This is a genomic window from Mesorhizobium sp. P2_E9, from assembly GCF_056403815.1.
Genome location: NZ_JBFUET010000001.1, coordinates 556,107 through 610,528, shown reverse-complemented (window position 1 = coordinate 610,528; position 54,422 = coordinate 556,107). Strand labels below are relative to the sequence as shown.

Genomic DNA, 54,422 nt, shown 5'->3' with positions numbered 1-54,422 from the left:
CACCTTGCGGTCGGAACCTGCCGGCGCGATGCCGGCCAGACAGTTGACCTGCTGGCAGCCGAGCGCCTGTGCATAGGTGATTGCCTTGGCGATGCCTTGACGAAATTCCGGCACGCGGTCCGGCAGCACCGCAATGCCGCGCTCGCCCTTGCCCCAGTCGCCGGCCGGCAGATTGAACAGCACCTGTGTGAGGCCGTTCTTCTTCAGCCTCGCGGCCACCACCTCGGGCGCATGATCATAGGGACCGATATATTCAACGCCCTTGAAACCCGCGCGCGCCGCGGCGTCAAAACGATCGAGGAAATCATGCTCGCCAAAGAGCATCGACAGATTGGCTGAAAAACGCGGCATTCTTTTTCTCCTAATCCAGCATCACGATCGCGGTCGGCGCATCTTCCTGATGTTCGGCAAGGTCCTCGAATTCGGTGATCTTGTCGATCTCGGTGCCCATCGAGATGTTGGTGACGCGCTCGAGGATGAATTCGAGCACGACCGGAACCCGATGTTCCTTCATCAGCCGCTGCGCCTGCTTGAAGGCGCCGGCGAACTCTTCGGGTTTCCGCACCCGAACCGCCTTGCAGCCCATCGCCTCGGCAACGGCGACATGGTCGACGCCATAGCCGGCCTCGGGATCGCCTGACCGGTTGATGTTCTCGAAGGCGAGGCTGACCTCATAGTCCATCGCAAAACCGCGCTGCGCCTGGCGGATCAGGCCGAGATAGGCGTTGTTCACGACGACGTGGATGTAGGGCAGCTTATGCTGGGCGCCGACCGCCAGTTCCTCGATCATGAACTGGAAATCATAGTCGCCCGACAGCGCCACGATGGTGCGGTCCGGATCGGCGGCGCGAACGCCGAGCGCTGCCGGCAACGTCCAGCCGAGCGGGCCGGCCTGGCCGCAATTGATCCAGTTGCGCGGCTTGTAAACATGCAGGAACTGCGCACCGGCGATCTGCGACAGGCCGATCGTGGTGACATAGGTGACGTCGCGGCCAAACGCCTTGTTCATCTCTTCATAGACGCGCTGCGGCTTCAGCGGCACCTGGTCGAAATGCGTCTTGCGCTTCATCGTCTTCTTGCGGGCCTGGCATTCCTTCGCCCAGCCCGACCAGTCACGCAGTTTTCCGGCCGTCTTCCATTCAGTGGCGACGTCGAGCAGCATCTTGAGTGCCGCACCCGCGTCGGACACAACGCCGAGATCCGGCGCGAAGACACGGCCGATCTGCGTCGGCTCGATGTCGACATGGATAAATTTTTTGCCCTTGGTGTAGACGTCGACGGAGCCGGTGTGGCGGTTGGCCCAGCGGTTGCCGATGCCGAAGACGAAATCGGCCTCCAGCATCGTCGCATTGCCATAGCGGTGCGAGGTCTGCAGGCCGCACATGCCGGCCATCAGCCGGTGGTCGTCGGGGATCGCGCCCCAACCCATCAGCGTCGGGATGACCGGCACGCCTGATATTTCCGCGAACTCGATCAGCAGGTCCGTTGCGTCAGCATTGATGATGCCGCCGCCGGCGACGATCAGCGGCTTCTCGGCCGCGTTGAGCATGGTCAGCGCCTTTTCGGCCTGGGCGCGCGTCATCGCCGGTTTGAACGGCGTCAGCGGCTCATAGGCCTCGATGTCGAACTCGATCTCGGCCAGCTGGACGTCGACCGGCAGGTCGATCAGCACCGGACCGGGCCGCGACGAGCGCATGAGATGAAATGCCTTCTGCAGCGCCATCGGCACGAGATAAGGCTCCATGACGGTAACAGCCCATTTGGCAACCGGAGCCGCGATGGCGGCGATGTCGACGGCCTGGAAATCCTCCTTGTTCAGCCGGGCACGCGGCGCCTGGCCGGTGATGCAGAGGATCGGGATCGAATCCGCGGCGGCCGAATAAAGCCCGGTGATCATGTCGGTACCGGCCGGCCCCGAAGTGCCGATGCACAGACCGATATTGCCCGCCTTGGTACGAGTATAGCCTTCGGCCATGTGCGAGGCGCCCTCGACGTGGCGGGCGAGAACATGGCGGATCGTGCCCCTCGCCTTCAGCGCCGAATAGAGCGGATTGATCGCAGCACCCGGCACGCCGAAGGCGCAGGAAATGCCTTCCTTTTCGAGAACGAGAACCGCGGCATCGACAGCGCGCATCCTGGCCATTTTCCAGCCCTCCACAGGGTTTGTCATTGTTGGATGGCCGAGAATGTCAGCAAGCCAGCTATTTTTCAATTTTTTCAGAATATTTTTTCATTTCTAGAAAACGACGGCTATACGTTGATTTTATTGGATTTTCGGTTTTCCAGGAATTCCCCTTGCCGCGCGAGTGAAAAACTTTTTCATTGCTTGTTTGGGGAAATCGGCGAAACTGGGCGTCATGGAAACCACTGAGAAACGACAGCGCGGTCGTCCGCGCGCTTTCAACGGACCTGCCGAGGCCAGTTCGGTGCAGTCGCTCGACCGGGCCTTGCGCATCCTGGCCATTGTCGCCGAGGGCAGCGGCCTGTCGTTGAGCGAGATATCGGCGCAGAGCGGCCTTGCCGCCTCTACCGTCTACCGCATGCTGACGACGCTGCAGAACCACGGCATGGTCGAGTTCGACACATCGGACCAGTTGTGGTCGATCGGCGTCGAGACCTACCGCATGGGCGCGGCGTTCCTGCGCCGCCGCAAGCTGGTCGACCGTGCCCGTATCGTCATGCAGGAGCTTATGGAAAGAACCGGCGAGACCGCCAATCTCGGCGTCGCCGAGGATGACTGCGTGGTGTTCGTCAGCCAGGTCGAGACACACCAGGCGATCCGCGCCTTCTTCCGTCCGGGCACGCGCAGCCCTTTCCATGCGTCCGGCATCGGCAAGGCGGTGCTGGCGCATCTCGAACCGGAGCGCGTCGGCACCATCTTGCGCAAGGCCGGCCTGCAGCGTTTCACCGACAAGACGCTTTCCGACATTTCCGCCCTCGCGCATGATCTTGCAACGATCAAGCGGCGCGGCTGGTCGGTCGATGACGAGGAGCGGCACCCCGGCATGCGCTGCGTGGCGGCCGCCATCTTCAACGAGTTCGGCGAACCGATCGGCGGTGTCTCGGTATCGGGGCCGACCGTGCGGGTGACGCCGGAGCGGCTGGCGGAGATCGGACCGATGGTGCGCAGTGCCGCGGCCGAGGTGACCAGGATGATCGGCGGCGTGCAAGCCGGCTGATCAGCCTGCCCCGGGCAGCGCACTCCTGGTCGCGATATCGAAGAAATCGAGCAGGATCGCCATGCCGACGCCGCAAGCGGTGAAGATGAGGCCGGCGATGAAGATGCGGTTGGCGCGTTCGTAGACGCGCCGCTGCAGCGATTTGATGTCGAGCAGCAGCGCCAGCGCCCGCATCTGCAAGGCAATGCCGGCCAGGATCGGCAGCACTGCGACAAGATGGTAGGCCCGCCACGGGATCGGGTTGGCGGCCCAATGGGTGATGAAGCCCAGCGAAAATGCCAGCAGGATGCCGACAGTGGTGACGGTACCGTTGCGGAAAACCGTCTCGATCAGCTCTTCCCCGGGTTCCTGCTCGTCCAAGCCACCCTCCCTCAACCGGGCCATCGGGATAAACTAGACGCTGCGAAAATCGCTGTATAGCGCCCGCCTGATTGGATTTCACCGCCTTGCCGTGGCGTTCGAATGCATGCGAAAGGGCGCGAATGAGGAAAACGGTTCAGCTTCTGCTTGTCGCTTCGCTTTACGGATGTGTGGCGACGACACCTCGACCCGATGCCGGCGACCAGCGCGTCAATCCCATTCCGTTCTCGCTGGCGCTGGAAGAGGTCGTCACGGCCGGTGTCCGCCAGCGCCTGCCGGATCCGGCCTCCGCCAGGTTCGGGACGATCCTCGCCGGCGAGCGAACGCTGAGCGGCCGCCGGGAAATCGTGGTCTGCGGCACCGTCAGCGCCAAGACGCCATCCGGGGGCGCTGACAAGGCGTTTGTTGCCAAGGTCTACCCGGATGCCGGAAGCAGCTTCGATCTCGTCGCGATGAGCGACACTACGGAGACGAGGCATATCGTTGGCAGCACCTGCAGCGCCGCCGGATTGCCGATCGCCGATCCCAGCCCGAAGACGCAACTGTAAGTCTCTGCGAAAAAAGCAAAAAGGGGCCCGCGTGAGCCCCTTTTTCTGTTGCTGAAACAATCCTCCTCCCCTCTCAGAGCCGGCAGTAGTGGCTGTAGCCGTCGTGACCGATGTAGGTGTCGGAGTCCGGATCGTAGCTCGAGTAGCGATCGAAGCAGCGGCGGACGTGCCAGGAACCGCCGTCTTCGTCGACATAGACGGTCCGCGGCGGCTGCTGGGCGAGCAGGCTGCCAAGGACAAACCCGCCGACGCCGGCGGCGATGCCGATGCCGAGGTCGTGGTGATGCGAATGAGCCGCCGAAGGCTGAACGGTGCCTACCAGCGTGGTGGCGGCGACGGTGGTGGCGATGAGGCCGGAAACGAGTGTGCGCTTGAACATGATGATCTCCTTGCTTCGTTGACCGAGGCGATCCATCCGCCTCTTGATCATCTGTCGTCGCGGCACCGAAAAAGGTTCGAAGCTTTTTTGATCTTTTTTTGCCGAGATGCGGTCGGTTCCCGGCGGTGGGCCACGGAGAACGCAAAAAGGGCGGCCGAGGCCGCCCTTCGAACACGACAGGCCTTGGCATCAAAAGATGATGACCACCCCGCCATGGTGGTGATGATGATGGTGATGATGGTGATACCACCAGTAGTCGCCATAGTCGTCGTCGTAGTCGTAGTGATGATGGTGATGATGCATTCCGTAAGCCGACGAGGTCTGAACGGTGGCGGCCAGTGCGCCTGTAGCGACGAAAACGGCTACGAGGGCGGAAGTGAGCATGCGCTTGAACATGATGATCTCCTGGATCCTTGACCGAGACGATCATTCGCCTCTGGAGATCAGTCGGCGTGGCCTGTCGAAAGGTTCGAAAGGTTGAGGAGATTTTTTCGGCGGGGCAGTAGGCAGTAGTGAAACGGCACCATGCCGATACGAACGATGCAATTCCTATTCCCTACTGCCTATTCCCTCATCCCATGCCCGTGACATGGCGAAGCCAGAAGGCCAGCGCGATGAAGCCGATGATCGTGGTCACGCCGGTCCAGTCGACATTGGCCTTCTTCACATCACTGATGAGCTTCACCAGCAGCATCCAGGCGATGACGACGATGGGGAGAATGATGACAAGCCTGATCATGCGACACTCCAGTCCGAAGCGATTGCACCTCACCATGATGTAGGAAGCGTGCCCGCGGATTTCAGCATGCGCATCCGCAGCGTCATCCACCGCCGGGGTAACCGAAAACGGAGTTTTGTCTTTACTGGCGCAACAAATATGCTAACCGGAGCGCCGTGCCCTTGTAGCTCAGCTGGTAGAGCAGCGGTTTTGTAAACCGAAGGTCGGCGGTTCGATTCCGTCCGGGGGCACCAGCTCTGACGGACGATTCCCCGACAGTCCAATCTTCCGAGCGCACTTCCCAATGAGGCACTCGCTAGCTGGTCCCTATGAGGCACTCGCTGGCTGGGTAGATAGGTTCGTCCTGGTGAACGTATTGCGCACCCTGACGGACCTGTAGACATAAGCGACCCAGATGCCTGTCCCAACAAACGAGGCTATCGGGGCCGCCAGCGCATCGCCTGCGAGCACTTGGCTCACCGAAGCGCCCAGAATTGACGCGATCCAGATCGTGTCCAGGACAAAAACGACAGGGATCGCAAGCCACTGAAGCAGAAACAATTGCGGGAACCGGTGGCTTCGCCGCAGCATCGAAACGAGCACGATCAGCTGAAGTGCCAGAAATGCCAGATTGAGAGCAACCTCGCCATACACCGCCAGCGGCCCATTCGAGAGGGTCATGAGTTGCTGGTAGCCGTCGGCCGAATTGGCGAAGTCGGCGAGTGTACGCATCGGTGACAATGCCTGACCGATAGCCAGCAGCATCAACCAGCCCCCGAAGCCCGCAAGAGCTTCGGGATTCTGAGACGGCTTCGCGGCCGATCGAACGGCAAAGAAAACAGGCACGCCGATCAACAGCAGCAATATTGCCCAATGCCAGATTGAAAACGCCCCCATCTATCTCTCCCCTTCTAATACCCCCATAGGTTGTATCAGATTTCAAACTCAACTCAAGAGCTGAGCCTCGCGCAAAACAGCGTTTATGCCGAAGCGACGATCTCTCCTGTCTGCTCCTGACAGCCTCACACCCCAATCGCCGCCACCAAAATCCTATTCTGCCGGCGTATCGCCGCGCGCAGCTCCGGCATCTTGGCCTCGTCGCGCTTCACGAATTCGATGAACATCATGTTCATGTTGTTGAAGATGAGTTCGCCGAGTGCTGTCCCGTCGATGTCCTGGCGTACCAGGCCAAGCTCCTGCAGCCGGGCGATCAGCGCGCGGATCTGTTCGGTGAGTGAACGGTCGAGCGCGGTGTAGGCTTGGCCGAACGGGCTGTCGGGCAGTTGTGTCGAGATCGCCATGGCCTGCCGCCACATCTCCTTGCTGAGATAGTGCAGCGAGTGCTCGATATAGATGCCGATCAGCGTGTCCAGCGCATCGCCGACATTGGCCGGCGGCCTGGCGACGACGCCGCGCCCGGCGTTGAGCACCTCGTTGACTTCCAGCGAGACGATGGCGCCGAGGATGTCGCCCTTGTTCTCATAGTAATTGTAGATCGTGCCGATCGACACTTCCGCCTGCGCGGCGATCGCCTCGATCTTGGCGCCCTCATAGCCGGCCTCGCGGAAAAGCTCTGCCGCCGCCTCGATGATGCGCCTGTGCCGGTCCGCCTTTTGCCTTGCCCGCAATCCGCTCATATCAGCCTCTTGCCACAAAAACAGAATTGACTCAATTTTAGAATTGGTTCAATTTTTTGCAAGAAGCCACAAAGGCAAGGGAGAACACTCGATGTCCGTCAAATCCGCATCCGGGAATCCGCTTTCCGTCCTGAAGCGCCATCTGCACGCCGCCTGCGCCGCCACGGCAGTGCTGCTTGGGGCCGGCAGCCTCGCCGAGGCGGCCGACCTCAACGCGCTGATCTGGTGCGACCATTCCGACCCGGCTCTGCTGCAGCCCTTCGAGGAGGCCAACAATGTTAAGGTCAACGTCAAGGAATTCGAGGGTACCGGCGCGGGCCTCGCCATCGTCGAGCAATCGCAGCCCGGCGACTGGGACGTGATGGTAATCGACTCGATCGACGTGCCGCGCGGCGTCGAAAAGGGCCTGTTCGAGCCTTTGCCGGAAGACAAGCTGCCGCTGGCCGACCTCTTCCCGCAGGTGAAAATGGACGGCTCGACCGTGGTCGGCGGCAAGCGCTACGGCATCACAGAAAAATTCGGCTACAACACGATCGGCTACAACAAGACCAAGGTCGATCCGGCCGACATGCAGTCCTTGGCGTCGCTGACATCAGACAAGTACAAGGGCAAGGTCGCCATCTACGACTATTATCTGCCGGTCATCGGCATGGCCGCGCTCGCCATCGGCAAGAAGACGGCGGAGCTGACCGAAGCCGACCTGCCCGCCCTCAAGGACGAGCTGCTCAAGATGAAGGCCAACGCCAAGCTGGTCGGCGAAGTGACCGCCAGCCAGACGGCGCTCGCCACCGGCGAGGTCGACATACTGGTCGGCGGCGGCGAATGGGTGACGGCGGGGCTGGCCAAGGAAAATCCGGCGCTGGACTTCTCGATCCCTAGGGAAGGCGCGGTGCTGTGGTCGCAGTCGCTGGCCATGTTCAAGGAGTCCAAGAACAAGGATCTGGCGCTGAAATTCATCCAGTACATTATGAGCCCGGAAGGCCAGGCGCGGCTTGCCACGTCCTCCTGCTATTGGGGCATGCCCGCCAACACCAAGGCGGCGCTAACCGACGACCAGAAGAAGATCCTGCGCTTCGATGAGCAGCCGGGCTTCCTTGCCCGTGCGCAGGCCTATCCGGCGCCGAATGCCGACCTCGACAAGAAGATGCAGGACATGTGGACCGAAATGCTGCAGGCGAAATGATCGGCAGCCGCTGGTGAGCTCAACCAGGAACAGCCGCGCGGGCCGCGCCCTGCCCTGGGCGCTGGTCACGCCGGCGCTCGGCTGGACGTTGCTGTTCTTCGTGCTGCCCTTCATCGCCATGGGGTTTTCCAGCCTCACGGCGCATGAGGGCGGCGGCTTCACGCTCACCAATTACAGCCAGTTCTTCACCAACCCCTCCTACTGGCAGGCGATGGTGAACTCGTTGCAGGTGACGGCGATCGTCACCGTGGTCTCGGTGCTGCTCGCCTACCCCTTCGCCTGGATCCTCGCCGAACAGGTGCCCGAACGCTGGCAGCGGCTGGCGCTGATGCTGGCCGTGCTGCCGTTCTGGACATCCTATGTCGTGCGTTCTTATTCCTGGCTGCTGGTGCTGGCGCAGAACGGTGTCATCAACCGCGCGCTGACCGGTTCCGGCCTGATCGCCGAGCCGCTGCAGCTCGCCAACACTCGGCTAGCCACGGTCACCGGCTTCGTGCATTTCTTCGTCATGCTGCTGACGCTGACGATTTTCGCCAATCTCAAGCAGCTCAGCCCGAGCTACCGCAAGGCGGCCGCCGATCTCGGCGCCGGGCCAGTGCGCACCTTGCTGCATGTCATCCTGCCACTGACCTTGCCCGGCATCATGGTCGGCGCCTTCCTCACCTTCGTGCTGTGCATCGGCGACTACATCACGCCGCAGATCCTTGGCGGCAACAACGAGCTTCTGATGCCGCAGCTGGTGATGATGCAGATCGGCCGGCGCGGCGATTTTCCCCTCGCCTCGGCGCTGTCGATCATCCTGATGGTGGTGGTCACCATCGCCTACCTCGCCTGCGCCCGCTGGCTGAAGATCGAGCGGGCCTGAGATGCGCCGGTTTGTCCGCCTCGCTTCCTGGCTCTACGCGCTTGCCGTCTACGGCTTTATCTTCCTGCCGGTGGTGGTGCTGGTGCTGTTTTCGCTGCAGGCGACCTCCTTCCCCATTCCGCCCTTCACTGGCCCGTCGCTGCGCTGGTACGAGGCGGTGCTCTCCGACGCGCGGCTGACCTCGGCGCTGGTCAATTCACTGATGGTCGCGGTGCTTTCCTCAGCCACCGCCGTCACGCTCGGCTTCCTCTCCGCCTGGGGCATTGCGCGCTTCGTGCTGCCGGGCTCGGGCCTGCTGCGCGGACTGATCACGCTGCCGCTGACGGTCAGCTATCTCATCATCGGCATGGGGCTGCTGGTGCTGTTCAACTGGGCCGGCGTGCCGAAATCGCTGCTTGCCGCCGGCATCGGCCATGTCGTGATCAACCTGCCGCTGTGCTTCGCCATCATCTACAGCCAGATGGGCGACCACCAGATCAACATCGAGCGCGCCGCGCGCGACCTCGGGGCGCCGGAATGGAAGGTGCTGCTTCTGATCACCGTGCCGGTCATGGCGCCCGCCATCTTCGCCGGCTTCTTCCTGTCGATGACCTTCTCCTGGGACGAGTTCGTGATCTCCTTCCTGCTGACCCGTTTCGACACCACGCTGCCGGTGGAGATCTGGAACCTGCTGCGTTCCGGCCTCAACCCGAAAACCAACGCGGTCGGTTCGCTGGTCTTCGCCGTCTCCATCGTGCTGGTCGTGCTGTTCGAACTGACATTGCTGCGCCGGAGAAAAGCATGACCGCCCCCTTGGTCGATATCCGCGCCGTGTCACACCGTTTCGGGCAGTTGGCGGTGCTGAAGAACGTCTCGCTGCGGATCGAGCCCGGCAGCTACACGATCCTGCTCGGGCCGTCGGGGTCCGGCAAGACGACGCTGTTGTCCATTCTCGGCGGCTTCGTCACGCCCAGCGAAGGCAAGGTGTTCATCCGCGGCGAGGACTGCACCGCGGTGCCGCCGGCGAAACGTCCGACGACGACGGTGTTCCAGGACTATGCGCTGTTTCCGCATATGAGCGTCGGCGGCAACGTCGGGTTCGGGTTGCGCATGCAAGGTGTCGACGGTGCGACGCGCGCCGCAAAAGCGCGCGAGGCACTGGCGCTGGTTGGTCTGGCTGCCGCCTTCGACAAGAAGCCCCACCAGCTTTCCGGCGGCCAGCGGCAGCGCGTCGCGCTGGCGCGTGCGCTGGTCATCGAGCCGGCGGTGCTGCTGCTCGACGAGCCGCTCGGTGCGCTCGATCTCAAACTGCGCCGGCAGATGCAGGACGAATTGAAGGCGATCCAGAAGCGCGTCGGCACGGCCTTCATCCATGTCACCCACGACCAGGAAGAGGCGATGGCGCTGGCCGACCACTGCGTGGTGATGAATGACGGCCGTATCGAGGACGAAGGACCGCCCGAGCGCGTCTATGCCAGGCCGGCGACGCGCTTTTCGGCCACCTTCATGGGCGAAAGCACGATCCTTGCCGGCAAGGTGGCGGAGGCCAAGGACAGGACGAGCACGGTAGAGACGCCGGCCGGAGCGGTTTTTGTGCCCAGCGCCTTGCCTGTGGGCTCGGCTGTTGCGCTCGCCATACGGCCGGAGCACCTCCTCCTCGGCAGGGCTGCCGGCACCGCAAGTCTCGGTATGGCGGAAGTAACCGACGTCGTATTTCAGGGCAGTTTCAAACGCGTGCTTGCCGTCTCGGTCGAAGACGCCTCGCTGCAGTTCATCGCCAAGCTGCCCGCATCGGCAACCGTCCAGCCCGGCGACACTGTGGCCCTTTCGTGCAATACCGACCAGATCATCGTTTTGACGGACTGAAATGGGAAACCTTCCGGCCATTGAGGCGCCAGACTGGTATGAGACCATCCGCATGGCCGATGGTGTCACGCTGATCCACGAGCCTTGGATCAAACCTTTCTTCCGCTGCAACATCTGGCATGTGCGCGGCCGCGACCGCGACCTTCTGTTCGATACGGGCCTAGGCCATTTCAGCCTGCGCACACATGTGCCCTTGGTCAGCGAGCGCAAGCTCACCTGCGTCGCCAGCCATACGCATTTCGATCACATCGGCTGCCATCACGAATTTCCCGACCGTTGCGTGCACCGGGCCGAGGCGGGAATCCTCGCCGACCCGCGCAACGAATGGACGGTGGCCGACCGCTATGCGACCGACGACATGTTCGATGGATTGCCGCAGGGCTGGGAGTCGTCCCGCTACCGGATCCTGCCCGCCCCGGCCGATCGCCTGCTCGACCATGGCGACGTCGTCGATCTCGGCGACCGCACCTTCGAGGTCGTCCACACACCCGGCCATTCGCCAGGCGGCATCGCGCTCTACGAGGAGAAGACCGGCATCCTGCTGTCCGGCGACATCATCTACGACGGCCCGTTGATCGACGACGTCTACCATTCAGACATCCCCGACTATGTCGAGACGCTGCTCGCCATGCGCGAGCTCGATGTCTCGATCGTGCATGGCGGCCATTTCCCGAGCTTCGGCAAAGTGCGCTACCGCCAGTTGATCGACGAGTACCTGGAGCAGAAACGCCAGGCCGGCTGCCATCTGCGGCAGAGTCCCTAAAATCAACGCATCAGTTCGAAATGTCGCGGAAATGCCTGATGCAGCAGCAGCAGCATGGTCTTGCGCAGCACATTGGTGTCACGGCTCGAAGGGTTGAGATGATCCCAGTACCATGCGCCGTGAACCAGGTAATTCAGGCTCTCCGACAAGGTGTCTATGTCGACGCCGGCATAGCCGCCGCTGTGCGAAATCTCGATCAGGAGTTCGCGGGCTTCGGCGGTGTAGGCGAGATCGCTCGGCAGGCCGATTTCATTGTAGATCTGCATGCTCTTGCGGTCGCTGGAGAAGACGACAAAAACGGAAACCCATTTCGGATGCTGCCTGGCGAAGCGCTGCGCGCATTCGACCGCGCCGAGTAGTCTTTCAACCGGCGACAGGCCCGGCGCTCGCACCAGCGTCACCCACAACTCGTCGTATCGATCGCTGAGGTACTGCAGGACAGCCCGGAACAGGTTTTCCTTGCTGCGAAAGTGGAAAACCACCAGCGCATTGGAGGAGCCAACATGTTCTGCGATACGCTGCATGGTGACGCTGGCCAGGCCTTCGTCAGCGATGAGATCGATGGTCGCATCGATGATCCGCTGGACGCTTGCTTCGCCACGCTCGCGCCGACGGTCTTTCGACACGGCATCGTTCGCCGAGCCCCTGCCCTCAGCCATCGTAGCCCTGCGTTTTTCGGCCGCGGTTGCCTCGCGTTGTGCCATTTTTCATCCGGCCTTTCGAACTGTCGGCGAGAATCCCCGGCTCACCATAGCCGACGCCGGAGATCAAGCACCAGTCGCAGACGCTGCCGTTGATCAAAGCGACGGACGTGTCTCGGCATTCCTGTACCACTGGCCCTGTGCCGTTTCATAGGCCAGCCCCGCCCGGAAGACATCGGCGTCGCAATAGGTGCGGCCGACGATCTGGATGCCTGTCGGTACACCGTTGGCGGCGCGGCCCGACGGTATGGTCAGAACCGGGCAACGGCTCAGCATGTTGAACGGCGTCGTCATCACCCAACCCAGTGAGGGGTTCACCTTTCTGCCGTTGATCTCGACCGTGTCCCTGGTCTGATCGAACTCCGCCGGCACCGCGGGCAGCGCATTTGTCGGGCAGATCAGCACGTCGTAGGTCTCCAGCAGCGGACCCAGCGTCTGGTACATCCTGGCCGCCACCTCCAATGTGGCGACGAAGTCAGCGGCCTTCGACCTCTGCCCATCCTCGGCGAACTGCCTGGCATAGCTGGTCATGTCCTTGCCGTGCTTCTCCAACAGTTGCGACAGAGAGGCGCCGAACAGGTGTTCGAGATAGGCCATGCCGGCCTTCAGCACCTCGTCGCCCCAGCCCAGGTCGACCTCCTCGACGGTGGCGCCAAGCGAACGGAAGACATCACAGGCGGCGAGCGTGTTCTTGCGCACGTCGGGATCGACTTCAAAGGAGCCGAGATCCATCGAAAAAGCGATCTTCCAGCCTTTGATCGGCTTGTAGTCGAGCGGCAGGCGCAGTTTGGGACGCAGCGTGGCGATGTCGAGCGGGCTCGGTCCGGCCATGACGTTCTGCAGCAGGATCGCATCCCTGACGTTTCGCGCCAGCGGACCGGTGTGGCAATAGAAGTCGAGGTTGAAGGGCGGCTCGTCCGGATTGCGGCCGTAGGGCGGTTTGAAGCCGACAAGACCGCAGGCCGAGGCAGGAATGCGGATCGACCCGGCAATGTCCGAACCGGTGGCGATCGACGATGTACCTGACGCCAGCGTTGCCGCAGACCCGCCCGACGACCCGCCCGGCGTGAAGTCCGGATTCCAGGGATTGCGGGTGACGCCCCACCGTTTCGACCAGGTATAGCCGGCGCAGCTGAATTCCGGCGTCGCCGTGCGCGCGTGCACGATGCCGCCTGCCTTGATGATGCGCTCATTGATGGTCGAGGTGTGGCCGCCAATGGCATCCTTAGACAGGAGCGAACCGTGCGATGTTGGCTTGCCCTTGATGTAGCTCTCGTCCTTGATACCGATCGGCAGGCCCTCGAGCGCGCCGGTTTTGGCGCCCTTGGCGTATTTCGCCTCGGCTTTCCTGGCCAGTTCCATCGCCTCGTCAAAATGCTCGAAGGTGAAGCAGTTGATCGTCGGCTTCGTCGCCTCGGCGCGATCGATGGTCGCCTGCATCAGTTCGATGGGCGAAAGGGTCTTTGTCTTGAACAGCCGCAGCGCCTCATGGGCCGGCATGTAGCAGAGGTCGAGATCGGTCATGAAAGTCTCCTGCGATCGCCGGATCGCCTTGGCTTGATGGATCGAGAGGTGGCCGCGCCGCATGTCGCGGCGCGGAAAACAACGGATCAGGCTATTTCTGCAGGTCGGTCCAGATTTTCGTGTAGAGCGCCTGCACATCCGGCGGACAGGCCGCCATGAACTGGCCCTTGGCGGCGAATTCGGCTGGCACGTTCACCTCCGGCGCGTCCTTCATGTCGGCCGGCATGAAGGCTTCCGAGCCCTTGATGCCGTTCGAATAGCGGGCGAAGGCCGAGATCAGGGCGGCATTCTGCGGATCCATGATGAAGTTCTGGAACAGCTTGGCATTGTCGACGTTCTTGGCGTCCTTGAGAACCGCGACGTTGTCCATCCAGATCGGATAGCCCTCCTTGGGATAGCCATAGACGATCTTGTCGTTCTGCAGCCGCTGGCGCAGCGAAATGCCGTTCCAGTTGACGCCGGCAGCGATGTCGCCCTTGCCCAGGCCGTCGACGGCGCCGTAGTCGAAGGACAGCCATTTCGCCTTGGCCTCGACCAGCTTGTCGCGCACCTTCTTCAGCAACACCTTGTCGTCGGTGCAATACTGGCCGCCTTCGTAGGCGATGGCGAGGAACATGATGTCACCCATTTCGGGCACGACGTTGATCTTGCCGACGAGTTCGGGCGGTGGGTCGAGGAAGATTGCCGACGTATTCACATCGCCCGAATAGACCGATTTGTTCACCGATATGCCTGTCGTGCCCCACTGCCACGGAACCGTGTATTTGCGGCCCGGGTCGAACGGTACATCGACCCATTTGGGATCGACGTTCTTGAAATTCTCCATCGCATTGGGATCGGTCTCCAGCAGCAGCCCTTCGCTGATCCAGATCGGCACGACACTGGCCGAGGGCACGACGATGTCGAAACCGGCGCCGCCCTGGCGGATCTTGGCGAGCGCGGTGTCGTTGGAATCGAAGTCGGTGACGGTGACCTTGACCTTGTAGGTCTCCTCGAACTTCTTGATCAGGTCGGGGTTGGTATAGTTGCCCCAATTGTAGATGTTGAGCTCGCCATCGGCACGCGCCACGCCCGTGACAGCCAGTAGCGATAGCCCGACGGCTGTCGCGGTCAGTTTCCAGTTCATGCTCTTGCTCCCATTGTTGGGACCGGCGGCGATGCGGCCTCAGGTCCGTTTCCTGCTGAAGAAAAAGAACGCCGTGACAATGCCGATCGACAGGACAAGGAAGACTGTCGAGATCGCATTGATTTCCGGCGTCACGCCGCGACGAATCTGGCCGAGCATGAAGGTCGGCAGCGTGTCCTGGCCGCCGGATTTGACGAATTCGGTGATGACCACGTCATCCAGCGAGACGACGAAGGCAAGCATCAGCCCAGCCAGGATGCCCGGCCAAAGCAGCGGCAGCGTCACATGCCGGAAGGCCTGCCATTTGCCTGCATAGAGGTCTGCCGCCGCCGTTTCGAGCGAGAGATCCATGCTTTCGAGCCGAGCACGGATCGGCAGATAGGCGAACGGGATGCAGAAGGCGGTGTGGGCTGCGATCAGGTATCCAAGACCCGAATAGCCGGTCCAGATCTTGATGCGCGAGAACACAATCAGCAGCGCCACCGCGGTGACGATCTCCGGCACCATCAGCGGCTGGTTGATGAAGGCGTATTTGAAGGTCAGCCCGCGATATGGCTTGGTCCGGGTCGTCGCCAGCGCCGCCATCGTTGCGGTGATCGTCGCCAGGATGGCGGCGACGGCTGCGATCTGGAACGAGCGAATCGAGGATTCGATCACCAACGTGTTGTTCCAGGCGACATGGAACCAGCGCAGCGAAAAGCCCTTCCAGATCGCGAGCGATTCGTTGTCGTTGAAGGCGAAGACGACGAGCGTGCCGATCGGCAGATAGAGAAGGAAGAAACACACCATCGCTATGGTGACGAAGCCGTTCTGCTGGCGGACATCGAAGCGCTTAACCATGGCTGCCATCCGACCTTGTCATGTTGCGGACGTAGAACAGCAACGCCACCATCACGATCGCCATCAGCGTGATCGACAGCGCCGCACCGAGCGGCCAGTTGCGCCCTTGGCCGAATTGCAGTTCGATCAGATTGCCGATCATCAGATTGGTGCCGCCGCCCAGCACGCGCGGCGTCACATAGGCGCCGAGCGAGGGAATGAAGACGAGGATGGAGCCGGCAACGATGCCCGGCGCGACCAGCGGCACGATGATGCGCCGCAACACCTGGAATCGCGTCGCGTACAGGTCGTAACCCGCCTCGATCAGCCGGAAGTCGATCTTCTCCATGCTGGCGTAGAGCGGCAGCACCATCAGAGGCAGGAAGACATAGACCATGCCGAGCAGGACGGCGAAGTTCGTATACATCAGCTGGATGGGATGATCGGCGATCCGCAGCAGCTGCAGCAGCCAATTGATGAGGCCATCATTGCGCAGCACCTCCTGCATGGCGAAGGTTCGGATCAAAAGGTTGGTCCAGAACGGGATGGTGATCAGGAACAACCAGATATCGCGCCGGTGTTCCGGTCGTGTCGCGATGAAATAGGCGGTCGGAAAGCCGAAGATCAGCGTTAGGATCGTGGTCATGGCCGACAGGGACACCGAGCGCCAGAAGATCGACAGATGCGCGCTGGCGAAGGACAGCGTGTCGTCGAAGACGTCTCGCTGAAGCAGCACGCTCACCCAGGCGTCGGTCGAAAACTGCCATTTCACGTCGCCGTAATTGCCTGGGGTCAAAAAGGAATAGACGACCACAATCAGCAGCGGCCCAAGCGCCGCGAGGAAGACGATCAGCAGCGCCGGCGCGGAAAGCAGCCAGCGCGAGCGGATATCGTTGCGTTCGGCCTTGTCGGCGATCTCGTTCGCGGTCGCCATGAACTAATCCTTCAGCAGCTGCGCGGCGACGTCGCCGATCTGAATGCCGACCTTGTCCCCGGCTTCGAAGCCGCAGCCGGCACAACGTGAATTCTGCTGGCGCACGATGAAGGGACCGCCGTCCGCCAGCCGGACATGGATATGCGTGTCGGTGCCGAAATAGACGACGGTCTCGACCGTGCCGGTCAGGTCGCCGGCGGCCTTGACGAGCCTGGCATGCTCGGGCCGCACCATCAGCGTCGCCTGGCTGCCCGGCTGGAAATCGCTGGCGGTGGTCGCGAGGATCCTTGCTCCCGAGCGCAGTGTGACCCGCGCCTTGCCATCCGCGGTGCCTTCGACCGTGCCGTCCAGGAAATTGGTCTCGCCAATGAAGTCGGCAACGAAGCGTTGCGCCGGGTGATCGTAGATGTCCCAAGGCGTGCCGACCTGCAGGATCTTGCCTGACGACATCACCGCGATGCGGTCCGACATCGTCAGTGCTTCTTCCTGATCATGGGTGACGAAGATGAAGGTGATGCCGGTTTCGTGCTGCAGCCGCTTCAACTCGATCTGCATCTCCTTGCGCAGCTTGTAGTCGAGCGCCGACAAGGGTTCGTCGAGCAAGAGCACCTTCGGCTGGGGCGCCAGCGCCCGGGCCAGCGCCACGCGCTGCTGCTGGCCGCCAGAAATCTGGCTGGTGCGGCGGCTCTTCAATTCCCCCATGTGGACGAGAGTCAACATCGCATCGACGCGCGCCTCGATCTCGGCCTTGGGCTTGCCCAGCATCTTCAGGCCGAAGCCGATGTTCTCGGCCACCGTCATGTGCGGGAACAGCGCATAGGACTGGAAGACGGTGTTGACCGGCCGCTTGAACGGCGGCAAAGGCGCAATGTCCTGGCCGTGGAGCAGGATTTCGCCGGCACTCGGAAAATCAAAGCCGGCGATCAGCCGCAACAACGTCGTCTTTCCGCAGCCGGATGGTCCCAGCAGTGTGAAAAACTCGTTCTCGCGAATGGAAACGGAAACCTCGTCGAGCGCCCTGACGGGCTCCTGGCCGGGTCCCTGAAAAGTCCTGGTGACGCCCTTCGCCTCAACGGCTGGCCGGATGGCTGTCAAGATATTCCCCTCTCCTGGTGGCCATTCACCGGCAAAGCCGGCTGGCCAACTCAATCCTCGAAGTCAGGAATAATTATTACTGAACATACAGTCAATATCTTTTTACGAATGCGGCTTGCTCCGCGATTGCGCTGATAATCCGCGCCCGAAGAGCATCCTGTTGCCGTCATGGCTGAAAACCGATGCGCCGGCGATTCCAAGCCCAGCGTGATCGCCATGGGCTTGCTGGGGGCGGGTCAGGTTGACGCGCCTTCTGCCGGCCGTGCCGACACTTTTCTACGGCAAACGCCAATTAGCAGGCGGTAAGGTGGGAAGCATTTGGACGGGGCCGGACCGAAGCCCGGACGTCAGTCGGCTGTGGCAAGCGATATCGTGTAGCGCGGCCCCGGATTCCTGTTTCGCTTTCGCCACGGCCTCAGACGATCTTTCAGTCTCGTTCGGACAACGGGCTTCTCGTAAAGCGGAGCCGGCAGGCCGGCGAGCGCGTAGTAGTCGTCCAGGATGCTGGTCTGCAGCAGACGCTGCTCCTGTGTGAAGAAGCTGAAATGCGCGGCGACCAGATCGCCGAAAACCCTGCCCGGCCGATCGAGCTTTGTCGGCAAGGTCGCTGACAGCCATTCCTCTTCATCATTTCCCGGCGGGTAGAAAAGCTCGCCGATCTCCAGGATATCCGAGCCGAAAAACCCGATCGCGTTGATCGAGAAGCGCCCCAGCCTGACGTCCCGGTCAGGCACGCGGAAATCACCCAGCCGGTTCGTCCGCACAGCCTCGATGAAGACGGGATGAAGCGCCTCGGGAAAGCTGGCATGTGCCCAGGAATAGGGGCACATCGCCTGGCAGGTAAGCGGCCCATCGATCAGAACCCTGGAAAGATTTTTAATCAAGCTGTTGCAGACAGCGTTGTTGATGATGAGCGGCGCATACCAGAGGGCCGCCCCCTTTTCCGCCATGGCCCGCGCCTTGAATCTGGGGAGAAAGCCCTCCTCCAGAAAAACCACGTCGTCATCAAGGCGCAGATAGAGAGCGTCGGCGTCGTCACAGAAGCGAAAGAACCTGCCGATGACGTCGATGGTGCCGTCGGCACTCGGAAGCGTCTTTATCTTGCAGCGCGGATCGCTGGCTGCCAATCGCTGGAGATAGGCGCGGTCGGCTTCGTTGCGGCAATTGTCCCACAGATGCCATTCATGCACCTCGGGACTTTTCAGAACATGGTGGCTGAGCAGGCGCAGGTACTTCTCGCGTCCGGCCGGCGTCACGACGATAAGTTTCATGGATGCGAGACCCTATGGTGGCCGCTTTTGCTCGACCGATCGATCAACGATATCGATAAAATAAATGTTCGGATTCTGAAGATTCCTCTAATCCATACAAAGACGATCAAAGCTACCAAAATATTTTGATCCAGCCAGCCGAAATACCTCGTTTCCAAACACTTCGGTCGAATGTCTTTTTTCGCTTGAATCCTGACCAACAGCGGCGAATAAGGCGCTAACGCTGAACGCTGAATGGATACGGCCGAATGGACAAGAACCTGCTTGGCAAGGCCGACATTCTGATTGTCGGCGCAGGCTTTTATGGCGCGACGCTCGCCGAGCGCATCGCCACGCAACTCGGCCGGCGTGTGCTGGTGATCGACCGGCGCCAACACATTGGCGGCAATGCTTATACCGAACAAGATCCCGCCACCGGCGTCGAGATCCATCGCTACGGGCCGCATCTGTTCCACACATCCAACGAGGAGGTCTGGAACTATCTGCGCGCCTTCACCGGTTTCACGGCCTATCGCCATCGTGCGTTTTCGACCTATCGCGACAAGGTCTATCCGCTGCCGATCAACCTCGCCACGATCTGCCAGTTCTTCGGCAAGCGGTTGAGCCCCAATGAGGCGCGCGGCATGATCGCCGAGCAGGCGGCGGAGCTTGGCGATCGCCCTCCGGCCAATCTCGAGGAGAAGGCGATTTCCCTCGTCGGCCGGCCGCTCTATGAGGCCTTCATCAAGGGCTATACGGCCAAGCAATGGCAGACGGACCCGCGCGAACTGCCGGCGCAGATCATCGCGCGCCTGCCGGTCCGCTACACATTCGAGGACGGTTATTTCAACGACCGTTTCCAGGGCCAGCCGGTTGATGGCTATACAGCGATCTTCGAAAGGATGCTCGCGCATGAGCTCATCGAAACACGGCTTGGCGTCGACTTCTTCGATATCAAACCGTCGCTGCCAAAGGACCTGCCGGTCGTCTACACCGGCGCCATCGACCGCTATTTCGACTATTGCGAGGGCGAGCTCGGCTGGCGGACCATCGATATCGATCTCGAGGTCATGGACACGCCGGATCATCAGGGCACGGCGATCATGAACTATGCCGACGAGGCCGTGCCCTACACCCGCGTCGTCGAGTTCCGGCATTTCAATCCGGAACGCCAGCACAAGAGCGACAAGACACTCATCGGCCGCGAGTATTCCCGTTTTGCCGGCCGCAGCGACGAACCCTACTATCCGATCGACACGCGCCGGGATCAGGCGGTGTACCGTCGTTATCTCGAACGGGCGGCCGCCGAGAAAAACTTGCATCTCGGCGGACGGCTGGGCACCTACCGGTATCTCGACATGCATCAGGCGATCGGCGCGGCCTTGAAGGCCTTCGAAACTGTGTTTGGCCCCTACTTCACCGGCAAGCTCGATTCAGTCTCACGGTCGCTATGACGGGTCGGGTCTCCTAGGCAGTTGCCGCCGATCTGCTGTCGGTCGCAATCTGTCGGCCAAACCATTCGAAGGTGCGCCGGATCCCTTCCTGGTAGCTGGTCTTTGCCTCCCATCCGGGAAGAACCTGTCTTACCAGGGTCAAGTCCGGGCACCGGTTCGTCGGATCCTGCGGGGCAGGTGCATGGTGTTCGATGCGGCTGCCCGGCACAAGCGAACTGACGAATTTCGCGGTCTCGAGAACCGAGACCTCGCGATTGTTGCCGATGTTCAAGGGGCCGCGGTGCGAGATGCTGTCGCGCCAGAAGAAACGCTCCAACCCATCGACGATATCGTCGACGTAACCCCAGCTGCGCGATTGTGAGCCGTCGCCATAGACGGTCAGGACTCCGGTGGTCAGGGCCTGGCTGACAAAATTCGAAACAGCGCGGCCATCATCGATGCGCGTTCGCGGCCCATAGGTGTTGAACAACCTGACGACGCGGACATCGAGCCCGCTGACGCGTTGCTCTTCGAACAGCAGCGCCTCGGTGCAGCGCTTGCTTTCATCATAGGAAGCCCTTGGCCCGGTGCAGTCCACGGATCCCCGGTAGCTCTCCGGTTGCGGCGAGACCATGGGATCGCCATAGACCTCCGAGGTCGAGGCGAAGCAGAAGCGACCGCCGGGCCTGAGCAGCGATAGAAGATTGAGCGCGCCGCCTATGTTGGCCCTGATCGTGCGCGCCGGCTCGCGCATGTACCATACGGGCGAAGCCGGTGACGCCAAATGGATGATCTCATCGAAATGCCGGCTGGCCGTGAAGCTTTCGGCATCGGCAATCTGCAGGTTGAACCGCGGATCCGCGACATGGGCAAGGTTGTCGCGCAATCCGGTCCATAGATTGTCGACGACGACAAGCGTTTCCAGATCGTCGCGCAGCAGCAAGCGATCGACAAGATGAGAGCCAATGAAGCCACAGCCCCCAGAAACCAACACACTGCGCGGCATGCGCACTCCCTTCCAGAAACCCGGCCGGTCAACGCGCCGCAGCGCTTGTTTTCCAAATATGATGGAAACTGGATTCTATCCAGATAAGTCTTCTATCAGTGCTTTTATCGACACCGCAATTGCAACGACCAAACTGGTCTTGCGCCAGCCGGTGGCCGCTCGCCCGATGAACAGTTGCCGGGATAGACAGAGCGTTGCCGGTACTTGGCGCGGGTGGGTGAGCGTATTCTGGCGGGCTACAACGCCCGTTGCGGGCAAGGCATCCCGGTGGCATCGCCACAGCGTGACGCCGTGGGCTGCGGTCTGTTACTCATTGCTTCCGACTGGCGCACAAGCTCGGCGAAGACCAGCGCGAAGCTACCCAGCATGAGAATGACGATGATCAGGCGTGCTACCGGCAATAGGTCGGCCTCGTCTGGTTGGTGCGTGCTCCCGAACATCTAGGTTCGTCCACGGGATCATGCGCACAAATCAAATGTGCCACAGCGTCCTTTGGCATCCCGAAGGATACTTGCGGTGCCGCGGGCGCCCCCACGCCATCCATGCCGGCTAACATGATCGATCCGCCTTTACGAGAGTTTAAGCCCCGCCTTAACCATCACATTCACTCGCGCCCTGTCACGAAGCGCGACCTGCCGGTCCTGGCGACGCCGTCGCGGCACGGCTTTGCCACCGGCGCAACGGCTCTCTTTGCAGACCCGCCCGCACCATGCTACCCCGGCGCTGGCGCGACCAGACCCGCCGCCAATCGGTCGCGATCGGGGAGCCATGAGCACAGCCGCCAACAGCATCGCCTTCGTCTCGTCGGACACAGCAGACGCCAAGGCGGCGCTGGAAAGTCTGTCGGCGCGTTATGGCCAATGTTCGATCGCGGAGGCCGCGGTCGTGGTGGCCCTGGGCGGAGACGGCTTCCTGCTGCAGACCTTGCGCGACACGATGGGAACGGGAAAGAAGGTCTACGGCATGAACCGTGGCACCATCGGGTTCCTGATGAATGAGTACCGTTCCGGAGGACTCACCGAGCGAATCGCGGCAGCGGTCGCCGAAACCATCCGCCCGCTGGAAATGCTGGCCGTCACCTCGGAAGGCGAAACCGTTTCGGCGCTGGCGATCAACGAAGTTGCGCTGTGGCGCCAATCCTATCAGACAGCCAAGATCCGCATCAGCGTCGATGAACAGATCCGGCTCGAGGAACTCAGCTGCGACGGCGTGATGATCGCCACGCCAGCCGGATCCACCGCCTACAATCTCTCCGCACACGGCCCTATCCTGCCGCTCGACGCACCACTGCTGGCGCTGACCCCAGTCAGCCCGTTTCGCCCGCGTCGTTGGCGTGGCGCTTTGCTCTCCAACAAGGCGACTGTGCGCTTCGACATTCTCGAGCCGGAAAAGCGGCCGGTGAACGCCGCCGCCGATCACACCGAGGTCAAGGCGGTGACTTCGGTGACGGTGCGGGAATCGCCGACTGCGACGGCGACCTTGCTGTTCGATCCCAATCATTCCTGGAACGAGCGCATCCTGGCCGAACAGTTCCGTTACTGAGCCGGCACACAGACAAGCGGCCGGATTAAGCATCGCGATTAAGGTTACAACTTCACAATCGTGCCAATCCCGCCCGTTTCTGTTGACAAATCGCGGACTTGCGCCTAATCGCAATACCAATCTTGCAGGCGCGTGGCGCTTGCCGCGACAGACGCCGTTGCGCTTCCCCGAACCAGCCAAAGACAACAACACTTGTCCTCAGACACCACGACCGCTCAAGAAGCGTTGACCTTCGCAGACCTCGGCCTGTCGCCGAAGGTCCTTTCCGCAGTCACCGATGCCGGCTACACCCAGCCGACGCCGATCCAGGCTGGTGCCATCCCGCACGCCTTGCTCGGCAAGGATATTCTGGGCATCGCCCAGACCGGCACCGGCAAGACGGCTTCCTTTGTGTTGCCGATGCTGACCCGCCTCGAAAAGGGCCGGGCACGCGCCCGCATGCCGCGCACGCTGATCCTGGAACCGACGCGCGAACTCGCCGCCCAGGTCGAAGAGAATTTCATCAGATACGGCAAGAACCACAAGCTCAACATCGCGCTTTTGATCGGCGGCGTGTCGTTCGACGAGCAGGACAAGAAGCTGGAGCGCGGCGCCGACGTGCTGATCGCGACACCCGGTCGTCTGCTCGACCACCGCGAACGTGGCAAGCTGTTGCTCAACGGCGTCGAGATCCTCGTCATCGACGAGGCCGACCGCATGCTCGACATGGGCTTCATTCCCGATATCGAGCGCATCTGCGAAATGATCCCGTTCACCCGGCAGACGCTGTTCTTTTCGGCGACCATGCCGCCGGAAATCACCAAGCTGACGGAAAAATTCCTGCACGCGCCCGTGCGCGTCGAGGTTTCGAAGGCCGCGTCCGCTGCAACCAACATTATCCAACGGCTGGTCAAGTCCGGCTCGAAGCCCTGGGACAAGCGCGAGACGTTGCGCAACCTCATCAAGGCCGAAGACGCGGAACTGAAGAACGCCATCATCTTCTGCAACCGCAAGGTCGAGGTGTCCGAGCTGTTCCGCTCGCTGCTGAAGTATGATTTCGATGCCGGCGCCCTGCACGGCGACATGGACCAGCGCGCCCGCATGCAGATGCTGGCCAATTTCCGTGACGGCAAGCTTCGTTATCTCGTGGCTTCGGACGTCGCGGCGCGCGGCCTCGACATCCCCGATGTCAGCCACGTCTTCAACTATGACGTGCCGATACACGCCGAGGACTATGTCCACCGCATCGGCCGCACCGGCCGCGCCGGGCGCTCCGGCAAATCCTTCACCATCGCGACCAAGTCGGACACCAAATACATCGACGCCATCGAACGGCTGATCGGCAACAAGATCGAGTGGCATGACGGCGACCTGTCGACGGTCGTGGCCAGCGAAGGCGGCGAGGACGATGCGCCGCGCCGTGGCAAAGGCGCGCCGCGCCGCGCCGGCCGCAAGGACGACGATCGCAAGGACAGGGGCGAGCGCAAGAAGGGCGGCGAACGTCGCGCCAAACACAGCGAGGAAGATGCCTCGACCGTGGTCGCACAGCAGGAACAGCCCGATGTGGCTGAGACGGCTGTCGCCGACATTGGCGAACGGCGTGCGCGCAAGGAGGCGATCCGTTCGGACAACACCGAACGCAAATCCTCCGATCGCAACGAACAGCGCGCACCGGAACGGGGCGATACCAGGCCGCAGCGCGACAGCAACCGCCCTGCCCGTCACCGCCACCAGGAAGATAACGACACCACCGTTGGCTTTGGCGATGACATGCCGGCCTTCATGCGCATCGTCGCCAAGGTCTGATCTCCGGCTGCTTTCGACGGCTAGCCGGTCAGCCGGCTTGCCGTCGCAGTAAGCTTCTGGCCTGCCTCGACCGTTACATCGGCCCAGGCATCATCTTGGTCGGCTTCTCCAGCATCGGAAAGTCGGCCTTGGTGCATTTCACGTTCGGGTTCGTCGGGCTGAACATGCCGTTCGGATTGTCCCTGAACAGCCAGGCGTGAAGATCGTAGTGGACGAACTCCCTCGGAATGAGCGGATAGTGGCCCTCCATCGGACCCATGAAGGTCTGGCCAAACAGCTTCGGCGGCGCTTTGACGTCCGGGGTCAGCGGCACCAGCCATTCCACGCCGACCAACTTCAGGCCCTTCTTGGTCGGCTCGTAGATCAGCACGTTGGGCTTCATCGGGTCGAGTTTCTGGCCGACGCTTGGGACGTTGACGAAATGAATGCCCATGGCGCCTTTCGGGTATTCCATAGAGCCCGGTATCTTTTCTCCGCTGTAGTAGACACAGCCGACGGTCGACAGATAGAGATCGCGAACGGCGGCGGTGTAGTCTTCATATTTGGCGAGCGACTTTTTCAAGGCATCGATGTCGGCCTTGTTGGCGTCCTCGGCCCAAGCCGTAGCGCCCCCCAACCATGCGCCTACAACACCGGTCAAAACGAGGACGCCGCAGCGCCCAAGGCCTGTTCTTGTCATGCATTCCTCCCAGACTTTCTGATCTGGCCGTGCAAGACCGAGGCGGAAAAATGCTTATAGCGCGGCCAGTTGTGCCCGCCTCATCCCCTCTGGAACAGGACGATGCTATTCCTTTCCATCACTGCGGGAAAGTCATTAATTAGAACTAGCTAATGCTCTGGCGTATCTGAAGAGCGTCGACGTCCCTCAAATAAAAACGGCCCCTTGCGGGGCCGTTTTCGTTTTCAGATCGATGCCGGTCAGGTGAGCGGCGACAGCTGGATTTCGACGCGGCGGTTCTGCTCGCGGCCGGCGGCCGTCGCATTGGATGCGATCGGCCGCGTCTTGCCGAAGCCGGTGACGGCGAAGCGGCGCTGATCGACGCCCTGACCGGACAGATAGTTGGCAACCGCCAGCGCGCGGCGCTGCGACAGATCGAAATTGTGCTGTTCGCCGCCGGTCGAATCGGTATGACCGAACACGTCGACGGTGGTTTGTTTGAACTTCTTCAGCACCAGCGCGACCGAGTTCAGCACCGGATAGAAGCCGGGCTTCACCGCATCCTGATCGACATTGAAGGTGATGTCAGACGGCATGTTGAGGATGATCTGGTCGCCACTGCGGGTGACGCTGACGCCAGTGCCTTCGAGCTGCCGGCGCAGTTCAGCTTCGTTCTGGTCCATGGTGGCACCGATGGCGCCGCCGGCCAGCGCACCGATGCCGGCGCCGATCAGCGCGTTGCGGCGGTCATTGCCGCCGGCAAGCAGACCAAGGCTGGCGCCTGCCAAGGCACCAAGACCGGCGCCTGCGGCGGTGTTGGAAATCTTCTGGTCGCCCGTATACGGGTCGGTGGTGGTGCATGCGGTCACGAACAAAGCCGTCGCCACAACGACGAGCACGGTCTTCTTCATAGATGGTCCCTCTCCAAGTCGCGCCTTTTCCGACGGCGCCAAATCAGCCCTTGCCGCGACTTGTACCATGAATTGCGGCGAAAAGCGGAACGGGAAAGATGCCCGCGACGGCTTTTCCCGGGGTCCGTTACGTGACGATCGCCTTGGCCGGCTACCAGAGATTCTTGCCGTCGATGATCACCACTTCAACCTTGTCGAGATCGAAATCATCGAACAGCCGCGAATTGACGCTGATCTTGGGATTGTCGAAATCGGGCTTGCCGGTCGACCAATCCGGCGTTTGCGTGAAGGTGCCGCAGCCGCAAGTGGCGCAAAAACCGTGTTTTACGGTTTTCGAGCCCCACTCATAGACAGAAACGTTTTCCAGCGGGCTGGTGAGCTTGAATTGCGACGGGATGTAATAGGCCCAGAGCGAGCCGCGTTTCGAGCAGAACGAACAGGTGCATTGCGTCACCGTCTGCGGTGCCTCTGAAACCTCGAATGTCGTCGCCTTGCAGTGGCAGCTTCCCTTGATGGTCATCAACATCACCTCTCGATTGTCCGCCGCCCATGCGGCAGGGCACCATAAAGAAGCGATCCTGACAACTGTCCGTCAGCAGGCTTTGCCCGCGACCAGCGGCAGCAAGCTCAGTAAGACGATGGCGGCACGAACAGGCAGATGGTCTTTCCGGCATCGAGCCCGGCTTGATGCGCGCACCAATGGAATTCTCCGTCGGGCGAATCCTTGACCCGTCTGTCGCTGTACGCCACCACCTCCCCAGTATCCTTGATGACATAGCCTTCCGGGCGCTCGCTGATCGATGTCTGCGACACTTCGTGGCAGTCATAGTTCGCGCAGCAGGCAAACGGATAACTCCAGCCTTGCGGCTTGGCCGCGGTCGGCTTGGCGTCATGCGCCAAGGCCGGCGCCGATAGGGCCGCGATCAAGCAGGCCGCGCACAGGGGGATGAGGAGCTGGCCAACCGATGGAACGGCAATGGCCGATCTGGAACTGGCAGCAGACATGGGAACGTTCCTTTCAAACGAGGTTCAAGCGTTTCGCTTGCCCGTTCCTGGAACGTGTCTTCCCAGCGGCCAAATCGTCAGCAGATACGCCGCGACCGGCCATAAATGCTTTTGTCTCCTCCTGCCTCCGATGGTGAGCCGAAATGTGAGTCGGCGCAAGAAATTGCTGCGAGACCGGCCCGCACCCTGTTGCTCGGCCGCCCAAGGCAGCAACCAGGTGATCTCACAACTACGGCAGTCGTCGTCGGTGATGGCCGCTTCGTCCTGTGCGAGCGGTCACAAGCCAGGTTTGGCGGCGGACGGCGCTAGTCCAGATCCGCCACGGCCTCACCCGCACCGCCCTCGATGCGCTGCGACAGCGAGGCTTCCATGAAATCGTCGAGGTCGCCATCGAGCACGCTCGACGGGCTGGTGCTTTCGACGCCGGTGCGAAGGTCTTTCACCAGCTGGTACGGCTGCAGCACGTAGGAACGGATCTGGTGACCCCAGCCGATGTCGCTCTTCGAGGCTTCCGTGGCGTTGGCGACGGCCTCACGCTTCTTCAGCTCTTCCTCGTAGAGACGCGAGCGCAGCATCTCCCAGGCCTTAGCCTTGTTCTTGTGCTGCGAACGCTCGGCCTGGCATGCGACAGCGATGCCCGTGGCGATATGGGTGATGCGCACGGCCGAATCGGTGGTGTTGACGTGCTGGCCGCCCGAACCGGACGAGCGATATGTGTCGATGCGAACATCGGATTCGGACACGTCGATCTCGATCCTGTCATCGACGACTGGATAGACCCAGATGCTAGAGAAGGAGGTGTGGCGGCGCGCATTGCTGTCATAGGGCGAAATACGAACCAGGCGATGGACACCCGATTCCGTCTTCAGCCAGCCATAGGCATTGTGACCCTTGATCAGCAGCGTGGCGGACTTGATGCCTGCTTCTTCGCCATCATGAACTTCCAGCACCTCGACCTTGAAGCGGCGGCGCTCGGCCCAGCGCGTGTACATTCGCAGCAGCATCGAAGCCCAGTCCTGGCTCTCTGTACCGCCGGCGCCCGCATGGACTTCGAGATAGGTGTCGTTGGCGTCGGCCTCGCCTGACAACAGCGTTTCGACCTGGCGGGCCTTCGCCTCGCCCTGCATCGAGCGGATCGCGGCTTCGGCCTCGGCGATGACGCCTTCGTCGCCTTCCTCCTCGCCGAGCCCGATCAGGCCGATATTGTCTTCCAGCGCCTGGGTGATGCCTTTGACCGCCGCGATGCCTTCCTCGAGGCCCTGGCGTTCGCGCATCAGCTTCTGCGCTTCCAGCGGTTCGTTCCAGAGGCTGGCGTCCTCGGCACGGACATTCAGGTATTCAAGCCGCTTTATGGCCTGATCCCAGTCAAAGATGCCTCCTCAGCAGGGTTATCGCCTGCCTGATCTCGTCGACAATATTCTGCGTTTCCGCGCGCATGGCCTGGTATTTTGTCCTGTTGCTGAAGTGACACTTCGGTCGGCGCGATACATAGGGACGGCGCTGCCATGTGTAAAGCGAAATGGGCCGGCCCCGAGGCCAGCCCAGCAGTCGGCATTGGACCGCTCAGTAGAGGCCGCCGCCGCCGTCCTGGATGGCCTGGTTGGCCTGCGGCGACAGCGGGCCGCCCGACGCGTTGGAGCCGTCGGCGCCCATGCCGATCACCCAGTAGCTGTCGGCGGGACCAGTGCCCGGCTTGAAGGCCTCGATGATGGTGCCCGGATCGCCCGACGCGGCACGCATGCCGGTCTTGCGATTGATGGCGACCAGGTTCATGCCGTCGGGAACCTTGAAGTCGACATTGGGCGTGCCGTCCAGCGCCACACGCATGAAATCCTTGAAGATCGGGGCGGCAAGACCGCCGCCGGTGGCGCCATGGCCAAGGCCGCGCGGCGTGTCATAGCCCATGTAGAGACCGACCACGAGGTTCGGCGTGTAGCCGATGAACCAGGCGTCCTTCTCGTCGTTGGTGGTGCCGGTCTTGCCGGCGATGTGGCGTCCGAGCTCACCGATGGTGGCGCCGGTACCGCGTTGCACCACGCCTTCCATCATCGAGGTGATCTGATAGGCGGTCATCGGATCGAGCACCTGCTCGGAATTGTCGACCAGTTCCGGCTCCGGCTGGTTCTTCCATTCAGGTGCGTTGCAGCCTTCGCAGCCACGCTCATCCTGCTTGAACACGGTCTTGCCGTAGCGATCCTGGATGCGGTCGATCAGCGATGGTTTGATCGACTTGCCGCCATTGGCCATGATCGAATAGGCCGAAACCATACGCATGACGGTCGTCTCGCCGGAGCCCAGCGCCATCGGCAGATACGGCGCCAGATGATCGTAGACGCCGAAGCGCTCGGCATATTCGACGACCAGCTTCATGCCCATGTCGTTGGCAAGCCGCACTGTCATCAGGTTGCGCGACTTCTCGATGCCGGAGCGCAGCGTTGCCGGCCCGGCGACGGTGCCGTCATAGTTCTTCGGCGTCCACGTCGTGTTGCCGCTCTGGATGGTGATCGGTCCGTCCATGATCACCGAGGCCGGCGTATAGCCATTGTCGAGCGCGGCCGAATAGACGATCGGCTTGAACGAGGAGCCCGGCTGGCGCATGGCCTGGGTGGCGCGGTTGAATTCCGACTGCGAATACGAGAAGCCGCCGACCATGGCCAGCACGCGGCCTGTATGCGGATCCATCGCGATCAGGCCACCTTCCACCTCGGGAACCTGACGCAGGCTGTATGTATTGTCGGAACCTTCGTTCTTCTGCACGAAGATGACGTCGCCCGGCTTCAGCACGTCGGCCGGCGACTTGGCCTTGACCGTCTTGCCGTCGACCAGATGGCGCATGGCGAAACCCATGTCGTCCTTGCTGACGGTGCCTTCGACACGTTCCTTGACGATCTCGCCCGACGCCTGGCGTGCGGGCTGCAAGCCGATCGAGAGGCCGGAGGCCGAGGAGTCGAGCACCACGGCCAGCGACCATTCGGGAACGTCTTCCAGCCCCTTGACGGCGCCCAGTGGAACGCCCCAGTCGCTCGACACGTCAATCGACGTCACCGGCCCGCGATAGCCACGCAGCGTGTCGTATTTCATCAAACCGTTCTGCATCGCCTTACGGGCGATAAGCTGAACCTTCGGATCCAGGGTGGTGCGAATGGAAAGGCCGCCCTCATAGAGCGCATTCTCGCCATAGCGGGCGATGATCTGGCGACGGACCTCTTCCGTGAAATACTCGCCCGCGAACAAATAGGAGCCAGTGCGGCGTGGGGCGACACCAAGCGGCTCGGCCTTCGCCTTCGCACCCTCTTCGGGGGTCACGTAACCGTTCTCGACCATCTGGCCGATGACCCAGTTTCGCCGCTCGATCGCGCGATCGGCATGCTTGAAGGGATTGTAGTTGGCCGGACCTTTCGGCAGCGAAGCCAGATAAGCGGCCTCGGCCACGGTCAGTTCGTTCACCGATTTGTCGAAATAGGTCAGTGCCGCGCCGGCGACACCATAAGCGTTGAAGCCAAAGAAAATTTCATTGAGATAGAGCTCGAGGATGCGATCCTTGGAATAAGCCTGTTCGATGCGGAACGAAAGGATGGCCTCCTTGGCCTTGCGTTCCAGGGAGCGCTCGTTGGTAAGAAGGAAGTTCTTGGCAACCTGCTGGGTGATCGTCGAACCACCCTGCATCGGTCCACCCGAAACGTAAGTGAGCATCGCGCGGCCCAGCCCCGTTATGTCGACACCGGGATGGCTGTAGAAATTCTTGTCCTCGGCGGACAGGAAGGCCGCCTTGACGCGATCCGGAATGGCCTGGATCGGCAAATACAGGCGCCGTTCGCGCGCATACTCCGCCATCAGAGCGCCATCCGAAGCATGGATGCGGGTGGTCACCGGCGGCTCGTACTTGGCCAGCACTTCGTAGTCAGGCAGATCCTTTGCTACATGGCCAATGTAAAGCGCAACGCCCGCCGCAGCCAGAAGGGCCAGCGTCGTGCCGATGCCGAAGAAATAGCCAATGAGACGAATCATACCCGCTCCAGTCCTTGGTTCGGGAATTTCCTAAACGAAGCCGCCTTCCACGCAAGCTTTCGAGCCGGTCCCAATCCGTAATTGAAAACCCATGTCGCCACCATGTGGACAAAATACGGCAAGGCCTGATTTCGTGACCGCGCGCCGGAAATAAAGGCGCCGGGTGTTGTTATCCAGCAACGCCACCCCTGATTGCAGGTCGACAGCCATGTCAGCCCCCAGTTGCCGTTCCGACCCGGGCGGAAGCAAACAGTGCTACGGCGTTGGTAATGCTTTGTGCGGCCTTGCCGCGCCATTCGGCGTCGAGCAGCTGCGCCTCGTCCTTGGCATTCGAGAGATAACCGAGTTCGACCAGCACGGATGGCACGTCTGGCGCCTTCAGCACCTTGAACCCGGCGGAACGCTGGGGATTGTTGATGAGGCCGACGCTGGTCGAGAGCTGGCCGACCAATGTGTGGGCGAAACTCATCGAAAATGTGTGCGTCTCGCGGCGGATCAGGTCGATCAGGATGTCGGTCACTTCCTTGTTATCGTCCTTGATGACCATGCCGGCGAACTGGTCGGAGAGATTCTCGCGGTCGGCAAGCGCCTGCGCTTGCGGGTCAGATGCCTTGTCGGAGACAGTATAGACGGTGGCGCCGCGGATGCCCTTGACGCTGATTGTATCGGCATGGATCGAAATCAGCAGATCGGCTTCATGCTGGCGGGCAATGCGCACGCGGTCGTCCAGGCGCAGATATTCATCGGTGTCGCGCGTCATGAAGACGTCGTATTTGCCGATGGCCGCGAGCTTGTCACGCAGCTCCGTGGCAAAGGCCAGCGTGACGTTCTTCTCGATGGTGCCGTTCAGGCCCTCGGCGCCGCCGTCGACGCCGCCATGGCCGGGATCGATGACGACGGTGAAGCGGTGACCGGGATTGGAGACCGGGCCGGTGCCGACCCGCCCGCCCTTATCGGTCGAAACCGTCGAGCCGGTGGTCAGCGCCTGGTTGGCAAGGGCTACGTCGAACTCCCGTTCGGATGCGGCCGACATGTCGATGGCAATGCGGTAGCCGGTCCCGTCCTCATTCTTGAGCACATCCAGCTTGTCGACGGCGAACGGCCCCTTGCCGGTCAGGATCAGCCGCGAAACGCCCTCGCCGAGTGCGCCCAGGCGCACGCCCCTGACCAGGCCGCGCGGCTTCAAATCCTTGGCGTCGATGGCCAGCCTGGTATTCGCCAGGTCGATGACCAGGCGATTGGGTCCGCGCAGCAGGAACCATTTGATGTCCGGTTCGCGGTCGAAATCCATGACGATGCGCATCTTGGTGGCATCGCCCGCCATCTTGTAGCCTTTCGCCACCAATGGCGCGTCGGCGGCGTTTGCAACGGGGGAAAGCACTTGGGAAATCGCCACCAGCACCAAGAGACAGAAGGCGCGCAGAATCCGGCTGCCGACACGACATCCCTTGTCTGTGAAGTCTGCCAGTCCCATCTCTTCCAGTCGCTCCCGGTTTGGCGCCAGGCGCCCGCTCATTTCGTCGAAGTGCCGGTTAGGCCGCGAACTCGATTAACGATTGGTATCCAGAGAAGGTTAACCAAGCCTTTTCACGCAAGGTTCGGAACCCAGGCTTACGCTACGGAACTGCTTTTTGCCGGCATCGGAAATCGGGGTTGCCTTCCACCCCGTCAAATCATAAAAGCGATAGTGGATCACTGCAATCCTGGAACCGCCCTCCTCCGCAGCTTCCTGCTACAGGGTCAGATGAAAAGGCGGCTCCTTTCGCTTCACGCGAAAAGGGTTCAGGTGATTGCGACGAATTTCGCAGGTGTGCTCCCGTGGCGGGGGAATCACCTGCGTGAGGAAAACGGCCGGGTTTGTTCCCGTGCCGGCTCTGTATGAGCAAACAAGCTGGTCCGGTTTCCGGGCTTTGGTTCAAAAGGTTCTGCTGGTGACGATGGCTTCAAGCGCAATCATGGAAAGGTCCGCATCAAACCGCGCCAGTATGGCTGCGGGCGGCACCGCCATGACGCGCAGGCACCGTCCGGCGGACATTCAGACATCCGGCACCCACACTCCAGACACGCAGCAGCGGGCTTTGCCTTGCAAGCTGCGGCTGACGGCTGCCGGGAGGAAACGAAATAATGCCCAACAAAATGCTGATAGACGCCTCCCACCCGGAGGAAACACGCGTTGTCGTCGTACGCGGTAACCGTATCGAAGAATTCGACTTTGAATCCCAGGACAAGAAGCAGCTCAAAGGAAATATCTACCTCGCCCGCGTAACGCGCGTCGAACCCTCCCTTCAGGCAGCCTTTGTCGAATATGGCGGCAACCGTCACGGTTTTCTCGCCTTCAGTGAAATACACCCCGACTACTACCAGATCCCGGTCGCCGACCGTCAGGCCCTGCTGCGCGCCGAAGCGCAAGAGGCCGAAGACGAAGAGGACGAGGATGGTGACGGCGAGGACCGCCAGAGCCGCGAGCGCGGACGACGCGGGCGCCGGCGTGGCGGCAAGAGCCGCGAGCGCGGTGAGCACAAGCGCGATGCGGGCGAAGCAGGCGAAGGCTCCGGCGAGGCAGGCGAAGGCAGCGACAATGGCGACATCGTTGTCGAGGAGATCTCCCACACCTCCGAGATCATCGAACACGCAGCCGATACATCAGAACATTCAGATAGCTCGGAGCATGCTGATGCATCCGGCCATGATGAAGGTTCCGCCGAACAGGACGAAACCGAACCCCGCGAGGGTGGCCCGACATCGATCGCCGCCGCGGTCGAAGGCGATGTGATTTCCGAACCCGTCTCGCAGCCGGAACAGGGCACTGAAGCAACGTCCGGCGACAGTGATCGCGGTATGCTGGAGGAAGTACAGTCCTCGCATCCCGATGACCACGAGATCGAATCGGTCGGCGCCGAGGATGCGCTGGAAGAAGTGCGCAACCGCCGCAAGCCGGTACGCCGCCAGTACAAGATCCAGGAAGTGATCAAGCGCCGGCAGATCCTTCTGGTGCAGGTCGTCAAGGAAGAGCGCGGCAACAAGGGCGCCGCACTCACCACCTACCTGTCGCTTGCCGGCCGCTATTCGGTGCTGATGCCCAACACGGCCCGCGGCGGCGGCATTTCGCGCAAGATCACCAGCGCGGTCGACCGCAAGCGCCTCAAGGAGGTCGTCGCCGATCTCGAAGTGCCGCAGGGCATGGGCGTTATCCTGCGCACCGCCGGCGAGAGCCGCACCAAGGCCGAGATCAAGCGCGACTACGAATATCTGATGCGGCTTTGGGAGAACGTGCGCAATCTCACGCTCCAGTCCACCGCCCCTGCCCTCGTCTACGAGGAAGGCAGCCTGATCAAGCGTTCGGTGCGCGACCTCTACAACAAGGATATCGACGAGATTCTCGTCTCCGGCGAAGAGGGCTACCGCGAGGCCAAGGACTTCATGCGCATGCTGATGCCGAGCCACGCCAAGGTGGTTCAGCCGTTCCGCGACACGACGCCGATCTTCGTGCGCAACGGCATCGAGGCGCAGCTCGACCGCATGCTGCAGCCGCAAGTGACGCTGAAGAGCGGCGGCTACATCATCATCAACCAGACCGAGGCGTTGGTCGCCATCGACGTCAATTCGGGTCGCTCCACCAAGGAGCACTCGATCGAGGACACGGCACTCCACACCAATCTGGAAGCGGCCGAGGAAGTCGCGCGTCAGCTCAGGCTGCGCGATCTGGCCGGCCTGATCGTCATCGACTTCATCGACATGGAGGAGAACCGCAACAACCGCTCCGTCGAGAAGCGGCTGAAGGATCACCTCAAGAACGATCGTGCCCGTATCCAGGTCGGCCGCATCTCGCATTTCGGCCTGATGGAGATGTCACGCCAGCGCATCCGCGCCAGCGTGCTGGAATCGACCATGAAGCCCTGCCCGCATTGCGGCGGCACCGGCCATGTGCGCTCCGATTCGTCGGTCGCGCTGATGGTGGTGCGGGCGATCGAGGAATTCCTGCTCAAGGATTCGCGCAGCCACATCACGGTGCGGACGCCGGCGGCGACCGCGCTCTACGTGCTCAACCACAAGCGCGGCACACTGGTGGAACTCGAAAGCCGCTTCGGCCTGACCATCACCATCGAGGCCGACGATACGGTTGGCGCGCAGCACTATGCGATCTTCCGCGGCGCGCTGGCCGAAAAGCCTGAAGGCTTTGTCGAGGCGCGCAGCTTCCCGGCCTATGTCGAGCCGGAAGAGCCCGAGGACGAGATTGTCGTCGTCGAGGAAGACGAAGAGGTATCGGCCCAGCCCGAACAGCCGCGCCAGCAGCCGCAGCAAAACCAGCAGCCGCGACCTGCCGCTGGCGAGGACGGTGAAGGCCGCGACCGCAAGCGCCGCAAGCGTCGCAGACGTCGCGGCGGCAGGGACCGCGATCGCGAACATGGCGCCCCGGCGGATGGCTCATCCGTCTCCGCTCCGGCCGGCGATTTCGCCGAATCGGCAAACGCGGCGGACGATGACGACGGCGAAGCCGACGACGCCGCTCCGATCGCTGCCAGCGCCTCTGACGAGGCGGCGCAGGCTTCGGATGACGGCCAGGGCAAGAAGCGGCGGCGCGGCAAGCGCGGCGGCAAGCGCAACCGCCGTGAAGACGGCGAAGGCGAGACCGAGGCAAGTGCTGGCGAGACGACCGAGGCTTCCGAGGCTGATGCTTCCGAAAGCGAGCCTGCGTCGATCGAGCCGGTGGCTGTTGCTGTGGCGGAAGAGCCTGTGGCTGCGGTGAGCGAAGAGGTGCCGAGCACCGAGAAGCCCAAGAAGCCGCGTCGCGCAGCCAAGCCGAAAAAGGCAGCCGCCGAGGCCGTTGCTGAAACGACTGTCGTCGAAGCAGCCGCGGAAACGCCGGTCGAGGCTTCGGTGGCTGTTGCCGAGGAAACAGTGGCTGCTGCCGTCGCGGAAGAGCCTGCAAAGGCCCGACCGTCACGACGCAAGCCGGCGGCCATCGATGCGCCGGTGGTACCGGTGGTCTCCTCGACCGTCGCCAGTGAGCCGGAAGCCAAGGCCGACGAAAAGCCGAAGCGTGCCGGCTGGTGGCAGCGGAAGGGCTTTTTCTAAGCCTTTTTGGCCACTTGAACTGATTTGCTGACAAAAAGAATCCTGCGCCGGTCGAAAGACGGCGCGGGATTTTTCATGTCTGGCGTTCGAACTCAGTGAAAAGCGCTATGGCGCGAAGATCGACCAGTTCATCATCCTGGCCAGCTTTTCCAGCGCGATCGAACCCAGTTTGGAATTGCCGTTGGCGTTGAGACCCGGCGACCAGACGGCAAGCGAGGCGACGCCCGGCACGATGCCCAATATGCCGCCGCCGACGCCGCTTTTTCCCGGAATGCCGACGCGGAAGGCGAAATCGCCGGAGCCGTCATAGTGGCCGCAGGTCAGCATCATGGCGCCGATGCGCCGCGCCCGCTCGGCCGACACCACAGTATGACCGGTCGCCGGGTTCTTGCCGCCATTGGCGAGGAAGCGGCCCGCCATCGCCAGTTGCCGGCAACTCATGGCGATAGCGCAATGGTGGAAATAGACGCCGAGCGCCAGTTCCGGCGCGTGATGAAGATTGCCGAAGGATTTCATGTAGTTGGCGAGCGCGAAGTTGCGATAACCGGTGGCGCGTTCGGACGCGGCGACCTCGCGGTCGATGATGATGGTCTCGTCGTCGGCCAGGAACTGGATGAAACGCAGGATCTCGCCGATCGCCTCGCGCGGCTGGTGGCCGGCAAGCAGGATGTCGGAAATGACAATGGCGCCGGCATTGATGAACGGATTGCGCGGAATGCCGTTCTCATGCTCGAGCTGGACGATCGAGTTGAACGGATTGCCGGACGGCTCGCGCCCGACCCGTTTCCATAGCGCGTCGCCGACATTGCCGAGCGCCAGCGTCAATGTGAACACCTTCGAGATGCTCTGGATCGAAAATGCCTGGTCGGCATCGCCCGCAACCAGCACGCGACCGTCATTGGTGACGGTGGCAATGCCGAATTTCCTTGGATCGACCTTGCCCAATTGGGGAATGTAGGTCGCAACATCGCCGCGATCGGTCCACTCGGCCATTTCCGAGGCGACTTCGGCCAATGCTTGATCAAGTTTGGGGGCCTGTTCGAGTTCCGGCATGGTGCTACCTCAACCAGCGTTCGATGCGCGCCATCGCCTCGACCATGTCGTCGTGGCTGCCGGCATAGGAAAACCGCATCGTGCGATGCCCCGCCTGGGTGTCGAAGTCGCGGCCGGGTGTCGCCGCCACATGCGCCTCGGCCAGCATCTTGCGCGCAAAGGCCATGCTGTCATTGGTGTGCCTTGTGACATCGCAAAACGCATAGAAGGCGCCATCCATGGGCGCGGCCAGCGGAAAGCCGAGCTCCGGCAGGCGTTTCATCAGCAGCTCGCGATTCCAGGCGTAGCGGCCCTTGACCGCTTCCAGCTCTTCGGTCGCGGCAAAGGCTTCGATCGCGGCAATCTGCGACAGTTCCGGCGACGAGATGTAGAGGCTCTGGGCGATGCGCTCGACGGGCCGCACCAGTTCTTCCGGCAACACCATCCAGCCGATGCGCCAGCCGGTCATGCAATAGTATTTCGAGAACGAATTGATCACCGTCACGCTGTTGCCGAAGGCCAGTGCCGTGGTGTCCGGGGCGCCATAGGCCAACCGGTGGTAGATCTCGTCGGAGATGACGGCGATGCCCAGCGTCTCCGCTGTATTGACCAGCGCCGACAGTTCGTCGGCCGGTATGACCGCGCCGGTCGGATTCGCCGGACTTGCAAACAGGACGCCCTTCAACGGCTTCTCGCGGTGCGCGGCCTCCAGATGACCGGCATGCAGATAGGCAGCGTCCCCGAGCTCGATCTCGACCACATCGATGCCGAGCGCCGCCATGATGTTGCGATAGGCAGGGTAGCCGGGTGCCGCGATGGCGACGCGGTCGCCCGGATCGAACATCGCCAGGAAGGCGAGATTGAAGGCCGCCGACGAACCCGTGGTCACCGCGATCCGGCCGGGTTCGATTTCGAGCCGATAGTGATCCGCGTAATGCTCCGCGATCACCTTGCGCAGGGCGGCCAGACCCAACGTGTCGGTGTAGCCTATGCGGCCGTGCTCCAAGGCCTTGGCCGCCGCGGCGCGAACCCGTGCGGGCGCCGGATCTGAGGGCTGGCCGACCGCCATGGAGATCACCGGCACGCCCTGGGCCCTCAGCCTGTTTGCTTCGGCCAGCACATCCATGGCGTGGAACGGCTCGACATTGCCACGACGTGAGAGTGAAACGACCATTTTATTCCTATCCAGGCGGTTGGGCGCGCCATGCCCTCGAAACCATGCGCCGCACAAATGCCCGATTGATGTGAGGATCACAAGTTGAGGAAGTTTCCGGTGCCGACTTTTCATCTTTCGCCCGCTCGTCTACCAGTGGACACGTCATGTTGAGCCGACCCAGATCAACGATTGCCCGGATTGCGCGTGTTTTCACGACGCTTTCGCTTGGCGTCGCGGTCGCGGTGACGAGTTCGGCCACCGCCTTTGCCCAAAACCTGCCGGTGGTACGCGATGCCGAGATCGAGGCTCTGGTGCGCGATTACGCACGGCCGATCTTCAAGGCGGCGGGGCTCGCTAATGACGGCATCGATATCGTGCTGGTCAACGATTCCAGCTTCAACGCTTTCGTCACCGGGCGGCGGCTGTTCATCAACACCGGCGCGCTGATGACGGCCGAAACGCCCAACGAGATCATCGGCGTCATCGCGCATGAAGCCGGCCATATCGCCGGCGGCCACCAGCAGAAACTGCGCGACCAGCTCGAGCGCGCCAAGACGATGGCCATCATCGCGACATTGCTTGGCGCCGGCGCGATCGTTGCCGGTGCGACCACCAACAGCCGCGGCCTTGCCGGCGCCGGCATGGGCGTGGCCGCCGGCGGCGGCGAGATGGCGCAGCGCAGCATCCTCGCCTACCAGCGTACCGAGGAGATCACGGCCGACCGCTCCGCCATCACCTATCTCAACGCCACCGGCCAGTCCGGCATGGGCATGCTGAAGACGTTTCGGCGCTTCCAGACCGCGCTGTCGCTGTCGGGTGCGCAAATCGATCCCTATCGGATCAGCCACCCAATGCCGCAGGACCGAATCGCCAATCTCGAAGTGCTGGTGCAGCAGAGCCCCAATGTCGACAAACCTGACCCGGCGGCGCTGCAGCAGCGCCATGACATGATGCGGGTGAAGATCGCCGTCTACATGGAAGGCCAGGCCGCTGCAGCGCGGCTGATGCAAAAAATGAGAGGCAGCCTCGCCGGGCAGTATGGCGATGCCCAATCGACATACCTTTACGGCGACATCGCCGGTGCACTCGCCAAGACCAACGCCTTGATCAAGGCGCAGCCCAAGAATGCCTATTTCCAGGAGTTGCGCGGCGACATCTTGATGAAGGCGAACAAGCCCAAGGAGGCGGCGGAAGCCTACGCCAAGGCGGTCAGCCTCGATCCGGCGCGATCCGGCTTGCTGCCTGTCTCGCTTGGCCAGGCGCTGATGGCGGTCGGCACGCCCGACTCGCTGAAGAAGGCCGTCGTGCAAATCAACAATGGCCTGGCGCGAGACAAGGAAAATTCCGAGGGGTACCGTTATCTGGCGCAGGCTTATGGCGAGTTGGGTGACATACCGGGCGCCGAGCTTGCCACCGCCGAAGGTCATTTCTATTCCGGTAACTACAAGGATGCGAAAATCTTCGCCATGCGGGCGCAGCAGCAGATGAAGCGCGGCGAGCCGCGCTGGATACGCGCGCAGGACATCATAAACTACAAATCGTCTAGCAAGATCTAGTGAACCTTCCGGCGACGCGCTGCGACACAGCCGCACCGGGAAACAGGCAAAAGGAACGAGAACGATGAAAAAGGCACTGTTGCTGGGCACCACGGGGATCGCTGTAGCCCTTGCCATGCTGGCTTTCGGTTTCGTCGCCGGCAGCCCACAGATTGCCAAGGCCGGCACGGCGCAGCCTGTCGAGACGACTCAGCCTGTCCAGACGGCGGGGGCCGATACCAAGGCGGCCGATACCAAGATCGACCGCGCCGAGGTCGAAGGGATCATCCGCGATTACCTCTTGAAGAACCCGGAAGTGTTGCTCGAAGTGCAGGACGCGCTCGAGGCCAAGCAGAAGGAAGAACAGCGCCTCGCCGCGCTCGGCGTCATCAAGAACGCCAAGGAGCAGATCTTCAACTCCAGCTTCGACGGCATCGTCGGCAACCCGAACGGCAAGGTGACGATCGTCGAGTTCTACGACTACAATTGCGGCTTCTGCAGACGCGCCATCGACGACATGCGGGCGCTGACCAAATCCGATCCAGATCTGCGCTTCGTGCTCAAGGAATTCCCGATCCTCGGGCCGGATTCGCAGAAGGCGAGCGTCGTCTCGATGGCGTTCCACCTGATGAAGCCAGAAAAGTACGGCGAGTTCCACAATGCGCTGCTCGGCGGCCAGGGGCGCGCCACCGAAGCGGCTGCGATCAAGATCGCGCTTTCGCTCGGCGCCGACGAGGCGACGTTGCGCGAGAAGATGAAGGATCCGTCGATCACCGAGGCCTTCTCCAAGACCTACGATCTTGCCAACAAGCTGTCGATCACCGGAACCCCGTCCTATGTCGTCGGCAACGAGGTCGTTTTCGGGGCTCTCGGGAAGGACGTGCTGGCGGAAAAGATCGAGGCGGCGAAAGCCGCGCTTTGACCAGCCGGGGTTTTTCTTCACGGGCGCATTTCGACCTGTTGTGGACAGTGAAAGAACGCACTTGCGCTCTTTTCGCGGACGGCTATGCCCGGTATAGAGGCCCAGCGCGCCGGTTTGAGACCGGCGCCGGAAGAGGTCGGCTTTTTTGAAAACGGTTTTCGTCCTGAACGGTCCCAATCTCAACGCGCTCGGCAAGCGCGAGCCGGGCATCTATGGCGGCAAGACGCTTGCCGCGATCGCCGACGACTGCAAGCAGGCCGGTGCGTCGCTTGGACTCGAGATCGATTTCCGCCAGTCGAACCACGAGGGCGATCTTGTCGACTGGATCCAGGAAGCAGGCGACAAGGCCGCCGGCATCGTCATCAATCCAGGCGCCTACAGCCATACCTCGATCGCGATCCATGACGCCATCCGTTCGGTCGCGCCGCTGCCGGTCGCGGAAGTTCACCTTTCCAACATCCATGCGCGGGAATCATTCCGCCACGTCTCCATGGTCGCGCCGGTCGCCGTCGGCATGATCTGTGGCTTTGGGCCGCTCGGCTACACGCTGGCGCTACAGGCGCTGGCCGCACGCCTATGACCGGCCAACAAACAGAAGGCTCGAAAATGTCGATAAAGAAGACCGGTGTTGACCAGCAACTGATCCGCGATCTGGCAGGCATACTGAACGACACCAACCTGACCGAGATCGAGGTTGAACTGGGTGACCTGAAGGTGCGCGTGTCGCGGCAGGCGCCTGCCGTCCACGCGATTGCGGCATCCCAGCCCACCTATGCGCCAGCTGCCGCCCAAACCGCTGCAGCAGCAGTGCCGGCGGTGGTCGATGTGTCCAAGAACGCGGTCACCTCGCCGATGGTCGGCACCGCCTATCTGGCGCCGTCGCCCGACGCCAAGGCGTTCATCGAGGTCGGCCAGAAGGTCAAGGAAGGCCAGACGCTGCTGATCATCGAGGCGATGAAGACGATGAACCAGATCCCCTCGCCGCGCGCCGGCACGGTGACGGCGATCCTGTTCGAGGATGCGACGCCGGTCGAATACGGCATGCCGCTCGTCGTGATCGAGTAGAGCGGGCCGGATGTTCCAGAAGATCCTCATCGCCAATCGCGGCGAAATCGCGCTTCGGGTGCTGCGCGCCTGCAAGGAACTTGGCATCCAGACGGTGGTGGTGCATTCGACCGCCGACGCCGACGCCATGCATGTGCGGCTTGCCGACGAGAGCGTCTGCATCGGGCCGCCGCCATCGCGCGACAGCTATCTCAACATCCATCAGATCGTCGCGGCCTGCGAGATCACCGGCGCCGATGCCGTGCACCCAGGCTACGGCTTCCTGTCGGAGAACGCCAAGTTCGCCGATATATTGGCCGCGCACAACATCACCTTCATCGGCCCGTCCGGCGACCATATCCGCATCATGGGCGACAAGATCGAGGCCAAGCGCACCGCCAAGCGCCTTGGTATCCCGGTGGTGCCCGGTTCGGACGGCGCCGTCACCGATCAAAAAGAAGCCAGGCGCATTGCCGCCGAGATCGGCTATCCCGTGATCATCAAGGCATCGGCCGGCGGCGGCGGGCGCGGCATGAAGGTTGCCCTTACCGAGGCTGACCTCGAGATTGCCTTGCAGACTGCGAGCACGGAAGCCGGTGCGGCCTTCGGCGACGATGCCGTCTACATCGAGAAATACCTGGAAAAGCCGCGCCACATCGAGGTGCAAGTGTTCGGCGACGGCTTCGGCCGCGGCGTGCATTTCGGCGAGCGCGACTGTTCGCTGCAACGCCGCCATCAAAAAGTCTGGGAAGAGGCGCCCTCGCCGGCGCTCAACGCCGAAGAGCGGTCCCGCATCGGCGGCATCTGCGCCAAGGCCATTGCCGATCTCGGCTATTCCGGCGCCGGCACGATCGAGTTCCTGTACGAGAATGGCGAGTTCTATTTCATCGAAATGAACACGCGCCTGCAGGTCGAGCATCCGGTGACGGAAGCGATCACCGGCATCGATCTCGTCCACGAGCAGATCCGCGTCGCTTCCGGCGGCGGTCTTTCGGTCAGGCAGGAAGACATCAAGTTCAATGGCCACGCCATCGAATGCCGCATCAATGCCGAGGATCCGCGCACCTTCACCCCCTCGCCCGGCACGATCACGCATTTCCACACGCCGGGCGGTCTCGGCATCCGCGTCGATTCCGGCGTCTATTCCGGCTACAAGATCCCGCCCTACTACGACAGCCTGATCGGCAAGCTGATCGTGCATGGGCGCAACCGCGTCGAATGCATGATGCGGCTGCGGCGGGCGCTGGATGAATTCGTCGTCGACGGCATCAAGACGACCTTGCCGCTGTTTCGCGATCTGGTCGGCAATGCCGACATCGCCAATGGCGACTATGACATCCATTGGCTGGAAAAATACCTGGCCAAGGAAGAGTAGTCCGGGGACGCGATGACCCGCCCTTACGCGCCCGGCTATCGCATCCCCACCGACCTCTTGCTCAAGGCCTATGCCTCGGGCGTCTTCCCGATGGCCGAAAGCGCCAGCGACCCTGAAGTTTTCTGGGTGCGGCCGGAGACGCGCGGCATCATTCCGCTCGACGGCTTCCACACGCCCAAAAGCTTGAGGAAGGTGATCCGCAAAAACCCGTTCGACATCCGTTTCGACTTTGATTTCGAGGCGACGATCGACGGCTGCGCCGAAAAGCGCGAGGGGCGCCGCTCGACCTGGATCAATGCGCCGATCCGCGAGGCCTATGTGCAGTTGCACCGCATGGGCCATTGCCATTCGGTCGAGGCCTGGCATGAGGACAAATTGGTCGGCGGCCTCTATGGCGTGTCGCTCGGGCGGGTATTCTTCGGCGAAAGCATGTTTTCCAAGGCGACGGATGCGTCGAAGACCTGCCTCGTGCATCTCGTCGAGCGTTTGAAGGCACGCGGCTTCGCTCTGCTTGATACGCAATTCACCACCGAGCATCTCAAGCGCTTCGGCGCAGTCGACGTGCCACGCGGCAAGTATGAGAAAATGCTGGCGGAAGCGCTGAAGGGTGAGGCGATCTTTTTTCCCTAGAGAATCAAACCCTACTTCGGGGCGGCGTCGATCGGCGTCTGCGAGTGGAACATCATCTTCCAGCCGTTGACGCGATGGACATAGCCGGTGCTGACCAGCGCCGCATAGGGCTCGCCATTCTCCCGCGTCGCATGCGCCTCGTAGGTCAGCATGATGATGTCGCTGCCGGGCTCGATTATCCCCTTGAGGTCGATCTTCAGGTCGCGCCAGCGGTTGGGCTTGGTTGCGGTCTTGGCCAGGTCCGCATTGTCCATTGCCTGTGCCATCTTCGGAAATGCTACCAGGCATTCGGTATCCGCATTGGCCGCATAATAGGCTTCGTCGCCAGTCCAGAATCCCTTCTCGAGTTCGAGCAATTCTGCCTTGCTGGCGGTGATCCGCTTGCTGTCTGACATCGAAATATCCTCCGGGCGCATCGATGCGCGATCGTCCCTGGTCCAACGCATGGTGGCCACGACGGTTCCGAGGGGGGGGTCAGCGATCAGTTGGCGTCGGTCGTATCGGGTTGCGTGGAATCAGGCTGTTCCACATCCGGGCTGGCTGCAGCGTCCGGCTCTGCCACGGGTGACTTGGACGCGGCAGGCTTGGCTGCTGCGGGCTTCGAGGCGTCGGCCTTGGTCGCGTCAGCCTTGGTCGCATCTGGCGCCGGCACGTCCGACTTCTGCTTGCATTCCTTCAGCCAGACGTCATAGACGGCGTGTTCGACGGCGTTGAGCCCAGGGCTTTCGGCGAACATCCAGCCGGTGAAGATGCGGCGGATCTTGCGGTCGAGCGTGATCTCGTCGACCTCGACGAAGGAATCGGTCCTCGGCTCCTCGGTCTGCGGCCGGGAATAGCAAACGCGCGGCGTCACCTGCAGAGCACCGAACTGCACCGTCTCGTCGATATAGACATCGAAGGTGATGATGCGGCCGGTGATCTTGTCGATGCCGGCGAACTCGGCGACGGGATTGCTGATGCGATCCGATCCCGCGGGCGCGGCCGGCGCAGGTGCGGCGGGTGCGGGAGAAGCGGCAAAGGCGGCGGTGCTGATGGCGAGGCTGGCGGCTAGCGTCAGACCGCCCGTCGATATCAGGTTGAAAAAGCTCATATAGGGGTACCGGTGGTTCGCGCCCGGGTGATTCCGTCGATCGCCAAGGCTAGTCGCCGTTTTCTGATCAGCAAGCAGCTAAACACCAATTGTGGCGATAAAGGACCGGCCTGCACTTCGTGCTGTGACAAGTCGGGGCGCCATTACATCCAAGGTCCGTTATGACCCGGGCGTCCAGGCGTCATAGTCACCCGTGACCTGCGGGCGATGCTGATTGGTCAGCACCGAGCCTTTCGGGCGATAGGCCGCCGGCGTGCCGGTCAGATTGGGCTGGTGCGACTTCTGCCATTCGCGCGGCTTGTAGTCTTCGCTCGGCGGCGCGACGTCGACACGGTGATGCATCCAGCCGTGCCAGCCAGGCGGAATGGCCGAAGCTTCGGAATAGTTGCGGTAGATGACCCAGCGGCGCGTGCGGCCTTCCGAATCGATGCCGCCTTCGTAGTAGACATTGCCGACCTCGTCCTGGCCGACCCTCTTGCCGTACCGCCAAGTGTGCAGGCGTGTTCCCAGCGTCTGGCTGTTCCACCAGGTGAAAAACTGCGTCAGGAAAGTCTTCATCTCAGAACCCTCGCGCGGGCGGCGCTGTTTCCTGCTTATGGCGTCAGGCCTTCGGGAAGGCAAGGGTTTTGCCGCAGGAGCGCGCAAATGGCGCGCCAGGCGCCCGACACAAGCCTGTGATCCCAAGAGCCGGCAGGATGCGCGCTTGCCAAGCCTTTGCGCTCTTTCTAAAGCTCAGCGCGCCCATGCAGATATCCAATCCGGCCATGGGCCGAAGGAGGTGACGATTGGCCACAAAATTGCCGACCACCGACATTCGCATCGGCACCGAGCTGATTCGCCGCCGCAAGGGCGGTATCCCGTTGGTTTGCCTGACGGCCTACACCTATCCCGTCGCTCGCCTGCTTGATCCGCATGTCGACCTGCTTCTGGTCGGCGACAGCGTCGCCATGGTCCTGCATGGCCATGAGACGACGCTTGGCGCCTCGCTCGAGATGATGATCGCGCATGGGCAAGCCGTGATGCGCGGTTCGGCCAGGGCCTGTGTGGTCGTCGACATGCCGGCCGGCAGCTATGAGGATTCGGCTGATCAGGCCGTGGCCTCGGCGCAGCGCATCATTGGCGAGACCGGCTGCCAGGCGGTGAAGCTCGAAGGCGGCGTCGACATGACCGGTCAGATCGCGGCAATCGTGGCCGCCGGCATTCCGGTCATGGGCCATATAGGCCTGCTGCCGCAATCGGTGGAGAAGGACGGCGGCTACAAGATCAAGGGCCGCACGAACGAGACTATCGCGGCGTTGATGGCCGACGCGCTCGCCGTCGAAAAGGCCGGAGCGTTCTCCGTAGTCATCGAAGGCACCATCGAGGCGGTCGCCGCCGACATCACACGCCGCATCGCCATCCCGACCATCGGCATCGGCGCCAGCGGCGACTGCGATGGCCAGATCCTGGTTATCGACGACATGGTTGGGCTGACCGTCGACCGTGTGCCGAAATTCGTCAAGGAATACGCCGATCTGCGCGGCGTGATCGCGCACGCCGCCGAGCGCTACGCATCGGAGGTGCGAGACCGGACATTTCCCGGCCCGGACCATGTCTTTTCGGGTGCAAATGGCGGGGATAAGTCATGAGCCGGCCCGATGTCGTCGATAGCGTTGCCGCACTTCGCGCGCGGATTGGTGACTGGCGGCGCGACGGCCTACGCGTCGCCATGGTGCCAACCATGGGGGCGCTGCATGAGGGACATCTCTCCCTGATCAGGATTGCCAGGGGAAAAGCCGAGCGCTGCGTGGTGTCGATCTTCGTCAACCCGACGCAGTTCGCGCCGAGCGAGGATCTCGACAAGTATCCACGCCAGCTCGCCCGCGACCTGGATATGCTAGCGACGGTCAAGGCCGATCTTGCCTTCACGCCGACGGTTGGCGCGATGTACCCCGCCGGCTTTGCCACCAGGATTTCGGTCGATGGTCCGTCCGCGGGCCTCGAATCGGACTTCCGCCCGACCTTTTTCGAAGGCGTCGCCACCGTGGTGGCCAAGCTTTTTCTGCAGGCAACGCCCGACTATGCGGTCTTTGGTGAAAAGGATTACCAGCAGCTTTGCGTCGTCAGGCAGCTATGCCGCGACCTTGACCTGCCTGTCGAGATCATCGGCGCCCCGACCATACGCGACGCGCATGGCCTCGCCATGTCGTCTCGCAACGCCTATCTCGACGAGGCCGAACTCGCGGTCGCCCGCCAGCTCAACGTGATCCTGCACAAGGCCGCTGCCGCGCTGGCGGCCGGCGCACACCAAGATGACGCGACCGGTGAGGCCAGCCGCGCGCTGATCGCCGCCGGCTTCCAGAAAATCGACTACGTCGAGGCCCGCGAAAGCCTGACGCTGGCGCCCTGGCGCCGCGACCGGGTGGGCCGCCTGCTCGCCGCCGCCTGGCTTGGCAAGACGCGACTGATCGACAATGTGGAAATTCCCACCGCCTAGGGCAAAGGGTCGATCGGCTGCATTCGGCTTCCTGCTGCGCCTACCTCACGCCTATTCGCCCGCTGGTGCTCACCAATAATTGCCCGACGAGGATCCCAATGATCCCAGCTGATGCTTTCACGAGCGCATCGGCAAGATGCGCGTGGCGACCGGGATCGATGATCTGAAGCAACTCCAGTATGACGGCAGCCACAACCACAAAGATCGAGATTTGATACATTCGGTTGGGGAAGCCGAGCGCCAGGGCGAAGCCCAACAGTACATAGGCCAGGGCGCGTTCGACATTCGCGTCGGCTATGTGCGGCCGCATCTGGATCGGCGACAAGGTTGCGAAAATGATGATGACAAGCAGCACCAGCGCCGCGATGCGGAACAGTTTGATCATATCCCTGCATATCCGTCGTGAGCCGGCACAGCAAATGCTGGGATGACGCAGGGGCGGATTGGGAACCTATCGGCCTGGCCTGACCGCCGCGGAAAAACGTGTTGCCGGCCATGTCGCCGCGGGCAAGACGCGCAAGGAGATCGCAGCAGCCGGCGGCGTTTCCGACGGCACGATCAAATCGCAACTGGCGACGATCTTCGATAAGACCGGCACCGGCGATCAGCGGGAACTCGAATTGCTGATCCGCGAGCCGTCGCCACCGCTGCGTTCACGCTGAGGGTTGCTCTTCCCTTACGCTCTGTCAGAGCTACTCCTCTGTCGGCATATGCAGGTACATCGACTGGATGCCGACACGGCCCGGGCCGGTGAAGCGGTTGACGATGAAATTCATGTTGGCGCCGAAGAAGCCGCTCGACAGGCGGTCGATCTTGGTTTCCATCCGGACCGAGACATCCTTGAACAGCCAGCCGCCCGGCTCGATGTCGATGGTCTCGCCGGCGGCAAGCGTTTTCTCGAAGACATTGCCGTAGCCGTGCAGCCAGACGATGCCGTCACCGCTATCGCCGCGAAAACGGTCGATGAAGAAGCCACTCTGGCCAAACAGCATCGTCGCCAGGCCGCGCACACGCTCGAATGTGTAGTCGACATTGCCGGTTGCGGCGAGAAACTGATGTTCGCGCACCTGGATCTCCTCGCCGCGCCTGAGATGGATCGGCACGATGTGACCGGGTCCGTCGCGGCTGAAGGCGATGATGCCCGCTCCCGACGCCTCGGTGACGAAGATCTGCATGCCAGCCATCATCCGCTTCAGCGCGCCCTTCAGCGATTTCAGGCCGATGGTGATGGTCGAGTTCTTCCACAACAGGATGTGGTGCTCGAAATAGACAGGCATCCGCGTCACGTCGACCGAAAGCACCGGCACCAGTTCGCCCGCTATGTGATAGGTGACGCCACCAAAGGTTTCGTCCGACACCTGGGTCGGCATCAGTTCCGGCAAGCTTGGCATGGTTCCCCCCCTCGCCGCCTTGCGCGCCAGCCCATTCCGGCTTCCGCACGGTCAGCTGTAGCAGCTTGGTGTGTGACCCCTGGGCCGTCAAACGAAAACGAGCCCTTGCCGCACCGCTCGCGCGAAGGTGATCCAGACAGGTGCGCGCCGAAGAGATCAGCCGGCAAGAGGCCGGCGATAGACGAGTGTCGGCTCGCCAGAGGCAGCGGTGTGCTCGCCGGCAGCGCCAGATCGCACGAAGCCGTTGGCTTCGTAGAAGGCGATGGCGCGCGTGTTCTGCGCCTCCACTTCCAGACGGATGGCGTCAGCCTCGGGAAAACTTTCGATGATCTCATCGAGGAGCATGCCGCCGATGCCCCGTCCCTGCAGGCTGGGCAGCACGTAAAGCTGTCTCAGGACAACCGTCTTGCCGCCGTCGACGCTGTCGGCAAAGGCCACGCCGCCAATGCGCTTGCCGTCGTCGGCGACGAGGAAGTCGCTGTTCGGCTTGATCAGCCGCGCCTTCAGTGAGGCGATCGAATGCCATTCGTCGGTGATCTCGGTGACCTTGGCGGCGCCGTATATGGCGTCATAGGTCGCATGCCAGGTTTCGACCAGCACCGCTCGGATGGCATCAAGGTCGCGCTCGCCTGCGGTGCGGACGAACATGGCCTTACTCGATGCCGAGCTTGGCCTTGACGAGGTCGTTGACCGCCTGCGGATTGGCCTTGCCGCCGGTCGCCTTCATCACCTGGCCGACGAACCAGCCGGCCATGGTCGGCTTGGCGCGCGCCTGTTCGACCTTATCCGGGTTGGCCGCGATCACCTCGTCGACCGCCTTCTCGATGGCGCCGGTATCGGTGACCTGCTTCAAGCCACGGCTTTCGACCAACTGGCGCGGATCGCCACCTTCGTTCCAGACGATCTCGAACAGGTCCTTGGCGATCTTGCCGGAGATGGTGCCATCCTTGATCAGGTCGATGACCGCACCGAGTTGATCGGGCGAAACCGGAGCATTTTCAATGTCCTTGCCGGCCTTGTTCAGCTGTCCGAGCAGATCGTTGATGACCCAGTTGGCAGCGAGCTTGCCGTCGCGGCCGGCGGCCACCTTCTCGAAATAGTCGGCGATCGACTTTTCCGACACGAGGATCGAAGCGTCGTAGGTCGAGAGACCAAGCGAGGAGATCAGCCGCGCTTTCTTGTCGTCAGGCAGTTCCGGCAGTCCTGTGGCCAAAGCATCGACATAGGCCTGGTCGAATTCCAGCGGCAGAAGATCGGGATCGGGGAAATAGCGGTAGTCGTGCGCTTCTTCCTTCGAACGCATGGAGCGCGTTTCGCCCTTGACGGCATCGTACAGCCGCGTCTCCTGGTCGATCTTGCCGCCGTCCTCCAGAATGGCGATCTGGCGGCGCGCCTCATAGTCGATGGCCTGGCCGATGAAGCGGATCGAGTTCATGTTCTTGATCTCGCAGCGTGTGCCGAACTCGCCACCGGGCCGGCGTACCGAAACGTTGACGTCGGCGCGCAGCGAGCCTTCATCCATGTTGCCGTCGCAAGTGCCGAGATAGCGCATGATTGTGCGCAGCTTGGTGACATAAGCCTTGGCCTCATCGCCGGAGCGCAGATCAGGCTTGGAGACGATCTCCATCAGCGCCACGCCCGAGCGGTTGAGGTCGACATAGGACATGGTCGGATGCTGGTCGTGCATCGACTTGCCGGCATCCTGCTCCAGATGCAGCCGCTCGATACCGACCTCGATGTCCTCGAATTCGCCTTGGCGGTCCGGTCCGACCGAGACGATCACCGTACCCTCGCCGACGATCGGCTGCTTGAACTGCGAGATCTGGTAGCCCTGCGGCAGATCGGGATAAAAATAGTTCTTCCGGTCGAAAACCGACTTGTGGTTGATCTGTGCCTTCAGCCCGAGACCGGTGCGGATCGCCTGCTTGACGCATTCCTCGTTGATGACGGGCAGCATGCCTGGCATTGCCGCATCGACCAGGCTGACATTGGCATTGGGGGCCGCACCGAAAGCGGTCGAAGCGCCGGAAAACAATTTTGCTTCCGAGATGACCTGCGCGTGCACTTCGAGACCGATGATGATTTCCCAGTCGCCGGTGGCGCCGGGGATCAGGCGTTTTGCGTCTGGTGTGCGGGTATCGATGAGTGTCATGGCCTGCCGTCAAATTCAGAACTGATGCTGAGTGCACTGCGCATTCAGGAGGTACAAATCGTACCCGCTTCGCTAGTGCAAACCGCCAAAAGAGACAAGCGCAAAGCCACGGACTGGCCTTTTCAGCCGCTTTCGCCTATAGGACGCCGTCCCAATGGAGAGTGGATGTCCACTTACGCTCAGTCCCGGTAAGGCCCTGACCTCGTAGCGAGGCAGGGCAGCAAACTTGAAACCCCGTGCCGCGAAGCTTCGCGGCGGCGGCATTTTTTGTTTTCCCGGAAACTCTCCACATGGATATTTCGCGCATTGAACAGCGCATCCTGCACCTGCTCGCGCAGGGCGGACGCATTGAAATCGAGAAGAACGACAAGAAACGGATCGCCTCCGTCAAATGCCTGACCCGCGACGGCTGGCATTATCCGGGCGTCGATCTCGATTTGTTTCGAAAGCTGAAACGCAAGAAGGCGGTTTCGTCGTCGGGCGGCGGTCCCTACCGCATCACCAGACACGGACTCGAGCTCGTACGTTCCGAACTCGACAACAGATAGAACTGGCTCCGCCGGTCGGCTCTCCGGCCGGCGGTTCCTTTCACCGCTCAGGCAGTGGCGATGTAGGCCCTGATCTCGTCGGCCTCGCGTTCGACATCCTCGATGCGGCGCTTGACCACGTCGCCGATGGACACGATGCCGTCGAGCAGGCCGTCCTTTTCCACCGGCAGATGGCGGAAGCGGCCCCTGGTCATGATCTCCATCACCTCGTTAACGGTGTGGTTCTCATTGCAGATCTTCACCTTCGGCGTCATTGCCGAACGCACGGCGATATCGAGCGCGGCCGCACCTTCCTTGGCGACAACCCGCACGATGTCGCGTTCCGACAGGATGCCGACGATCTTGCGATCGCCGTTGGTGATGACCAGCGCGCCGATCTTGTGGTCGGCGAGCATGCGGATGGCCACGCTAAGTTTTTCATTCGGCCCGAGCGTTAACACGTCGTGGCCTTTTCTCTCGAGAATTGCCTTAACCGTCATGGCGTCCTCCTCTGCTTTTGCCTGCCGGTTCCTGCCCTGACCGGCTTTCACATAAGAGTGAACATCGTGCGCCGTGATCGGTTGCATTTCAAGTGCGGCGATCGGTGGTTTCCCACTCGGGCGGCTGCCATCGCCGATCGAACCAGCGCAGGCCGAAGAAGCCGGCGACAAAGCCGCCAACATGGGCCTCCCAGGCGATTTGCCCGTCTATTCCGGGAGCAAAGCCGAGCAGGCCGGTGGCGAGGTTGATGATCATCCACACGGCGAGGAAGATCACGACACCACGCAAACGCAAGACAATCGCGATCGGCAGCACAGGACCAGCGAAGGCCGCCTTGCCGACCGACCGGTCGGTGCGGAAACCGAAACGCGCCGCGGCCCCCATCATACCCGATATGGCGCCGGAGGCGCCGACAAGCGGCGCTTCACCGTATGGGTGCATGGCCCAGAAGAGCACTACGGAAGCCAGTCCGGTGGCCGCGAAGACCAGCGCGAACCAGAGCGCACCGAGGCGATTGGCCAGTGGCGATCCAAAGGCGGCCAGCCAGACCATGTTGATGGCGATATGGGCAAAATTGCCATGCATGAAGGCATAGGTGAAGGGCCGCGTGAACAGGAACCAGTCGAAGCCGTATTGTCCGGTGTAGAGGACGGGGATGAAGGCCCCGTCGTAGAGCAGCGTCATCTGCTGTGCGTCGTTCAGAACATATTGCTGCAGCAGATAGACGGCCGCGCAAATGCCGATCACCGCCAGCACGATCGGCGGCAGATTGAACACCGGCTCGCGCGCCGGCGGCGGCATGTTTTCGACCTGTTCGGCCTCGGAAGGATCTTGCGGTTCGGTCATCTGCAATGGCAACTCGATGCTGGTTCGATCTGGGCTGGTTCGATCCAGCGAGCATCTAGATCACGGTCATTGGAACCGCAAACGGCGAATCGCCCCAGCGCGAATCAAAAAAGAAGCCGTCCAAGGTTTCCCTTGAACGGCCGGTCGAGCCCCCTGCTCCCCTAAAACTCTGACTGAAGTGCTGCCGATCGTCGCGAAACGACCGCTTCTGGAGTGGTTTTGGTGTGCCACGGGGCGCCCTCGGGCGCAACGTAAACCAGTTGTTAACCTTAACGGCCCCGACCCGTGAACAAGTGTTAACGATGCTGGCACGCTTCCTGCTCCGCAACGCATGTAAGTCATCGGAGGGCGCCCTTCTGTTCACCGATGGGACATCAGACGACAGAATGCGCGGAGCAGCATACCATGAACCAAAACGGATCGATCACGCTGTTCCATTACTGGAATCGCCTGCGTGACGGACGCCCTGCTCCGAAGCGATCGGAAGTCGAGCCGGCCGATATCAAGTCGCTTTTGGCCGATACGTTCATCCTGGAAAAGGACACACGCGGGCACCCCGTGTTCCGCCTCGCCGGCACCAGGCTCTGCGCCTGCTATGGCCGCGAACTCAAGGGGTTCTCCTTCCCCTCACTGTGGCGCGAGAAGGATCAGCGGCTCGTCTCGAAGCTGATCCACGGGGTGTTCGACCAGAAATCCGTCGTGCTGATCACCTTCGAGGGTTTCAGCCGCAACGGTCGCACCAACAAGTTCGAATTGCTTGCCTTGCCGCTTGACGGTGGCATCGAAAATCCGCGCTGCCTCGGCGTCGTCAGCGCCGCCGAAAAGCCGTTCTGGCTGGGGGCAGACCCGATCACCGACGCAATGATCGATTCGATCCGTGTCATTGATCCGGAGAAAGAGCTGCTCAACAACCGTCCGGCGATCGACGTTCCCTCGCTTGTTCCAGCCGACCTCGAGGCGCCCGATACGATATCCGCGCTTGGCCGGGCGCGCCGCATCCGCCATCTCGTCGTCTTCGACGGCGGACGCGAGGAATAGTTGATGATCGCACAGTCCTGAATGCTCGTTTTTTCCCTTTGTTAACCCGCTTTGTTGTACTTCTCTGATGAAGTCCTTCGCATCGACGCGCGGGAATGCCAAACGGGGTGTAGGCAGTCATGAGGTCAGCGGCGGTCGACTACGCGCCGTCCCAAGCTGAAAGGCGTAACTTTCAGCGCGTCCGGGTCAAAATATACGGGCGATTCATGCTGGAAGACCGCACCGAGCACCCTTGCCAGGTTGTCGACATGTCACCCGGCAACGTTGCGTTTCGCACCGACCGCATCGGCATGCCCGGCGAAAAAGTCATCGCCTATATCGATCATATCGGTCGCATCGAAGGCGTCGTCACCCGCA

The 54,422-nt window shown here is 62.0% G+C and carries 58 protein-coding genes and 1 tRNA gene (2 of these 59 cut by a window edge); 24 read left to right on the top strand and 35 right to left on the bottom strand.

All coding sequences use genetic code 11. The features are described 5' to 3' along the window. Both otnI and gcl read right to left on the bottom strand, forming a co-directional pair. Positions 1-351 carry the 5' portion of a 2-oxo-tetronate isomerase gene (otnI, locus tag AC1D05_RS03215; RefSeq protein ID WP_477438081.1) on the bottom strand. Its footprint begins 447 nt before the window's first position, so only the first 351 of its 798 coding nucleotides appear in the window; it begins with the start codon at positions 349-351; its stop codon lies off the left edge, out of view. 10 nt (positions 352-361) lie between these two features. Further along, complete coding sequence (gene gcl / locus AC1D05_RS03210; protein ID WP_477438079.1) at positions 362-2,143, bottom strand: glyoxylate carboligase; 1,782 nt, start codon at positions 2,141-2,143, stop codon at positions 362-364. Between the two features lie 214 nt (positions 2,144-2,357). On the opposite strand from gcl, the gene bhcR reads away from it, so the two are divergent. Next, entirely contained in the window at positions 2,358-3,179 is an 822-nt protein-coding gene (gene bhcR, locus AC1D05_RS03205) for an HTH-type transcriptional regulator BhcR (protein WP_477438077.1), read from the top strand. On the opposite strand, the gene AC1D05_RS03200 is transcribed toward bhcR, so the two are convergent. Then, a complete protein-coding gene (locus tag AC1D05_RS03200; RefSeq protein ID WP_477438075.1) occupies positions 3,180-3,539 on the bottom strand; it encodes a hypothetical protein in 360 nt (119 codons plus the stop codon). 122 nt (positions 3,540-3,661) lie between these two features. Here AC1D05_RS03200 and AC1D05_RS03195 point away from each other — a divergent pair, with 122 nt between their 5' ends. Beyond that, entirely contained in the window at positions 3,662-4,087 is a 426-nt protein-coding gene (locus AC1D05_RS03195) for a hypothetical protein (RefSeq protein WP_477438073.1), read from the top strand. A gap of 73 nt (positions 4,088-4,160) precedes the next feature. On the opposite strand, the gene AC1D05_RS03190 is transcribed toward AC1D05_RS03195, so the two are convergent. From AC1D05_RS03190 to AC1D05_RS03180, 3 genes are all read right to left on the bottom strand, one after another. Next, on the bottom strand, positions 4,161-4,466 hold the full coding sequence (locus AC1D05_RS03190) for a BA14K family protein (protein WP_477438071.1): 306 nt from the start codon (positions 4,464-4,466) through the stop codon (positions 4,161-4,163). A gap of 189 nt (positions 4,467-4,655) precedes the next feature. Beyond that, the gene (locus AC1D05_RS03185) at positions 4,656-4,862 is read right to left on the bottom strand and encodes a hypothetical protein (RefSeq protein WP_477438069.1); all 207 of its coding nucleotides are present in this window, start codon (positions 4,860-4,862) and stop codon (positions 4,656-4,658) included. 175 nt (positions 4,863-5,037) lie between these two features. Next, a complete protein-coding gene (locus tag AC1D05_RS03180; protein ID WP_023768610.1) occupies positions 5,038-5,205 on the bottom strand; it encodes a hypothetical protein in 168 nt (55 codons plus the stop codon). A 157-nt stretch (positions 5,206-5,362) separates the two neighbouring features. Between AC1D05_RS03180 and AC1D05_RS03175 the strand changes: the two genes are divergently transcribed. Continuing rightward, a tRNA-Thr gene (locus AC1D05_RS03175) sits at positions 5,363-5,438 on the top strand. Between the two features lie 73 nt (positions 5,439-5,511). On the opposite strand, the gene AC1D05_RS03170 is transcribed toward AC1D05_RS03175, so the two are convergent. Then, complete coding sequence (locus AC1D05_RS03170; protein ID WP_477438067.1) at positions 5,512-6,081, bottom strand: DUF2569 family protein; 570 nt, start codon at positions 6,079-6,081, stop codon at positions 5,512-5,514. A gap of 125 nt (positions 6,082-6,206) precedes the next feature. Then, on the bottom strand, positions 6,207-6,821 hold the full coding sequence (locus AC1D05_RS03165) for a TetR/AcrR family transcriptional regulator (protein ID WP_477438065.1): 615 nt from the start codon (positions 6,819-6,821) through the stop codon (positions 6,207-6,209). Between the two features lie 91 nt (positions 6,822-6,912). Here AC1D05_RS03165 and AC1D05_RS03160 point away from each other — a divergent pair, with 91 nt between their 5' ends. The 5 genes from AC1D05_RS03160 to AC1D05_RS03140 are packed head-to-tail and all read left to right on the top strand — an operon-like array spanning position 6,913 to position 11,477. Beyond that, positions 6,913-8,004, top strand: a complete 1,092-nt coding sequence (locus AC1D05_RS03160) for a polyamine ABC transporter substrate-binding protein (RefSeq protein WP_477438063.1) — start codon at positions 6,913-6,915, stop codon at positions 8,002-8,004. Positions 8,005-8,017: 13 nt separating this feature from the next. Continuing rightward, positions 8,018-8,869 carry an ABC transporter permease gene (locus AC1D05_RS03155; protein ID WP_477438061.1) on the top strand — a complete coding sequence of 284 codons (852 nt, stop codon included), beginning with the start codon at positions 8,018-8,020 and terminating at the stop codon, positions 8,867-8,869. Position 8,870: 1 nt separating this feature from the next. Then, on the top strand, positions 8,871-9,653 hold the full coding sequence (locus AC1D05_RS03150; protein WP_477438059.1) for an ABC transporter permease: 783 nt from the start codon (positions 8,871-8,873) through the stop codon (positions 9,651-9,653). Then, positions 9,650-10,714, top strand: coding sequence for an ABC transporter ATP-binding protein (locus tag AC1D05_RS03145; RefSeq protein WP_477438057.1), 1,065 nt, complete (start codon positions 9,650-9,652; stop codon positions 10,712-10,714). The genes AC1D05_RS03150 and AC1D05_RS03145 overlap by 4 nt, the downstream gene beginning before the upstream one ends. A gap of 1 nt (position 10,715) precedes the next feature. Then, positions 10,716-11,477 (top strand): MBL fold metallo-hydrolase, encoded by a 762-nt coding sequence (locus AC1D05_RS03140; RefSeq protein WP_477438055.1) that lies wholly within the window; start codon positions 10,716-10,718, stop codon positions 11,475-11,477. A gap of 2 nt (positions 11,478-11,479) precedes the next feature. Here AC1D05_RS03140 and AC1D05_RS03135 read toward each other — a convergent pair whose 3' ends face one another. The 7 genes from AC1D05_RS03135 to AC1D05_RS03105 all read right to left on the bottom strand — a co-directional run bounded on the left by AC1D05_RS03135 (position 11,480) and on the right by AC1D05_RS03105 (position 18,947). Then, on the bottom strand, positions 11,480-12,136 hold the full coding sequence (locus AC1D05_RS03135; protein WP_477438053.1) for a TetR/AcrR family transcriptional regulator: 657 nt from the start codon (positions 12,134-12,136) through the stop codon (positions 11,480-11,482). Between the two features lie 138 nt (positions 12,137-12,274). Further along, positions 12,275-13,702, bottom strand: coding sequence for an amidase (locus tag AC1D05_RS03130; protein WP_477438051.1), 1,428 nt, complete (start codon positions 13,700-13,702; stop codon positions 12,275-12,277). Between the two features lie 91 nt (positions 13,703-13,793). After that, a complete protein-coding gene (locus AC1D05_RS03125) occupies positions 13,794-14,828 on the bottom strand; it encodes an extracellular solute-binding protein (RefSeq protein WP_027057058.1) in 1,035 nt (344 codons plus the stop codon). 39 nt (positions 14,829-14,867) lie between these two features. Next, positions 14,868-15,668, bottom strand: coding sequence for an ABC transporter permease (locus AC1D05_RS03120; protein ID WP_477438049.1), 801 nt, complete (start codon positions 15,666-15,668; stop codon positions 14,868-14,870). Then, entirely contained in the window at positions 15,661-16,581 is a 921-nt protein-coding gene (locus tag AC1D05_RS03115) for an ABC transporter permease (protein ID WP_477438047.1), read from the bottom strand. Before AC1D05_RS03115 ends, AC1D05_RS03120 begins: the two co-directional genes overlap by 8 nt. A 3-nt stretch (positions 16,582-16,584) precedes the next feature. Then, positions 16,585-17,667: an ABC transporter ATP-binding protein gene (locus AC1D05_RS03110; RefSeq protein ID WP_477438154.1), complete on the bottom strand. Its 1,083-nt coding sequence runs from the start codon at positions 17,665-17,667 to the stop codon at positions 16,585-16,587. A 356-nt stretch (positions 17,668-18,023) separates the two neighbouring features. Further along, a complete protein-coding gene (locus AC1D05_RS03105; RefSeq protein ID WP_477438045.1) occupies positions 18,024-18,947 on the bottom strand; it encodes a hypothetical protein in 924 nt (307 codons plus the stop codon). Between the two features lie 248 nt (positions 18,948-19,195). On the opposite strand from AC1D05_RS03105, the gene glf reads away from it, so the two are divergent. Next, complete coding sequence (gene glf / locus AC1D05_RS03100) at positions 19,196-20,380, top strand: UDP-galactopyranose mutase (RefSeq protein WP_477438043.1); 1,185 nt, start codon at positions 19,196-19,198, stop codon at positions 20,378-20,380. Positions 20,381-20,393: 13 nt separating this feature from the next. Here glf and AC1D05_RS03095 read toward each other — a convergent pair whose 3' ends face one another. Beyond that, positions 20,394-21,365: an NAD-dependent epimerase/dehydratase family protein gene (locus AC1D05_RS03095; RefSeq protein ID WP_477438041.1), complete on the bottom strand. Its 972-nt coding sequence runs from the start codon at positions 21,363-21,365 to the stop codon at positions 20,394-20,396. Between the two features lie 768 nt (positions 21,366-22,133). Here AC1D05_RS03095 and AC1D05_RS03090 point away from each other — a divergent pair. After that, the gene (locus AC1D05_RS03090) at positions 22,134-22,907 is read left to right on the top strand and encodes an NAD kinase (protein ID WP_477438039.1); all 774 of its coding nucleotides are present in this window, start codon (positions 22,134-22,136) and stop codon (positions 22,905-22,907) included. Positions 22,908-23,099: 192 nt separating this feature from the next. Next, a complete protein-coding gene (locus AC1D05_RS03085) occupies positions 23,100-24,692 on the top strand; it encodes a DEAD/DEAH box helicase (RefSeq protein WP_477438037.1) in 1,593 nt (530 codons plus the stop codon). A gap of 73 nt (positions 24,693-24,765) precedes the next feature. On the opposite strand, the gene AC1D05_RS03080 is transcribed toward AC1D05_RS03085, so the two are convergent. From AC1D05_RS03080 to AC1D05_RS03045, 8 genes are all read right to left on the bottom strand, one after another. Further along, complete coding sequence (locus tag AC1D05_RS03080; RefSeq protein ID WP_477438035.1) at positions 24,766-25,371, bottom strand: hypothetical protein; 606 nt, start codon at positions 25,369-25,371, stop codon at positions 24,766-24,768. A gap of 239 nt (positions 25,372-25,610) precedes the next feature. Next, positions 25,611-26,261, bottom strand: a complete 651-nt coding sequence (locus AC1D05_RS03075; RefSeq protein ID WP_477438033.1) for a YiaD family glycine zipper/OmpA-like lipoprotein — start codon at positions 26,259-26,261, stop codon at positions 25,611-25,613. A 151-nt stretch (positions 26,262-26,412) separates the two neighbouring features. Beyond that, positions 26,413-26,781 carry a GFA family protein gene (locus AC1D05_RS03070; RefSeq protein WP_477438031.1) on the bottom strand — a complete coding sequence of 123 codons (369 nt, stop codon included), beginning with the start codon at positions 26,779-26,781 and terminating at the stop codon, positions 26,413-26,415. A gap of 107 nt (positions 26,782-26,888) precedes the next feature. Next, entirely contained in the window at positions 26,889-27,266 is a 378-nt protein-coding gene (locus AC1D05_RS03065; protein ID WP_477438029.1) for a hypothetical protein, read from the bottom strand. A gap of 305 nt (positions 27,267-27,571) precedes the next feature. After that, a protein-coding gene (gene prfB / locus AC1D05_RS03060) for a peptide chain release factor 2 (protein WP_477438027.1) occupies positions 27,572-28,703 on the bottom strand; the annotation gives its coding sequence in 2 pieces (ribosomal slippage) (positions 27,572-28,636 and positions 28,638-28,703; 1,131 coding nt in all). Positions 28,704-28,829: 126 nt separating this feature from the next. After that, the gene (locus AC1D05_RS03055; RefSeq protein WP_477438025.1) at positions 28,830-31,274 is read right to left on the bottom strand and encodes a penicillin-binding protein 1A; all 2,445 of its coding nucleotides are present in this window, start codon (positions 31,272-31,274) and stop codon (positions 28,830-28,832) included. 30 nt (positions 31,275-31,304) lie between these two features. Next, positions 31,305-31,484: a hypothetical protein gene (locus AC1D05_RS03050; protein ID WP_477438023.1), complete on the bottom strand. Its 180-nt coding sequence runs from the start codon at positions 31,482-31,484 to the stop codon at positions 31,305-31,307. Between the two features lies 1 nt (position 31,485). Continuing rightward, positions 31,486-32,748, bottom strand: a complete 1,263-nt coding sequence (locus AC1D05_RS03045; protein WP_477438021.1) for an N-acetylmuramoyl-L-alanine amidase — start codon at positions 32,746-32,748, stop codon at positions 31,486-31,488. Positions 32,749-33,398: 650 nt separating this feature from the next. Between AC1D05_RS03045 and AC1D05_RS03040 the strand changes: the two genes are divergently transcribed. Further along, positions 33,399-36,350 carry an Rne/Rng family ribonuclease gene (locus AC1D05_RS03040; protein ID WP_477438019.1) on the top strand — a complete coding sequence of 984 codons (2,952 nt, stop codon included), beginning with the start codon at positions 33,399-33,401 and terminating at the stop codon, positions 36,348-36,350. A gap of 105 nt (positions 36,351-36,455) precedes the next feature. On the opposite strand, the gene AC1D05_RS03035 is transcribed toward AC1D05_RS03040, so the two are convergent. Both AC1D05_RS03035 and AC1D05_RS03030 read right to left on the bottom strand, forming a co-directional pair. Continuing rightward, positions 36,456-37,403, bottom strand: a complete 948-nt coding sequence (locus tag AC1D05_RS03035; RefSeq protein ID WP_477438017.1) for a glutaminase — start codon at positions 37,401-37,403, stop codon at positions 36,456-36,458. A gap of 4 nt (positions 37,404-37,407) precedes the next feature. Then, positions 37,408-38,556, bottom strand: coding sequence for a pyridoxal phosphate-dependent aminotransferase (locus AC1D05_RS03030; protein ID WP_477438015.1), 1,149 nt, complete (start codon positions 38,554-38,556; stop codon positions 37,408-37,410). Positions 38,557-38,702: 146 nt separating this feature from the next. Here AC1D05_RS03030 and AC1D05_RS03025 point away from each other — a divergent pair, with 146 nt between their 5' ends. The 6 genes from AC1D05_RS03025 to aat all read left to right on the top strand — a co-directional run bounded on the left by AC1D05_RS03025 (position 38,703) and on the right by aat (position 44,044). After that, entirely contained in the window at positions 38,703-40,094 is a 1,392-nt protein-coding gene (locus tag AC1D05_RS03025; protein ID WP_477438013.1) for a M48 family metalloprotease, read from the top strand. Between the two features lie 64 nt (positions 40,095-40,158). Beyond that, a complete protein-coding gene (locus tag AC1D05_RS03020; protein ID WP_477438011.1) occupies positions 40,159-40,995 on the top strand; it encodes a DsbA family protein in 837 nt (278 codons plus the stop codon). A 145-nt stretch (positions 40,996-41,140) separates the two neighbouring features. Continuing rightward, positions 41,141-41,575, top strand: a complete 435-nt coding sequence (gene aroQ, locus AC1D05_RS03015; RefSeq protein WP_019857903.1) for a type II 3-dehydroquinate dehydratase — start codon at positions 41,141-41,143, stop codon at positions 41,573-41,575. A gap of 26 nt (positions 41,576-41,601) precedes the next feature. Further along, on the top strand, positions 41,602-42,060 hold the full coding sequence (gene accB / locus AC1D05_RS03010) for an acetyl-CoA carboxylase biotin carboxyl carrier protein (RefSeq protein ID WP_477438009.1): 459 nt from the start codon (positions 41,602-41,604) through the stop codon (positions 42,058-42,060). A gap of 10 nt (positions 42,061-42,070) precedes the next feature. Beyond that, on the top strand, positions 42,071-43,414 hold the full coding sequence (gene accC / locus AC1D05_RS03005) for an acetyl-CoA carboxylase biotin carboxylase subunit (RefSeq protein ID WP_477438007.1): 1,344 nt from the start codon (positions 42,071-42,073) through the stop codon (positions 43,412-43,414). A 12-nt stretch (positions 43,415-43,426) separates the two neighbouring features. Further along, positions 43,427-44,044: a leucyl/phenylalanyl-tRNA--protein transferase gene (gene aat, locus AC1D05_RS03000; RefSeq protein ID WP_477438005.1), complete on the top strand. Its 618-nt coding sequence runs from the start codon at positions 43,427-43,429 to the stop codon at positions 44,042-44,044. Positions 44,045-44,055: 11 nt separating this feature from the next. On the opposite strand, the gene AC1D05_RS02995 is transcribed toward aat, so the two are convergent. The 3 genes from AC1D05_RS02995 to AC1D05_RS02985 form a co-directional block, all read right to left on the bottom strand. Continuing rightward, entirely contained in the window at positions 44,056-44,439 is a 384-nt protein-coding gene (locus tag AC1D05_RS02995; RefSeq protein WP_477438003.1) for a hypothetical protein, read from the bottom strand. Positions 44,440-44,525: 86 nt separating this feature from the next. Continuing rightward, the gene (locus tag AC1D05_RS02990; protein ID WP_477438001.1) at positions 44,526-45,134 is read right to left on the bottom strand and encodes a DUF2155 domain-containing protein; all 609 of its coding nucleotides are present in this window, start codon (positions 45,132-45,134) and stop codon (positions 44,526-44,528) included. 159 nt (positions 45,135-45,293) lie between these two features. Beyond that, positions 45,294-45,692, bottom strand: a complete 399-nt coding sequence (locus AC1D05_RS02985) for an NADH:ubiquinone oxidoreductase subunit NDUFA12 (protein WP_027045618.1) — start codon at positions 45,690-45,692, stop codon at positions 45,294-45,296. A gap of 227 nt (positions 45,693-45,919) precedes the next feature. Here AC1D05_RS02985 and panB point away from each other — a divergent pair, with 227 nt between their 5' ends. Then, positions 45,920-46,762, top strand: coding sequence for a 3-methyl-2-oxobutanoate hydroxymethyltransferase (gene panB / locus AC1D05_RS02980; protein ID WP_477437999.1), 843 nt, complete (start codon positions 45,920-45,922; stop codon positions 46,760-46,762). Then, the gene (gene panC, locus AC1D05_RS02975) at positions 46,759-47,610 is read left to right on the top strand and encodes a pantoate--beta-alanine ligase (RefSeq protein ID WP_477437997.1); all 852 of its coding nucleotides are present in this window, start codon (positions 46,759-46,761) and stop codon (positions 47,608-47,610) included. The genes panB and panC overlap by 4 nt, the downstream gene beginning before the upstream one ends. 40 nt (positions 47,611-47,650) lie before the next feature. Here the strand turns inward: panC and AC1D05_RS02970 are convergent, their stop codons facing one another. Beyond that, entirely contained in the window at positions 47,651-47,995 is a 345-nt protein-coding gene (locus AC1D05_RS02970) for a VanZ family protein (RefSeq protein ID WP_477437995.1), read from the bottom strand. A gap of 58 nt (positions 47,996-48,053) precedes the next feature. Between AC1D05_RS02970 and AC1D05_RS02965 the strand changes: the two genes are divergently transcribed. Continuing rightward, positions 48,054-48,272 carry a helix-turn-helix transcriptional regulator gene (locus AC1D05_RS02965; protein ID WP_477437993.1) on the top strand — a complete coding sequence of 73 codons (219 nt, stop codon included), beginning with the start codon at positions 48,054-48,056 and terminating at the stop codon, positions 48,270-48,272. Between the two features lie 30 nt (positions 48,273-48,302). Here AC1D05_RS02965 and AC1D05_RS02960 read toward each other — a convergent pair whose 3' ends face one another. The 3 genes from AC1D05_RS02960 to gatB all read right to left on the bottom strand — a co-directional run bounded on the left by AC1D05_RS02960 (position 48,303) and on the right by gatB (position 51,153). Continuing rightward, positions 48,303-49,001, bottom strand: coding sequence for an AIM24 family protein (locus AC1D05_RS02960; RefSeq protein WP_477221383.1), 699 nt, complete (start codon positions 48,999-49,001; stop codon positions 48,303-48,305). A gap of 156 nt (positions 49,002-49,157) precedes the next feature. Next, positions 49,158-49,649, bottom strand: coding sequence for a GNAT family N-acetyltransferase (locus AC1D05_RS02955; RefSeq protein WP_477437991.1), 492 nt, complete (start codon positions 49,647-49,649; stop codon positions 49,158-49,160). Between the two features lie 4 nt (positions 49,650-49,653). After that, positions 49,654-51,153: an Asp-tRNA(Asn)/Glu-tRNA(Gln) amidotransferase subunit GatB gene (gatB, locus tag AC1D05_RS02950; protein WP_475450998.1), complete on the bottom strand. Its 1,500-nt coding sequence runs from the start codon at positions 51,151-51,153 to the stop codon at positions 49,654-49,656. A 290-nt stretch (positions 51,154-51,443) separates the two neighbouring features. Between gatB and AC1D05_RS02945 the strand changes: the two genes are divergently transcribed. Then, positions 51,444-51,701, top strand: coding sequence for a YjhX family toxin (locus AC1D05_RS02945; RefSeq protein WP_477438152.1), 258 nt, complete (start codon positions 51,444-51,446; stop codon positions 51,699-51,701). Positions 51,702-51,748: 47 nt separating this feature from the next. Here the strand turns inward: AC1D05_RS02945 and AC1D05_RS02940 are convergent, their stop codons facing one another. Together AC1D05_RS02940 and AC1D05_RS02935 are read right to left on the bottom strand one after the other, a co-directional pair. Beyond that, the gene (locus AC1D05_RS02940; protein ID WP_095204363.1) at positions 51,749-52,180 is read right to left on the bottom strand and encodes a CBS domain-containing protein; all 432 of its coding nucleotides are present in this window, start codon (positions 52,178-52,180) and stop codon (positions 51,749-51,751) included. Between the two features lie 88 nt (positions 52,181-52,268). Further along, positions 52,269-53,027 (bottom strand): rhomboid family intramembrane serine protease, encoded by a 759-nt coding sequence (locus tag AC1D05_RS02935; RefSeq protein WP_477437990.1) that lies wholly within the window; start codon positions 53,025-53,027, stop codon positions 52,269-52,271. 405 nt (positions 53,028-53,432) lie between these two features. On the opposite strand from AC1D05_RS02935, the gene AC1D05_RS02930 reads away from it, so the two are divergent. Both AC1D05_RS02930 and AC1D05_RS02925 read left to right on the top strand, forming a co-directional pair. Next, entirely contained in the window at positions 53,433-54,065 is a 633-nt protein-coding gene (locus AC1D05_RS02930; RefSeq protein WP_477437988.1) for a PAS domain-containing protein, read from the top strand. A gap of 119 nt (positions 54,066-54,184) precedes the next feature. Next, positions 54,185-54,422 carry the 5' end (the start) of a PilZ domain-containing protein gene (locus tag AC1D05_RS02925; protein WP_477437986.1) on the top strand. 380 nt of this gene lie beyond the right edge of the window, so 238 of the gene's 618 nt are visible here — the first part of the coding sequence; it begins with the start codon at positions 54,185-54,187; the stop codon falls past the right edge of the window.

Excerpts from the sequence above, each read along its gene's own strand:
- AC1D05_RS03075 (WP_477438033.1), bottom strand. The coding sequence starts at position 26,261 with ATGAAGAAGACCGTGCTCGTCGTTGTGGCGACGGCTTTGTTCGTGACC.
- AC1D05_RS03120 (WP_477438049.1), bottom strand. The coding sequence starts at position 15,668 with ATGGTTAAGCGCTTCGATGTCCGCCAGCAGAACGGCTTCGTCACCATA.
- AC1D05_RS02970 (WP_477437995.1), bottom strand. The coding sequence starts at position 47,995 with ATGATCAAACTGTTCCGCATCGCGGCGCTGGTGCTGCTTGTCATCATC.
- AC1D05_RS03190 (WP_477438071.1), bottom strand. The coding sequence starts at position 4,466 with ATGTTCAAGCGCACACTCGTTTCCGGCCTCATCGCCACCACCGTCGCC.
- accB (WP_477438009.1), top strand. The coding sequence starts at position 41,602 with ATGTCGATAAAGAAGACCGGTGTTGACCAGCAACTGATCCGCGATCTG.
- accC (WP_477438007.1), top strand. The coding sequence starts at position 42,071 with ATGTTCCAGAAGATCCTCATCGCCAATCGCGGCGAAATCGCGCTTCGG.
- AC1D05_RS03130 (WP_477438051.1), bottom strand. The coding sequence starts at position 13,702 with ATGACCGATCTCGACCTCTGCTACATGCCGGCCCATGAGGCGCTGCGG.
- AC1D05_RS03165 (WP_477438065.1), bottom strand. The coding sequence starts at position 6,821 with ATGAGCGGATTGCGGGCAAGGCAAAAGGCGGACCGGCACAGGCGCATC.
- AC1D05_RS02960 (WP_477221383.1), bottom strand. The coding sequence starts at position 49,001 with ATGCCAAGCTTGCCGGAACTGATGCCGACCCAGGTGTCGGACGAAACC.
- aat (WP_477438005.1), top strand. The coding sequence starts at position 43,427 with ATGACCCGCCCTTACGCGCCCGGCTATCGCATCCCCACCGACCTCTTG.
- AC1D05_RS03125 (WP_027057058.1), bottom strand. The coding sequence starts at position 14,828 with ATGAACTGGAAACTGACCGCGACAGCCGTCGGGCTATCGCTACTGGCT.
- gcl (WP_477438079.1), bottom strand. The coding sequence starts at position 2,143 with ATGGCCAGGATGCGCGCTGTCGATGCCGCGGTTCTCGTTCTCGAAAAG.
- AC1D05_RS03115 (WP_477438047.1), bottom strand. The coding sequence starts at position 16,581 with ATGGCGACCGCGAACGAGATCGCCGACAAGGCCGAACGCAACGATATC.
- glf (WP_477438043.1), top strand. The coding sequence starts at position 19,196 with ATGGACAAGAACCTGCTTGGCAAGGCCGACATTCTGATTGTCGGCGCA.
- AC1D05_RS03020 (WP_477438011.1), top strand. The coding sequence starts at position 40,159 with ATGAAAAAGGCACTGTTGCTGGGCACCACGGGGATCGCTGTAGCCCTT.
- AC1D05_RS03145 (WP_477438057.1), top strand. The coding sequence starts at position 9,650 with ATGACCGCCCCCTTGGTCGATATCCGCGCCGTGTCACACCGTTTCGGG.
- AC1D05_RS03150 (WP_477438059.1), top strand. The coding sequence starts at position 8,871 with ATGCGCCGGTTTGTCCGCCTCGCTTCCTGGCTCTACGCGCTTGCCGTC.
- AC1D05_RS02940 (WP_095204363.1), bottom strand. The coding sequence starts at position 52,180 with ATGACGGTTAAGGCAATTCTCGAGAGAAAAGGCCACGACGTGTTAACG.
- AC1D05_RS03105 (WP_477438045.1), bottom strand. The coding sequence starts at position 18,947 with ATGAAACTTATCGTCGTGACGCCGGCCGGACGCGAGAAGTACCTGCGC.
- AC1D05_RS03070 (WP_477438031.1), bottom strand. The coding sequence starts at position 26,781 with ATGACCATCAAGGGAAGCTGCCACTGCAAGGCGACGACATTCGAGGTT.
- AC1D05_RS03080 (WP_477438035.1), bottom strand. The coding sequence starts at position 25,371 with ATGACAAGAACAGGCCTTGGGCGCTGCGGCGTCCTCGTTTTGACCGGT.
- AC1D05_RS03140 (WP_477438055.1), top strand. The coding sequence starts at position 10,716 with ATGGGAAACCTTCCGGCCATTGAGGCGCCAGACTGGTATGAGACCATC.
- AC1D05_RS03180 (WP_023768610.1), bottom strand. The coding sequence starts at position 5,205 with ATGATCAGGCTTGTCATCATTCTCCCCATCGTCGTCATCGCCTGGATG.
- AC1D05_RS03170 (WP_477438067.1), bottom strand. The coding sequence starts at position 6,081 with ATGGGGGCGTTTTCAATCTGGCATTGGGCAATATTGCTGCTGTTGATC.
- gatB (WP_475450998.1), bottom strand. The coding sequence starts at position 51,153 with ATGACACTCATCGATACCCGCACACCAGACGCAAAACGCCTGATCCCC.
- AC1D05_RS02935 (WP_477437990.1), bottom strand. The coding sequence starts at position 53,027 with ATGACCGAACCGCAAGATCCTTCCGAGGCCGAACAGGTCGAAAACATG.
- AC1D05_RS02990 (WP_477438001.1), bottom strand. The coding sequence starts at position 45,134 with ATGAGCTTTTTCAACCTGATATCGACGGGCGGTCTGACGCTAGCCGCC.
- AC1D05_RS03035 (WP_477438017.1), bottom strand. The coding sequence starts at position 37,403 with ATGCCGGAACTCGAACAGGCCCCCAAACTTGATCAAGCATTGGCCGAA.
- AC1D05_RS03065 (WP_477438029.1), bottom strand. The coding sequence starts at position 27,266 with ATGTCTGCTGCCAGTTCCAGATCGGCCATTGCCGTTCCATCGGTTGGC.
- AC1D05_RS02995 (WP_477438003.1), bottom strand. The coding sequence starts at position 44,439 with ATGTCAGACAGCAAGCGGATCACCGCCAGCAAGGCAGAATTGCTCGAA.
- AC1D05_RS03185 (WP_477438069.1), bottom strand. The coding sequence starts at position 4,862 with ATGTTCAAGCGCATGCTCACTTCCGCCCTCGTAGCCGTTTTCGTCGCT.
- AC1D05_RS03050 (WP_477438023.1), bottom strand. The coding sequence starts at position 31,484 with ATGGCTGTCGACCTGCAATCAGGGGTGGCGTTGCTGGATAACAACACC.
- AC1D05_RS03095 (WP_477438041.1), bottom strand. The coding sequence starts at position 21,365 with ATGCCGCGCAGTGTGTTGGTTTCTGGGGGCTGTGGCTTCATTGGCTCT.
- AC1D05_RS02945 (WP_477438152.1), top strand. The coding sequence starts at position 51,444 with ATGGATATTTCGCGCATTGAACAGCGCATCCTGCACCTGCTCGCGCAG.
- AC1D05_RS03055 (WP_477438025.1), bottom strand. The coding sequence starts at position 31,274 with ATGATTCGTCTCATTGGCTATTTCTTCGGCATCGGCACGACGCTGGCC.
- AC1D05_RS03030 (WP_477438015.1), bottom strand. The coding sequence starts at position 38,556 with ATGGTCGTTTCACTCTCACGTCGTGGCAATGTCGAGCCGTTCCACGCC.
- AC1D05_RS02930 (WP_477437988.1), top strand. The coding sequence starts at position 53,433 with ATGAACCAAAACGGATCGATCACGCTGTTCCATTACTGGAATCGCCTG.
- AC1D05_RS03090 (WP_477438039.1), top strand. The coding sequence starts at position 22,134 with ATGAGCACAGCCGCCAACAGCATCGCCTTCGTCTCGTCGGACACAGCA.
- bhcR (WP_477438077.1), top strand. The coding sequence starts at position 2,358 with ATGGAAACCACTGAGAAACGACAGCGCGGTCGTCCGCGCGCTTTCAAC.
- AC1D05_RS03040 (WP_477438019.1), top strand. The coding sequence starts at position 33,399 with ATGCCCAACAAAATGCTGATAGACGCCTCCCACCCGGAGGAAACACGC.
- AC1D05_RS03135 (WP_477438053.1), bottom strand. The coding sequence starts at position 12,136 with ATGGCTGAGGGCAGGGGCTCGGCGAACGATGCCGTGTCGAAAGACCGT.
- AC1D05_RS03160 (WP_477438063.1), top strand. The coding sequence starts at position 6,913 with ATGTCCGTCAAATCCGCATCCGGGAATCCGCTTTCCGTCCTGAAGCGC.
- panC (WP_477437997.1), top strand. The coding sequence starts at position 46,759 with ATGAGCCGGCCCGATGTCGTCGATAGCGTTGCCGCACTTCGCGCGCGG.
- AC1D05_RS03195 (WP_477438073.1), top strand. The coding sequence starts at position 3,662 with ATGAGGAAAACGGTTCAGCTTCTGCTTGTCGCTTCGCTTTACGGATGT.
- AC1D05_RS02985 (WP_027045618.1), bottom strand. The coding sequence starts at position 45,692 with ATGAAGACTTTCCTGACGCAGTTTTTCACCTGGTGGAACAGCCAGACG.
- AC1D05_RS03045 (WP_477438021.1), bottom strand. The coding sequence starts at position 32,748 with ATGGGACTGGCAGACTTCACAGACAAGGGATGTCGTGTCGGCAGCCGG.
- AC1D05_RS03025 (WP_477438013.1), top strand. The coding sequence starts at position 38,703 with ATGTTGAGCCGACCCAGATCAACGATTGCCCGGATTGCGCGTGTTTTC.
- AC1D05_RS02955 (WP_477437991.1), bottom strand. The coding sequence starts at position 49,649 with ATGTTCGTCCGCACCGCAGGCGAGCGCGACCTTGATGCCATCCGAGCG.